Origin of the sequence: Pseudomonas sp. TAA207 (assembly GCF_001529285.1) — a bacterium.
GTDB lineage: Bacteria > Pseudomonadota > Gammaproteobacteria > Pseudomonadales > Pseudomonadaceae > Aquipseudomonas > Aquipseudomonas weihenstephanensis.
In genome coordinates, this window is record NZ_LLWJ01000065.1 from 115344 (window position 1) to 173014 (window position 57671).

At 58.9% G+C, this 57671-nt stretch carries 52 protein-coding genes and 2 pseudogenes (2 of these 54 cut by a window edge); 23 read left to right on the plus strand and 31 right to left on the minus strand.

Annotated features, from left to right (window positions below; genetic code table 11):
- From AP059_RS11610 to yccS, 6 genes are all read left to right on the plus strand, one after another.
- On the plus strand, window positions 1-1090 hold the 3' portion of the coding sequence (locus AP059_RS11610; RefSeq protein ID WP_059765383.1) for a TldD/PmbA family protein. The gene continues 353 nt to the left of window position 1, outside the view; the window shows 1090 of its 1443 coding nt (coding positions 354-1443); its start codon lies off the left edge, out of view; the stop codon is at window positions 1088-1090.
- Window positions 1090-2427 carry a TldD/PmbA family protein gene (locus AP059_RS11615; RefSeq protein ID WP_059765385.1) on the plus strand — a complete coding sequence of 446 codons (1338 nt, stop codon included), beginning with the start codon at window positions 1090-1092 and terminating at the stop codon, window positions 2425-2427. Before AP059_RS11610 ends, AP059_RS11615 begins: the two co-directional genes overlap by 1 nt.
- A 104-nt stretch (window positions 2428-2531) precedes the next feature.
- Window positions 2532-3962 (plus strand): multidrug transporter subunit MdtD, encoded by a 1431-nt coding sequence (mdtD, locus tag AP059_RS11620; RefSeq protein ID WP_059765387.1) that lies wholly within the window; start codon window positions 2532-2534, stop codon window positions 3960-3962.
- 171 nt (window positions 3963-4133) lie between these two features.
- Complete coding sequence (dbpA, locus tag AP059_RS11625; protein ID WP_256209832.1) at window positions 4134-5471, plus strand: ATP-dependent RNA helicase DbpA; 1338 nt, start codon at window positions 4134-4136, stop codon at window positions 5469-5471.
- A 145-nt stretch (window positions 5472-5616) separates the two neighbouring features.
- The gene (locus AP059_RS11630; protein ID WP_059765391.1) at window positions 5617-6795 is read left to right on the plus strand and encodes an NAD(P)/FAD-dependent oxidoreductase; all 1179 of its coding nucleotides are present in this window, start codon (window positions 5617-5619) and stop codon (window positions 6793-6795) included.
- Window positions 6796-6950: 155 nt separating this feature from the next.
- Window positions 6951-9125 carry a YccS family putative transporter gene (gene yccS / locus AP059_RS11635; RefSeq protein WP_059765393.1) on the plus strand — a complete coding sequence of 725 codons (2175 nt, stop codon included), beginning with the start codon at window positions 6951-6953 and terminating at the stop codon, window positions 9123-9125.
- A 113-nt stretch (window positions 9126-9238) separates the two neighbouring features.
- On the opposite strand, the gene AP059_RS11640 is transcribed toward yccS, so the two are convergent.
- Window positions 9239-9976, minus strand: a complete 738-nt coding sequence (locus AP059_RS11640) for a substrate-binding periplasmic protein (protein WP_059765395.1) — start codon at window positions 9974-9976, stop codon at window positions 9239-9241.
- Between the two features lie 219 nt (window positions 9977-10195).
- On the opposite strand from AP059_RS11640, the gene AP059_RS11645 reads away from it, so the two are divergent.
- Complete coding sequence (locus AP059_RS11645) at window positions 10196-10663, plus strand: GNAT family N-acetyltransferase (protein WP_059765397.1); 468 nt, start codon at window positions 10196-10198, stop codon at window positions 10661-10663.
- Here the strand turns inward: AP059_RS11645 and AP059_RS11650 are convergent.
- The 3 genes and pseudogenes from AP059_RS11650 to AP059_RS11660 all read right to left on the minus strand — a co-directional run.
- Entirely contained in the window at window positions 10654-10950 is a 297-nt protein-coding gene (locus AP059_RS11650) for a winged helix-turn-helix domain-containing protein (RefSeq protein ID WP_059765399.1), read from the minus strand. The two genes, AP059_RS11645 and AP059_RS11650, sit on opposite strands and share 10 nt — an antisense overlap.
- Window positions 10951-11014: 64 nt before the next feature.
- Window positions 11015-11515 carry a YgjP-like metallopeptidase domain-containing protein gene (locus tag AP059_RS11655; RefSeq protein ID WP_059765401.1) on the minus strand — a complete coding sequence of 167 codons (501 nt, stop codon included), beginning with the start codon at window positions 11513-11515 and terminating at the stop codon, window positions 11015-11017.
- Between the two features lie 87 nt (window positions 11516-11602).
- Window positions 11603-12925: pseudogene (locus AP059_RS11660) on the minus strand (diguanylate cyclase domain-containing protein); the annotation flags it as partial.
- Window positions 12926-13252: 327 nt separating this feature from the next.
- Between AP059_RS11660 and AP059_RS11665 the strand changes: the two are divergent.
- The gene (locus AP059_RS11665) at window positions 13253-13924 is read left to right on the plus strand and encodes a polysaccharide lyase family 7 protein (RefSeq protein ID WP_059765404.1); all 672 of its coding nucleotides are present in this window, start codon (window positions 13253-13255) and stop codon (window positions 13922-13924) included.
- Window positions 13925-13965: 41 nt separating this feature from the next.
- On the opposite strand, the gene AP059_RS11670 is transcribed toward AP059_RS11665, so the two are convergent.
- Window positions 13966-14961 (minus strand): cytochrome-c peroxidase, encoded by a 996-nt coding sequence (locus tag AP059_RS11670; protein ID WP_305728845.1) that lies wholly within the window; start codon window positions 14959-14961, stop codon window positions 13966-13968.
- 240 nt (window positions 14962-15201) lie between these two features.
- Here AP059_RS11670 and AP059_RS11675 point away from each other — a divergent pair, with 240 nt between their 5' ends.
- On the plus strand, window positions 15202-15546 hold the full coding sequence (locus AP059_RS11675; protein WP_059765406.1) for a hypothetical protein: 345 nt from the start codon (window positions 15202-15204) through the stop codon (window positions 15544-15546).
- 128 nt (window positions 15547-15674) lie between these two features.
- Here the strand turns inward: AP059_RS11675 and dsdC are convergent, their stop codons facing one another.
- From dsdC to tkt, 10 genes are all read right to left on the minus strand, one after another.
- Window positions 15675-16619 carry a DNA-binding transcriptional regulator DsdC gene (gene dsdC, locus AP059_RS11680; RefSeq protein WP_059765408.1) on the minus strand — a complete coding sequence of 315 codons (945 nt, stop codon included), beginning with the start codon at window positions 16617-16619 and terminating at the stop codon, window positions 15675-15677.
- A gap of 92 nt (window positions 16620-16711) precedes the next feature.
- Window positions 16712-18064, minus strand: coding sequence for a D-serine ammonia-lyase (gene dsdA / locus AP059_RS11685; protein ID WP_059765410.1), 1353 nt, complete (start codon window positions 18062-18064; stop codon window positions 16712-16714).
- A 215-nt stretch (window positions 18065-18279) separates the two neighbouring features.
- On the minus strand, window positions 18280-20718 hold the full coding sequence (locus AP059_RS11690) for a TonB-dependent siderophore receptor (protein ID WP_059765412.1): 2439 nt from the start codon (window positions 20716-20718) through the stop codon (window positions 18280-18282).
- A 112-nt stretch (window positions 20719-20830) separates the two neighbouring features.
- The gene (locus AP059_RS11695; RefSeq protein ID WP_059765414.1) at window positions 20831-21778 is read right to left on the minus strand and encodes a FecR domain-containing protein; all 948 of its coding nucleotides are present in this window, start codon (window positions 21776-21778) and stop codon (window positions 20831-20833) included.
- A complete protein-coding gene (locus AP059_RS11700) occupies window positions 21775-22278 on the minus strand; it encodes a sigma-70 family RNA polymerase sigma factor (RefSeq protein ID WP_048402210.1) in 504 nt (167 codons plus the stop codon). The genes AP059_RS11695 and AP059_RS11700 overlap by 4 nt, the downstream gene beginning before the upstream one ends.
- 276 nt (window positions 22279-22554) lie before the next feature.
- Window positions 22555-23619 (minus strand): class II fructose-bisphosphate aldolase, encoded by a 1065-nt coding sequence (fba, locus tag AP059_RS11705; protein WP_047278209.1) that lies wholly within the window; start codon window positions 23617-23619, stop codon window positions 22555-22557.
- Between the two features lie 176 nt (window positions 23620-23795).
- Window positions 23796-24014, minus strand: a complete 219-nt coding sequence (locus tag AP059_RS11710; RefSeq protein WP_059766193.1) for a hypothetical protein — start codon at window positions 24012-24014, stop codon at window positions 23796-23798.
- 32 nt (window positions 24015-24046) lie between these two features.
- Window positions 24047-25210 (minus strand): phosphoglycerate kinase, encoded by a 1164-nt coding sequence (locus tag AP059_RS11715; RefSeq protein ID WP_059765417.1) that lies wholly within the window; start codon window positions 25208-25210, stop codon window positions 24047-24049.
- A gap of 26 nt (window positions 25211-25236) precedes the next feature.
- Window positions 25237-26292, minus strand: a complete 1056-nt coding sequence (epd, locus tag AP059_RS11720) for an erythrose-4-phosphate dehydrogenase (protein ID WP_048364133.1) — start codon at window positions 26290-26292, stop codon at window positions 25237-25239.
- Window positions 26293-26440: 148 nt separating this feature from the next.
- A complete protein-coding gene (gene tkt, locus AP059_RS11725) occupies window positions 26441-28438 on the minus strand; it encodes a transketolase (protein WP_048402212.1) in 1998 nt (665 codons plus the stop codon).
- A 260-nt stretch (window positions 28439-28698) separates the two neighbouring features.
- Here tkt and AP059_RS11730 point away from each other — a divergent pair, with 260 nt between their 5' ends.
- From AP059_RS11730 to AP059_RS11745, 4 genes are all read left to right on the plus strand, one after another.
- A complete protein-coding gene (locus AP059_RS11730; RefSeq protein ID WP_059765419.1) occupies window positions 28699-29694 on the plus strand; it encodes an ArsR/SmtB family transcription factor in 996 nt (331 codons plus the stop codon).
- Window positions 29695-29713: 19 nt separating this feature from the next.
- Window positions 29714-30904 carry a methionine adenosyltransferase gene (metK, locus tag AP059_RS11735; RefSeq protein WP_048364130.1) on the plus strand — a complete coding sequence of 397 codons (1191 nt, stop codon included), beginning with the start codon at window positions 29714-29716 and terminating at the stop codon, window positions 30902-30904.
- A gap of 173 nt (window positions 30905-31077) precedes the next feature.
- Complete coding sequence (gene ligB / locus AP059_RS11740; protein WP_059765422.1) at window positions 31078-32760, plus strand: NAD-dependent DNA ligase LigB; 1683 nt, start codon at window positions 31078-31080, stop codon at window positions 32758-32760.
- A gap of 86 nt (window positions 32761-32846) precedes the next feature.
- Complete coding sequence (locus AP059_RS11745; protein WP_059765424.1) at window positions 32847-33242, plus strand: DUF1090 domain-containing protein; 396 nt, start codon at window positions 32847-32849, stop codon at window positions 33240-33242.
- A gap of 176 nt (window positions 33243-33418) precedes the next feature.
- On the opposite strand, the gene AP059_RS11750 is transcribed toward AP059_RS11745, so the two are convergent.
- Window positions 33419-33868 (minus strand): c-type cytochrome, encoded by a 450-nt coding sequence (locus AP059_RS11750; RefSeq protein WP_059765426.1) that lies wholly within the window; start codon window positions 33866-33868, stop codon window positions 33419-33421.
- A 128-nt stretch (window positions 33869-33996) separates the two neighbouring features.
- Between AP059_RS11750 and mltA the strand changes: the two genes are divergently transcribed.
- Window positions 33997-35142, plus strand: coding sequence for a murein transglycosylase A (gene mltA / locus AP059_RS11755; protein ID WP_059765428.1), 1146 nt, complete (start codon window positions 33997-33999; stop codon window positions 35140-35142).
- A 30-nt stretch (window positions 35143-35172) separates the two neighbouring features.
- Here the strand turns inward: mltA and AP059_RS11760 are convergent, their stop codons facing one another.
- Complete coding sequence (locus AP059_RS11760; protein ID WP_059766195.1) at window positions 35173-36138, minus strand: GlxA family transcriptional regulator; 966 nt, start codon at window positions 36136-36138, stop codon at window positions 35173-35175.
- A gap of 193 nt (window positions 36139-36331) precedes the next feature.
- Between AP059_RS11760 and AP059_RS11765 the strand changes: the two genes are divergently transcribed.
- Window positions 36332-36973 (plus strand): HD domain-containing protein, encoded by a 642-nt coding sequence (locus AP059_RS11765; protein WP_059766196.1) that lies wholly within the window; start codon window positions 36332-36334, stop codon window positions 36971-36973.
- Window positions 36974-37132: 159 nt separating this feature from the next.
- On the opposite strand, the gene AP059_RS11770 is transcribed toward AP059_RS11765, so the two are convergent.
- Both AP059_RS11770 and AP059_RS11775 read right to left on the minus strand, forming a co-directional pair.
- Window positions 37133-38290 (minus strand): MFS transporter, encoded by a 1158-nt coding sequence (locus AP059_RS11770; protein ID WP_059765430.1) that lies wholly within the window; start codon window positions 38288-38290, stop codon window positions 37133-37135.
- On the minus strand, window positions 38283-39092 hold the full coding sequence (locus AP059_RS11775) for an alpha/beta fold hydrolase (protein WP_059765432.1): 810 nt from the start codon (window positions 39090-39092) through the stop codon (window positions 38283-38285). The genes AP059_RS11770 and AP059_RS11775 overlap by 8 nt, the downstream gene beginning before the upstream one ends.
- Window positions 39093-39212: 120 nt before the next feature.
- Here AP059_RS11775 and AP059_RS11780 point away from each other — a divergent pair, with 120 nt between their 5' ends.
- The 7 genes from AP059_RS11780 (at window position 39213) to AP059_RS11810 (ending at window position 45467) form a co-directional block, all read left to right on the plus strand.
- A complete protein-coding gene (locus AP059_RS11780) occupies window positions 39213-39719 on the plus strand; it encodes a MarR family winged helix-turn-helix transcriptional regulator (RefSeq protein ID WP_059765434.1) in 507 nt (168 codons plus the stop codon).
- Between the two features lie 26 nt (window positions 39720-39745).
- Complete coding sequence (locus AP059_RS11785) at window positions 39746-40681, plus strand: LysR family transcriptional regulator (protein ID WP_048364122.1); 936 nt, start codon at window positions 39746-39748, stop codon at window positions 40679-40681.
- 130 nt (window positions 40682-40811) lie between these two features.
- Window positions 40812-41744 carry a TauD/TfdA family dioxygenase gene (locus AP059_RS11790; RefSeq protein ID WP_059765436.1) on the plus strand — a complete coding sequence of 311 codons (933 nt, stop codon included), beginning with the start codon at window positions 40812-40814 and terminating at the stop codon, window positions 41742-41744.
- Entirely contained in the window at window positions 41741-43222 is a 1482-nt protein-coding gene (locus AP059_RS11795; protein WP_059765438.1) for an AMP-binding protein, read from the plus strand. The genes AP059_RS11790 and AP059_RS11795 overlap by 4 nt, the downstream gene beginning before the upstream one ends.
- A 15-nt stretch (window positions 43223-43237) precedes the next feature.
- Window positions 43238-43837 carry a thermostable hemolysin gene (locus AP059_RS11800; protein WP_048364119.1) on the plus strand — a complete coding sequence of 200 codons (600 nt, stop codon included), beginning with the start codon at window positions 43238-43240 and terminating at the stop codon, window positions 43835-43837.
- Between the two features lie 50 nt (window positions 43838-43887).
- Window positions 43888-45078: a multidrug effflux MFS transporter gene (locus AP059_RS11805; protein ID WP_048364118.1), complete on the plus strand. Its 1191-nt coding sequence runs from the start codon at window positions 43888-43890 to the stop codon at window positions 45076-45078.
- On the plus strand, window positions 45075-45467 hold the full coding sequence (locus tag AP059_RS11810) for a hypothetical protein (protein ID WP_059765440.1): 393 nt from the start codon (window positions 45075-45077) through the stop codon (window positions 45465-45467). The genes AP059_RS11805 and AP059_RS11810 overlap by 4 nt, the downstream gene beginning before the upstream one ends.
- A 97-nt stretch (window positions 45468-45564) precedes the next feature.
- On the opposite strand, the gene AP059_RS11815 is transcribed toward AP059_RS11810, so the two are convergent.
- The 3 genes and pseudogenes from AP059_RS11815 to AP059_RS11825 all read right to left on the minus strand — a co-directional run bounded on the left by AP059_RS11815 (window position 45565) and on the right by AP059_RS11825 (window position 48113).
- Window positions 45565-46467, minus strand: a complete 903-nt coding sequence (locus tag AP059_RS11815) for a transporter substrate-binding domain-containing protein (RefSeq protein WP_059765442.1) — start codon at window positions 46465-46467, stop codon at window positions 45565-45567.
- Window positions 46468-46492: 25 nt separating this feature from the next.
- Window positions 46493-46843: pseudogene (locus tag AP059_RS11820) on the minus strand (RidA family protein).
- A gap of 28 nt (window positions 46844-46871) precedes the next feature.
- Window positions 46872-48113, minus strand: a complete 1242-nt coding sequence (locus AP059_RS11825; RefSeq protein WP_059765444.1) for a D-amino acid dehydrogenase — start codon at window positions 48111-48113, stop codon at window positions 46872-46874.
- A 109-nt stretch (window positions 48114-48222) separates the two neighbouring features.
- On the opposite strand from AP059_RS11825, the gene AP059_RS11830 reads away from it, so the two are divergent.
- A complete protein-coding gene (locus AP059_RS11830) occupies window positions 48223-49131 on the plus strand; it encodes a LysR family transcriptional regulator (RefSeq protein WP_059765446.1) in 909 nt (302 codons plus the stop codon).
- A gap of 75 nt (window positions 49132-49206) precedes the next feature.
- On the opposite strand, the gene AP059_RS11835 is transcribed toward AP059_RS11830, so the two are convergent.
- The 9 genes from AP059_RS11835 to AP059_RS22545 all read right to left on the minus strand — a co-directional run.
- A complete protein-coding gene (locus tag AP059_RS11835; RefSeq protein WP_059765448.1) occupies window positions 49207-51195 on the minus strand; it encodes a pyrroloquinoline quinone-dependent dehydrogenase in 1989 nt (662 codons plus the stop codon).
- Window position 51196: 1 nt separating this feature from the next.
- Window positions 51197-51577, minus strand: a complete 381-nt coding sequence (locus AP059_RS11840; RefSeq protein ID WP_059765450.1) for a hypothetical protein — start codon at window positions 51575-51577, stop codon at window positions 51197-51199.
- Window positions 51578-51749: 172 nt separating this feature from the next.
- On the minus strand, window positions 51750-53015 hold the full coding sequence (locus AP059_RS11845) for a cation:proton antiporter (RefSeq protein ID WP_059765451.1): 1266 nt from the start codon (window positions 53013-53015) through the stop codon (window positions 51750-51752).
- Between the two features lie 109 nt (window positions 53016-53124).
- Window positions 53125-54174, minus strand: coding sequence for a type III secretion system export apparatus subunit SctU (sctU, locus tag AP059_RS11850; RefSeq protein WP_059765454.1), 1050 nt, complete (start codon window positions 54172-54174; stop codon window positions 53125-53127).
- Entirely contained in the window at window positions 54171-54959 is a 789-nt protein-coding gene (gene sctT, locus AP059_RS11855) for a type III secretion system export apparatus subunit SctT (protein ID WP_048364108.1), read from the minus strand. The genes sctU and sctT overlap by 4 nt, the downstream gene beginning before the upstream one ends.
- Window positions 54956-55222: a type III secretion system export apparatus subunit SctS gene (gene sctS, locus AP059_RS11860; protein ID WP_048364300.1), complete on the minus strand. Its 267-nt coding sequence runs from the start codon at window positions 55220-55222 to the stop codon at window positions 54956-54958. Before sctS ends, sctT begins: the two co-directional genes overlap by 4 nt.
- A complete protein-coding gene (gene sctR, locus AP059_RS11865; protein ID WP_048364107.1) occupies window positions 55219-55878 on the minus strand; it encodes a type III secretion system export apparatus subunit SctR in 660 nt (219 codons plus the stop codon). The genes sctS and sctR overlap by 4 nt, the downstream gene beginning before the upstream one ends.
- Window positions 55875-56801 carry a type III secretion system cytoplasmic ring protein SctQ gene (sctQ, locus tag AP059_RS11870; RefSeq protein ID WP_120752335.1) on the minus strand — a complete coding sequence of 309 codons (927 nt, stop codon included), beginning with the start codon at window positions 56799-56801 and terminating at the stop codon, window positions 55875-55877. The genes sctR and sctQ overlap by 4 nt, the downstream gene beginning before the upstream one ends.
- On the minus strand, window positions 56798-57671 hold the 3' portion of the coding sequence (locus AP059_RS22545; protein WP_256209822.1) for a type III secretion system needle length determinant. It continues 395 nt past the right edge of the window; 874 of the gene's 1269 nt are visible here — the last part of the coding sequence; its start codon lies beyond the right edge, outside the window — the gene reads right to left on this strand; the stop codon is at window positions 56798-56800. Before AP059_RS22545 ends, sctQ begins: the two co-directional genes overlap by 4 nt.

Genomic DNA, 57671 nt, shown 5'->3' on the forward strand with positions numbered 1-57671 from the left:
CCCCTCGCTCAGCGAGTGCTTTGAGCTGCTGAGCGCCGAATCTGCCGCCGTGCCCAACGATGAGCGGCTGGTGAGCTGGGATGTGGGCCTGGGCCTGAATCTCGTCGAACAGATTTACCTCAACAGCGCAGGCGCCGAGTTACGTCAGGCGCAGCGCTTTGTTTATCCGGGTATGTCAGTCACCGCGTACGACGGCCACGACAGCCAGACCCGTAGTTTGGGCCGCGACAATTTTGGCCAGCAAGGCGGTGCCGATGTCATCAGCCGCTGCGGGCTGATCGGCGCAGCCCCGCAAGTCGCCGACCAAGCCTTGCAATTACTGCTGGCGGCCAACGCACCTCAAGGCAAATGCGACCTGTTGCTGATGCCGGACCAGATGATTCTGCAAATCCACGAGTCCATCGGCCACCCGCTGGAACTGGACCGCATTCTGGGTGATGAGCGTAATTACGCGGGCACCAGCTTCGTTAAGACCAGCGACTTCGGGCACCTGCAATACGGTTCGAAATTGCTCAATGTGACGTTCGACCCTACCCTCCCTGAAGAGCTTGCCAGCTACAGCCATGACGATGACGGCACGCCCGCGCGTAAGGAATACCTGATCCGCGAAGGCTTGCTGTTGCGTCCATTGGGCGGTGCCTTGTCGCAATTTCGCTCCGGCCTCGAAGGCGTGGCCAACAGCCGGGCCTGTGGCTGGAATCGTCCGCCGATTGATCGCATGGCTAACCTCAACGTCGAGCCAGGCGAGCAATCGATGCAACAACTGATTGGCGGTATCGAAAGCGGCATCCTGATGGCGACCAACCGTTCGTGGTCGATTGATGATGCGCGCAATAAATTCCAGTTCGGCTGCGAATGGGGTCAATTGATCGAGAATGGCGAACTCAAGGGCGTGGTGAAAAACCCCAACTACCGGGGCATTTCCGAACAGTTTTGGCGCAGCCTGAGCGCCGTGGGCGACGCCAGCACCTTTAAAGTGCTGGGCACGCCGAACTGCGGCAAGGGCGAGCCCAACCAAGTGATTCGCGTGGGGCATGCCTCGCCCGCGTGTGTGTTCCGTGACATTGATGTGTTTGGAGGTGACGCCTGATGAGCACCCGACTGAGTCAGGCCGAGCAGTTCCAAGCGCTGGTTGCGTGGCTGCGCACAGCGATCAACAGCCCTGAGCAATTCACCGTGAGCTATGACGCTGAAGCCTCGCAGTTCATTCGTTTCAACAAGGGCCGGGTACGTCAGGCCGGGCAGGTACAGCAGGCGAGTCTGAGCCTGAAACTGATCCACGAAGGGCGTCACGCCGATGTCAGCATGACGCTTGCCGGGGCCACCGAAGAGGATCAACGCCGGTTGGCCAGCGCCTTGCAGCAACTGCGCGACACCCTGCCCTTGCTGGCGCCAGACCCCTATTTGCTGCTCAATCCGCAGCCGTGGCACAGCCATAATGTGCAAGACCCGCCGCTGCCCGACACGGCGCAGGTGCTGGCAGACATTCGCCGTGCCAGCGAGGGCGTCGACTTGGTGGGCTTTTATGCCTGTGGGCCGATCAGTGTGGGCTACGCCAGTTCTGAAGGTGCGTTTGGCTGGCATCAGGCCAACAGTTTCAACTTCGACTGGAGCCTGTTCCACAGCAACGGCCAAGCGGTAAAAGCCAGCTACGCGGGCGCCGACTGGAACAGCCAGCGCTTTGCCCACCGTATGCGGCAGGCCCGCGAGCAGCTTGCGTTTCTGGGGCACCCGGTGCAGGTGCTGGCACCCGGTGAATACCGCGCCTATCTGGCCCCGGCGGCCCTGGAAGAAGTCATGAGCATGCTGACCTGGGGCGGGTTCTCGGCGCAGGCGCTGGCCAGCAAATCCAGCCCGCTGCAAAAGCTCTACGCAGGCGACGCCCACTTAAGCCCGCTGGTGTCGCTGGATGAACACGTCAGCCAATCGTTAAGCCCTGCGTTTTCGGGTGAAGGCTACCCGCGTCAGGACTTGTCGCTGGTCAAACACGGCAAGGCCAATCAGCAACTGGTGGGTTCACGCAGTGCCGCCGAATACGGCCTTGAAGTCAACGGCGCGCCGTGGGGCGAGTCCCCGAGCGCACTGGCGATGGCGCCCGGTACGCTGGCGCAGGCCGACATTCTCAAGCAACTGGGCACCGGGCTGTACATCAGCAACCTGTGGTATTTGAACTACTCTGACCAACCGGCAGCCCGCCTGACCGGCATGACGCGTTTTGCGACGTTCTGGGTGGAAAACGGCGAGATCAAGGCGCCGGTCAATACTATGCGCTTTGATGACAGCGTCTACAGTTTGCTGGGTTCACAGCTAGAAGCACTGACCGTAGAGCGCGAGCTGCTGCTGTCGGCCAGCACCTATGACCAACGGCAAACGGCGTCGAATTTATTGCCGGGGGCACTGGTCAAAAAACTTACGCTGACGTTGTAACCGACCTGTAGTCGCTGCCGAAGGCTGCGAAGGTTGCTCGCTAAGGATCTCATCGCACCCTGCGGCAGCGACTACACAGAGTTTTGATCAGAAAAAGAGGTCCTATGCCCGCACGCCCGGTTCTGAGTCCTGAAACGCTGCGCTGGTTGCCGTGGGTGGTGGCCATCGCGTTTTTCATGCAGTCGCTCGACGGCACCATCCTCAACACCGCGCTGCCCGACATGGCCAGCGACCTGAAAGAAAACCCGCTGCGCATGCAAGGCGTGATCGTCGCCTACATGCTCACGGTCGCGCTGCTGATACCGGCTTCGGGCTGGATCGCTGACCGCTTCGGCACTAAAAAAATCTTCTTTACCGCCATTCTGTTGTTCAGCTTCGGATCGTTGCTGTGCGCGCTGTCAGGCACCCTCAACCAGTTGATCGGCGCCCGTATCATTCAGGGCCTTGGCGGTGCGCTGATGCTGCCCATCGGGCGGCTGGTGGTGCTCAAGGCCTACCCGCGCTCGGAGCTGGTACGCATCATGGGGTTTATCACCATCCCCGGCCTGCTCGGGCCGTTGATCGGTCCCACTATGGGCGGCTGGATGGTGCAGTACCTGAGCTGGCACTGGATCTTTTTGATCAACTTGCCCGTGGGCGCATTTGGCTGCTGGGCGGTGTGGCACTTCATCCCGGACCTGCGCGGCGATGAGCGCACACGATTCGACGGCCTGGGCTTTGTGCTGTTTGGCGCAGCGATGGTGTTTATCACCATTGCGATGGAAGGCTTGGGCGAGTTGCACATGCCGCACCTGCGGGTCATGTTGCTGCTGTTTGCGGGCATGGCGTGCCTGGCGGCGTACTGGCTGCGCGCCGGTAACATCGCCAACCCGCTGTTTTCGCCCAAGCTGTTCAAGACCAAAACGTTTGCCGTGGGCATCCTGGGTAATCTGTTCGCCCGCCTGGGCAGCGGCGCACTGCCTTTTTTGGTACCGCTGCTGCTGCAAGTGGCGCTGGGCTACTCACCGTCCCAGGCCGGGATGAGCATGCTGCCGCTGGCCGCCGCGGCCATGTTGGCCAAGTGGATTGCACGGCCGCTGATCGAGCGTCTGGGCTACCGCAAAGTGCTGACGATCAACACCTTTGCGCTGGGCATCATGCTGGCCAGCATGGGGCTGGTGACGGCGCACACGCCGTACCCGCTGCTGCTCGCAATGCTGGCCGTGCTCGGTGCGATCAACTCGCTGCAATTCACGGCGATGAACACCGTCACCCTGATCGACCTCGATGACGCCAGCGCCAGCAGCGGCAACAGTTTGCTGTCGGTGGTGGCGCAACTGTCGCTGAGCCTGGGCGTGGCCTGTGCGGGCGCCTTGCTTGGTGGGTTCACCGGGGATGGCGGCAGCGACGGGGTCGACACCGTGCTCGGCGCGTTCCAGCTGACCTTCCTCACAGTGGGCATCATGGCCATGTTGGCAGCGGCGATCTTCCTGCAACTGTCGCCTCAGGACGGGCGCAAACCCAAAGCCAACTCGGAGCATGAGCTGGAGCATTGATCCCGGCTGTAGGCGCCAGCGTGCTGGCGCCTACAGGTTCTGCACCGCAACTCGTCCAGAATCTTCAGGCAAAGGGCGCTGGGCTGTTACACTGCGCGACATTTTGTTTTGCAGGCCAGTCCCGTGACCACCATTGCCACCGCTTTTAACACTCTGCCTCTGTCCGCCGCCATGTTGGCTAACCTCGACTCACTCGGTTATGCCCAGATGACGCCGATTCAGGCGCAGAGCTTGCCGGTGATCCTCAAGGGTATGGACCTGATCGCTCAGGCCAAGACCGGCAGCGGCAAGACCGCCGCCTTCGGTATCGGCCTGTTGAACCCGATCAATCCGCGCTTCTTCGGCTGCCAGGCGCTGGTGATTTGCCCAACCCGCGAACTGGCTGACCAGGTGGCTAAAGAAATCCGCCGTCTGGCCCGCGCCGAAGACAACATCAAAGTGCTGACCCTGTGTGGCGGCGTGTCGTTCGGCCCGCAGATCGGCTCGCTGGAGCACGGCGCGCACATCATCGTTGGCACGCCAGGCCGCATTCAGCAGCACTTGCGCAAAGGCTCGCTGGTACTCGACGGTTTGAACACGCTGGTGCTCGACGAAGCTGACCGCATGCTGGACATGGGCTTTTACGACGCCATCGAAGACATCATTGTCAAAACCCCGGAACGTCGCCAGACCCTGCTGTTCTCGGCCACCTACCCGGCGGGCATCAAGCAGTTGTCGTCCAAGTTCATGCGTAACCCGCAGCAGGTCAAGGCCGAAGCCCTGCACACCGACAGCCAGATCGAGCAGCGTTTCTACGAGATCTCCCCTGAAGAGCGCATGAGCGCCGTGACCAAGGTGCTGGGCCATTTCCGTCCACAATCCTGCGTGGCGTTCTGCTTCACCAAGCAGCAGGTTCAGGAAACCGTAGATCACCTGACCTCCAAAGGTATTTCGGCCGTTGGCCTGCACGGCGATCTGGAACAGCGCGACCGTGATCAAGTCCTGGCGATGTTTGCCAACCGCTCTACCTCGGTACTGGTGGCCACTGACGTGGCAGCCCGTGGCCTGGACATCGACGCACTGGACATGGTGCTCAACGTTGAGTTGGCCCGCGACAGCGAGATCCACATTCACCGTGTAGGCCGTACCGGTCGTGCGGGTGAGAAAGGTATCGCCATCAGCCTGGTTGCCCCGTCTGAAGCGCACCGCGCCCAAGCCATCGAGCAACTGCAAAAAGCCCCGCTGAACTGGGAAAACCTGGACAGCCTGACCTCGCAGGGTGGCGCTCCGTTGCTGCCCTCCATGAGCACGCTGGTGATCGGTGCCGGTCGTAAAGACAAAGTGCGTCCGGGTGACATTTTGGGCGCACTGACTGGCGATGCCGGTATTCCGGGCGCTCAGGTGGGCAAGATTGCCATCTTCGACTTCCAGGCCTATGTCGCCGTCGACCGCACCATCGCCAAGCAAGCGGCACAGCGTTTGAGCGAAGGTAAAATCAAAGGCCGCGTGTTGCGCGTGCGCGTGTTGTAACACCGCTGTAACGGCTCCCTCACCCCAACCCTCTGCCTGAGGGAGAGGGGGCTGATCTGTACAGCATTCAAGATCACCTCAATCAAGCGCCCTCTGCCTTCGGGCGAGGGTTGGGGTGAGGGCCGCTTTTAATGAGGATTCAGTTTTGCGCTCTACCGACGTTGTAATTATTGGCGCTGGCGCCGCAGGTTTGATGTGCGCGCTGACCGCTGCCGGACGTGGGCGCAAGGTGATGCTGATTGACCACGCCAACAAGGCGGGCAAAAAAATCCTCATGTCCGGCGGTGGCCGCTGCAACTTCACCAATATGTACGCCGAACCCAACAACTTCCTGTCGCAGAACCCGCACTTCTGCAAGTCGGCACTGGCCCGTTACACCCAATGGGATTTCATCGCGATGGTGGCCAAACATGGCGTGCCGTATCACGAGAAAAAACTCGGCCAGCTGTTCTGCGATAACAAATCCAGCGACATCCTCGACATGCTCCTCGACGAGTGCAAACAGGCGGGCGTGAGCCTGCACCTGGACACCTCGGTGGAGCAGATCGAAAAAACCGACACCGGTTACAGCCTCAACACCACGCTGGGCCCGATCAACTGCCCGTCGTTGGTGATTGCCACCGGCGGGCTGTCGATTCCGACCCTCGGCGCGACCGGTTTCGGTTATCAAGTGGCCAAGCAATTGGGCCATACGCTGCTGCCAACCCGCGCCGGTCTGGTGCCGTTTACCATCACCGACCAGCTCAAAGAGCTGTGCACGGAGCTGTCGGGGACTTCGGTGGACTGCCTGGTGAGCTGCAATGATCAAAGCTTTCGCGAAAACATCCTGTTCACTCACCGGGGGCTGAGCGGGCCGGCGATCTTGCAGATTTCATCGTTCTGGCTCCCTGGTGACACGGTTGAGATCAACCTGCTGCCCGACGTCGACGCGCTGGACTGGCTGCACACCCAACAAGCCGAACGCCCCAACAGTGAGCTGAAAACCCTGCTTGGCGAAATCTTCACCAAGAAGATGGCCAATCTGTTGGCCGAGCACTGGTTTGTGTCCAAGCCGATGAAGCAGTACACCCCGAATGAACTGGCAGAGGTGGCCGACAAACTGGCGTGCTGGAAGGTTGTACCGGCAGGCACCGAAGGTTATCGCACGGCGGAAGTGACACTGGGCGGGGTGGATACCCGCGAGGTGTCGTCCAAAACCATGGAGTCGCTGAAAAGCCCCGGCCTGTACTTTGTCGGCGAAGTGCTGGATGTGAGCGGCCATCTGGGTGGGTTCAACTTCCAGTGGGCGTGGGCATCGGGTTACGCGGCCGCGCAGTACGTCTAACCCTCGCCTGAAGCGGCGAGCGTTTAATCATCAACGCTCGCCGCCTTCGCGTTCATGGGCGCAAAAATAATTTGAGCGCGATGTGAACAGTGTCATTGCACTGTCGTCTTAACTGGCTCAATTTAGCGAAACGACTCGCAAGGCCACGCCACTTCATGTCATCGAAAACTTTTCAGCAGTCTTTGCGCCGCCTGTGGGCGCGGGACAAGTTCAGTTACAGCGTTCGGGTGTTTATCGCCCTGACTGGCAGCATGGCTTTTTGCTGGTATCAAGATGAGATGAAGCTGCTGATCCCGCTGTTTCTGGGGATCATCGCCAGCGCCCTTTCCGAAACCGATGACAGCTGGCAAGGCCGTCTCAACGCCTTGCTGGTGACATTGGTGTGCTTCACCGCCGCCGCGACTACCGTCGAGCTGTTGTTCCCCTATCCGTTGCTCATGGTCTGCGCACTGGCGCTGGCCGCGTTTGGCCTGACCATGCTCGGTGCGTTGGGCGAACGCTATGGCGCCATTGCCTCTGCCACGCTGATCCTGGCGGTGTACACCATGATCGGCGTCGATCAGCGCGGCGGCGAAGTCACCGATTTCTGGCACGAGCCTCTGCTACTGGTGGCCGGCGCGGCCTGGTACGGGTTGCTGTCGGTGCTGTGGCAAGCGCTGTTTTCCCATCAGCCGGTGCAGCAAAGCCTGGCCCGGCTGTTCTGGGAGTTGGGGCTGTACCTCAAGCTCAAGTCCTCATTGTTCGAACCGATCCGCACGCTGGATGTAGAAGCCGGGCGTCTGGACCTTGCGCGGCAAAATGGCAAGGTGGTCGCCGCACTGAACACGGCCAAAGAAATCATCCTGCACCGCGTCGGCAACTCGCGGCCCGGGTCCAAACTCAGCCGATACCTGAAGCTGTATTTCCTCGCCCAAGATATCCACGAGCGCGCCAGTTCTTCGCACTACCCGTACAACGCTTTGGCCGACGCCTTCTTTCACAGCGATGTGATGTTCCGCTGCCAGCGCCTGCTGCGCCAACAAGGCGTGGCCTGTCAGCGCCTGTCGGACTCGATCAAACTGCGCCAACCGTTTGTCTACGACGACAGCTTTGCCGAAGCCCTGAGCGACTTGCACGCCTCTCTCGAACATCTGCGCATTCAGAGCAACCCGGCCTGGCGCGGCTTGCTGCGCTCGCTGCGCGCGCTGGCTGCCAACCTCGGTACGCTCGACCGGTTGTTGAGTGACGCCAGCAACCCCGACACCCTGGCAGACGCCACCGACAGCAGCTTGCTGGATCGCTCGCCGCGCAACCTCAAAGACGTCTGGTCGCGGCTGCGCCAGCACCTGACGCCGACCTCGCTGATCTTCCGCCACGCCCTGCGCTTGCCTTTGGCCTTGTGTATCGGTTTTGCGATGGTGCACTGGATTCACCCGACGCAAGGTTACTGGATCATCCTCACCACGCTGTTTGTCTGTTCGCCCAGCTATGGCGCCACACGGCGCAAGTTCAGTCAGCGCATTATCGGCACGGCGATTGGTCTGGCCGTGGGTTGGGCGCTGTTCGACCTGTTCCCCAACCCGCTGATTCAATCCATGTTCGCGGTGGCCGCAGGCGTGGTGTTCTTTATCAACCGCACCACGCGCTACACCTTGAGCACCGCCGCGATCACCCTGATGGTGCTGTTCTGCTTCAATCAAGTGGGCGATGGCTACGGGCTGTTCCTGCCGCGCCTGTTCGACACACTGGTGGGCAGTGTGATTGCAGCGGCGGCGGTGTTCCTGTTCTTGCCCGACTGGCAAGGCCGCCGTTTGAACAAGGTGCTGGCCAATACCTTGAGCTGTAACAGCCAATACTTGCGGCAGATTTTGCAGCAGTACGCGCAGGGTAAAACGGATGATCTGGCGTACCGGCTGGCGCGACGCAATGCGCACAACGCGGATGCGGCGCTGTCGACCACACTGGCCAACATGCTGATGGAACCGGGGCATTTCCGTAAGGATGCCGACATGGGTTTCCGCTTTTTGGTGCTGTCGCACACCCTGCTCAGCTACTTGTCAGGCTTGGGCGCGCACCGCGACACCCCCCTGCCGGGGGACGTACGTGAGCAGTTGATTGAGGGCGCGGGGCGGCGGATTGCCGACAGCATCGACCTGATCGCCCAAGGGTTGGCCGCCAAACAGCCGGTGGCGGTGCAAAGTGATGAAGAAGAAGCGCTGGCCAATGAACTGGAGCAGATGCCGGACGAACTGGACGAAAGCCAGCGACTGGTGCAAACCCAGCTGGCACTGATTTGCCGCCAGCTTGGGCCGTTGCGCACGCTGGCGGCGCATTTGATCAAGACTGCGTAGCGCTGCTCGTCAGCGACCGCTGCGTATATTCATGCACGGTAGTCGCTGATCAGGCACGAGGCTGCGATCGAGCGCAACGCACGCCTGAACCCAGGCACCTCGGTGAGGATGGATCACATCCCATGCGCTTTGAGCAACCGATCAAAGCTGCCGTCGGCTTTCATGGCGATGATTTCGCGGTCAAAGTCCGAGACGATTTTGGCGTGGTCCGGGTTCTGTAGGCTGACCAGAATATGCAGCTGGTTTTCGCTCAACACCTTGGGCATAAACTCCACCGCATTGCGCACCCGCGCCGACTCACGCGCCAGCCGATACCGCGCCACGTACTCGTCTTCCAGGGTCAGGCTGACACGTCCGGCCACCAGCATGCGCACGGCCATCGCAAAGTTATGCACAGGTATTTTTTTGAGCTGGGTGTGGGTGTCAAATTCTGCCGTGTAGGCGTAACCCGGCACATAGGCAATGCCATAGCCGGATAACTGCGCGAGCGTGGTGAAGTCCACCGGGGAGTCTTTGCGCCGAATAAAACGCAGACGATTTTGCAGGTAGGGGGCCGAAAACTCGCCAATTTTCATGCGGTCCTCGTCGTACCAGGCATTGACCAGAATGTCGTAGCGCCCGTTGCGCAAGCCCATCATGGCCCTGGCCCACGGCACCTGCTCGAAACCGCTGCTATAACCCGCGCGAGCCAGGGCCGTACTGACCAGATCGGTGGCCAGCCCGCCATTGACCAGCGTGCCATCCGTAAAGGGAGGCCACAGGTCCCCCACCAGACGCAGCGGTTCAGCACGCGCGTGCTGTGCCAATAAGGTCAATCCCGACACAATCAAAGCCCGACGCAAGCGAGACATGCAAGATCCTTAATGGGTAGCTGCTTATTGTTATTTAGCTAGCATTTAGCCTGGGGCATCCTGATCGCGGTCAAGGCACGCATTCGCGGCCTGATCAAAGATAACCGGCAACGGCCTGAAGTTGATATCAAAAAGCCGCATCCGTTGACACTTTTACGCTTGGCGCCCATCGGTATCACGCCTAGTATCTGGCCATCGTCTCTCTCTCAGGACAACACCGTGACCACCGACTGGATCTGTAAACACCACAGCGACTTGGGCAAAGAACAGCTGTACGCCCTGTTGAAACTGCGTTGCGACGTCTTCATTGTTGAGCAGAAATGCGCCTACCCCGACATCGACGGTCAGGACCTGGAGGGCGATACCCTGCATGTAATGGGTTGGCAAAACGATGAACTGGTGGCCTATGCGCGATTACTGGATCCGGCTTCACACGCGGGGGATGTGATCATCGGCCGCGTAATCGTTGCCCAACAGGCCCGAGGAAAAAGCCTGGGCCACGATTTGATGGATTACGTACTGAAGAACATTAAAGAGAACTGGCCGTATGAGCCCATTTTTTTGTCGGCGCAAACGGAAGTCCAATCGCTTTACGCCAACCACGGCTTTGTCGCCGAGGGCCAGGAGTACCTGGAAGACAACATCCCCCATATCGGCATGCGCCTGACCCCAGGCGATCAGGGATAACCCAGCACCCGCTTGATCTGTTCCACATGCTGGCCAACCCACGCACTGTCGATCGGGCCCCAGCTGTGGATCTGATAACGCCCCGCATGGTTGCGGGCGCCGTCCTGTTGCTCGAACTCACACACGATGTCCAGATCGGCCAGCGCGGCAATGGTGTCCTGCGCGGTACGGCGCGGCATGCCCGTGACTTCGGTCAAGCCCGGGACGCTACTGGCCAGCTGGCTGTCAATCAGCCAGGCCACGTACAGACGCCGATAAAAACTGCTTTTGGTTTTGCTGACTTCCATTCAACACTCCTGCTACAGGTTAGATTGCCGCGTTGGCGAGCACGCTCGCAGCGTCTACGGCCCGTCAGGTTTTACCCTGCAAATCGCGCCACGTCAGGTACACCCGCAAGTCGAACTCCAACTGGTGGTAACCCGGCTGCATGTACTCGCACAACTTGTAAAACGCCTTGTTGTGATCGGACTCTTTGAGGTGCGCCAGTTCATGCACCACGATCATGTTCAGAAACTCGGGGGCGGCATCCTTGAACAGCGAAGCCACACGCAGTTCTTTCTTGGACTTGAGCTTGGCACCCTGCACCCGTGAAATCGTGGTGTGCAAACCCAATGCGCGGTGGGTCAAATCCAGTCGGTTATCAAACAGCACTTTGTCAAAAGACGGTGCGTTGCGCAGGAACTCCTGTTTGAGTTCCAGCGCATAGGCATACAGCGCTTTGTCGCTTTGTACCGCATGTTTGGCGGGGTAGCGATCACTCAGGTAAGCACCCAGTTGATCGCGCTCGATCAGGTGGCGCACTTGATCCTGCAACGTCTGGGGGTAAGCCTGAAGGTATTTGAGAACGGTCATAGGGGCCAACGCACAGCGTAAAAGTGCGCCAGTGTAGCGGCGCCACGGCGATTACTTCCAGTGAAGGGGGTTCTGGAGCGTGTCGGCACTCAGTTGCGCCTCATAAAAACGGTACTGTTGACGTCCGGCGCGCTTGGCCTCGTACATCGCCGCGTCGGCTGAACGCAGCAACGTTTCGAGATGGGCATCACCGCCCAGGCAGACCGCAATTCCGATGCTGACACCCAGGCTGACGTCCAGCCCCTGGAGGTGCTGGCGTACCGCAATCTTGTCGATCAGTTGCTCCGCGAGCTGCGCGGCCTCACGGGGATCATCCACATTCAAAAGCAGGGTGAATTCATCCCCGCCGATACGCCCCAGAATATCGCCAGGCCGGGCGCAGTGCGCCAATTGGTCAGCGACCCAACTCAACGCCCGGTCTCCCACTTCATGCCCCAGCGAATCATTAATACGCTTGAAACCATCCAGGTCCAGGTACAACAGCGCCCGCAACTGGGTACTCGCCTCATCCCGTGACAGCACCTGTTCAACGGCTCGCTGAAAGCCCCGGCGGTTGAGTAATCCCGTCAACGGGTCAGTCACGGCTTGCAGCTCAAGCTGATGGTGCAGCAGGCAGACTTCAGACATGTCCAGCACCGTGACGACCATCGCCTGTTGCTGGCCGCTCAAGGGCGCGCAGGATAGCGTCACAGGCAACAATTGAGCGTCAACGCAGCGCAAAATGGCGTCGTGAACGCGATAGGTTTCCCCTCTTTGGTACCCGTGATAAATGGCTGACTCAAACCAGTCAGGTACATGGGGCTTTTGCAGAAAGTCCAGTAGCGGCACCCCCTTCAGCGCTGCCACCGGCACTTTGAGCAACCGCGAAATAGCAGGATTGGCAAAGCGGATACGGCCGTCTTCATTGACCACCAAAATCCCCTCTGCGGCGTTCTCCAAAACCGAGGCGTTGAACGCTTGGGCAATCTCCAGATCGTGGCTCAAGCGACGCAATGCGCGGGTATTACTCTGCTGCTCAAGCAGTGCCTGCACTTTGGGTTTGAGGATCTGCTCGTCAAACGGCTTGAGCAGGTAGTCCACCGCGCCACAGGCGTAGCCCTCCAGCACGGCATCACGCGATTGCGCATTGGCCGTCAAAAAAATAATGGGGGTAAAGCGAGTGCGCTGGCTGCCACGCATCAGTCGGGCGACTTCGAACCCGTCCATGCCTGGCATGTGCACGTCCAGCAGCACCAGGTCGACCTCATTGCGCAACAACATATCCAGCGCGGCCACACCGGAGGCAGCGGTGAGAATTTGCCAATCTTCACGCTGCAACAACGCCTGCATGCTGATCAGATTTTCGGGGTAATCATCCACTACCAAAAGAACTGAGCCGGTGTTGACTGGCTTCATGTGCACGCATTCCATGCTGCTTCTCTATTTGACTGTCCTGAACTCAGGTGAAAACCGGACAAAACTGAGGGTTAACTCTAAACCCGAGCCTCACAAAGCAGAAGTGACACGCAGCTACACATGTGGACATAAATGGATCCAACCGACTAACGGTATCGCTGTTTATCCCTTCTTGTAATGCGGGCTTTACGCTTGCGTGACCATTCGTTGACGCCAATAAAAAAGTGCCATCACTTTAACTGGCCATACCGTTCGTCCTATAAAGACCGCCCTTCAAAGCCATGGACCAATCGCCTCAACCGCGTTTGATGCCTGTAAGTGCCGCTGCCCAAGGCCTGAAACATGATCGATCTGGCAACTTGGAACCTGAGTGTTCCTGTCGGCACTACGCCGACGACCATCGACACCCCTCGCCTGCTTAAAGGTTTCAAGAATGTGTATTTTCACGCCGACACCGGCACCCTGTTTTTTTGGGTACCCGTCACCGGCAGTACCACCGTCAACGCCATCTACCCTCGCAGCGAACTGCGCGAGACCCGTGCCGATGGCTCCCTGCGCAACTGGCTATACCCCAGCGCCAACCATTTTTTGAATGCCACCCTCGCGGTCAATCAAGTGCCGTCATCGGGCAAGATCGTGATCGGGCAGATCCATGCGTTTCAAAGCCAACAGCCCATGCTCAAGCTTGAGTACCAGTACAAAACCAGCAAGCTCAGTGGCAACCTGGTGGCCAAGGTGCGCATACGGCCCAATGACACCACGATAAAAACCGTCATCGTGGCCGAAAATGTGCCGCTGGCAAAAAGCTTCACCTATGTGATCAACCTGACACCCGACGGTACGCTGAACATCAAGGGCGCCAATAAGGAGTGGCACAGCCCCATCAGCGCCACCTGGCGCGACAAACCGCTGTATTTCAAGGCGGGCGCCTACGTGCAGGACAACACCGGCAATAGCAAGGAAGGCGCTCAGGTCACGTTCAGCAAGCTGGACATCGACCACGACGCGCCGTGAGTCAATCGCAGAGCCGCACCGGCGGCTCTGCGATCAGCGCATCACTGACCGAATGGCACGGGATGCGGGGTTTGCGGGGAGGAAGGTGGCAGCTGCGGCAACTTGAAATCCGGCTGATCGCCGGTCAGGGTTTTAAGAAAGGCCACGATCTGGCCGACTTCTTCCTGGCTCAACTTGCGACCTAATTGCAGGCGGGCCATCACATCCACTGCCTCGTCCAGATTCCAGTACGCGCCGTCATGGAAGTAGGGGTAGGTCAGTTCCACGTTACGCAAGGTCGGGACCTTGAACAGCATGCGGTCGGTGTCTTTACCCGTCAGACCTGCCACACCCTGCGAGGGGTTTTGGGTGACATACGGTTCGATCATGCCCATCTTCTGCATCGACGCACCGCCCACCGCTTCGCCGTTATGGCACGCAATGCAGCCCGTGCTTTTGAACAGCTCATAACCTTTGAGTGCGGTAGGGCTGATGGCGTCTTTCTCACCCTTCAACCAGCGATCGAACGGCGCATTGGGCGTGACCAGGGTTTCTTCAAACGCCGCCAGCGCATCGGTGATGTGGTCGATGCTGACCGTGTCGTCGCCATACACCGCCTTGAAAGAGTCGCGATATTGCGGGATCGAACGCACCACATCGGACGCCAGGTTATGGGTAAAACCCATCTCACCAGGGTTGGCGATAGGCCCACCGGCCTGTTCCTTGAGCGTCTTGGCGCGCCCGTCCCAAAACTGCACCACGTTCAGGCTGGAATTGAGCACGGTCGGCGAGTTGATCGGCCCTTGATGCCAGTTGTGCCCGATTGAGGTGGGCAAGTTATCGCTGCCGCCCATGCTCAGGTTGTGGCACGAGTTACAGGAAATAAACCCGGACCTGGACAAGCGCGGGTCAAACCACAACTGCTTACCCAGCTCCACCTTCGCCGGGTCGGTTATGTTCGCCGGTTGGATCGGCTGTATCGGTTCATTCATGGGCGCAGCGGCCCACGCCTGCGCCCCCAGCATCAAACTACAGAGTGCGACCCACGGTTTAATCACGGTTGTTCTCCATCACGTTATGGTTTTTTGATCACTATGGGTCAGTTGGCGTGATGGCCAGATGATGCGGGTCAAGGGATGCGGACCCGGCAAAAAGTCGGATGTTTCCACATGTAAATGAAGGGCGTTTCCGAGAAGGTGTTTTCACCTCAGCCACTGCTTGCGGGCCGGAAAGTCAGCGGACTATCTTCTTGAGTCGCCGAGTGCCTTGGCTCAATTGATGATCCCAGTGGAACAACCATGAAAAAAAAGCGCGACGATCACCAGCATGACGAAGCGACCCGGCGCATTGTGGATGAGCTTGATGCCGAGCCTGCGCCGCTCGACAGCCTGAACCCGACCCGCAACGATGACGTTTCCCCGGCCTCGCCTTTCGCCGTGCGGGGCAACGTACGGGCGCTGGAGGCGTTGAAGCATGTGTCGATGCTGCTCAAAAGCGCCGAAGAAGTCTCGGATGAAATCACCGAGCGGGCCAGTGGCATTGAGCGCGGTTTGGTGTGGTCGCTGGTGCACTCGGTCGAAATGTCACGCTCGCTGGTGGATGCGCTGCTCAAAGGCAACGGCGTCGACCCCGAGTCGCTGTAGGCACAAAACCTGTAGCCGATGACGCGTAATGCGAGATTGGATACCTCAGATACAGACCCACCAGCGCAACGCGCCCGATCGCAGCCTCGTTCCTCGACAGCGACTACAAAACGCGAATACACCTCTCCTTACGTGACCGTCTGCTGCGCGCATTCGTGCAGCCAGTCGATAAATACCTGCACGCGTTTTGGCAGGGCGCTGAGCGGTGAATGCACCAGGTAATAGTCGTAGTGCCCGCACACACTGAAGTCGGCAAAAGGCAGGATCAATTCGCCGCTATCCACGCGCTTTTGCACCAGTTGCTCACGACCCATGGCAATACCCGCGTGGTGCATGGCGGCTGTCACGCTCAAGTCTGAGCGATCAAAGGTCAATGTGCGTTTGGGCAGGGCATCGAGCAGGTTGTGCTGCTGCGCCCACAGCGTCCACTCGGCATCGAACGCCGCATGGTCCCAGGCCAGAGAGTCGTGCAACGTGGTGCACAACTTCAAGTTTTGCGGGTTATTGAGCAAGTCGTGACGCTGCGCATACGCAGGGCTGCACACCGGGGCCAGACGTTCTTGCATCAAACGCTGGCTGGCCAGGCCCGGAAACTCGCCATTGGCGTAATACAAGGCCAAATCGAATTTGCGGGTGCGAAAGTCGACGTTGTCATTGCCCACGCGCAGGTCCAGTGAGACCGAAGGGTATCGCTCTAGAAAGTCGGCCAGCCGGGGGACGAGCCAGCATTGCGCGACCGAGGGCCTGACATACAGCGCAATCGAGCCAGCAATGTCGGCCTGTGACGAGTGCTCAAGGGCCTCGGACAACTCGCCCATCGCCTGCTGCAAAATGTCAAAAATGCGTTCGCCTTCATCGGTCAGGTTGACCTGACGGGTCAGACGCTGGAACAACTTCATCTCCAGTGCCGTTTCAAGCCGACTGATCCGGTGGCTGACCGCACTGGCGGTCAAGCACAGTTCTTGCGCAGCCCGCGCGAAACTCAAATGCCGCGCAGCCACCAGAAACGTATGCAGGTTGGCAAACTGGCTACTGTTGAGCCTGGCACTGATGCGCGGGGGAAGGTTGAGCATGGGGATGTGAGTGAGCCAAAAGGGTGATCAGGCCGGATATGGCCGGGTTGCATAGTGCCATATCCGGTGTGATGCCTGAATCGTGTATCGGCTCAACCTTGGGCCAGCAACGCGCGGCCCTTGCTGATGTAAGCATCCATCTCGTCTGCGGGCACCCGATTGCCGCCCGTGGCCCAGATCAGGTGGGTGGCGTTTAGCATGTGTTGCGCCTCCAGCCCCACGCGGGCCAGATAGCCTTGCCGGTCGGCCTGCACCCTGGCAATACCGGGTACGCCCGCCAGCGCAGAGGGTTCAAGGCGCAGGCCTTGATTGCGCTCCATCAGGGCCAGCAGGCTGTACATTTCTTCGTCGCTGACGGTGTAAAAACCATCGAGCAGACGCTGCATGGCCTTGCCCACAAACCCGGAAGCACGGCCCACGGCCAGCCCGTCGGCGGCCGTCACGTTATCAATCCCGAAATCCTGAACACTGACCTGATCATGCAGCCCGGTGTACACGCCCAGCAGCATGCAGGGCGAATGGGTAGGTTCGGCGAAGATGCAATGCACGGCATCGCCAAAGGCCAGCTTGAGGCCGAACGCCACCCCGCCAGGGGCGCCACCCACGCCACACGGCAAGTACACAAACAACGGATGTTGCGCGTCGACGGTGATGTGCTCATCCGCCAATTGTTGTTTCAGGCGCTCGCCGGCCACGGCATAGCCAAGGAACAAATTGACCGAGTTTTCATCGTCGACAAAATGGCAGCCCGGATCGGCTTCAGCCTGTTGTCGCCCTTGAGCAACAGCCACGCTGTAATCACTGGCGTACTCAATCACGCTCACCCCATGGGCGCGCAAAGTGTCCTTTTTCCACTGCCGCGCATCGGCTGACATGTGCACCGTCACCTCAAAGCCCAAGGCAGCGCCCATGATGCCAATCGACATGCCAAGGTTGCCGGTGGAGCCGACGGCGATTTTGTATTGACCAAAAAACGCCCGCGCCTGATCGCTGTGCAGCACGGCGTAATCATCATCGAGGCTCATCAATTTAGCGCCCAGCGCGAGGTCTTCGGCATGCTTGAGCACTTCATAAATCCCCCCTCGCGCCTTGATCGACCCCGAGATGGGCAAGTGGCTGTCGCGCTTGAGCCACAGCGCGCCTGACAAAGCCTGCCCATAGCGCTCTGCGAGCACGGTTTGCAATTGCGCGACCGGCACCACATCCGATTCAACAATGCCGTTGCTGGCCGCGGTTTCAGGAAATGCACGACGCAGGTAGGGAGCAAACCGTGCGAGCCGGGCACTGGCATCGGCCACGTCCGCAGCACCCAGCCCTACATCGCCAAGCGCCTGCGCTGCGGGTGCCAGGCCGGGGTTGAACCAGGTGGTCTCGTGCAGGGCGACCAGATCGCTAATCAGTGGATAGCTGGCGCACCAGCTTTCAAGTGTTCTGCCCAAAATCATGATGGGGTCCCTTAAACAGTCAGACTAAAAAGACGGATTGGATCGGTCGCCGAAGCACTCTTTGCTTCGCGCAATTAAACGTGACTGCCGGGAGGCTGACAAAGGATGGATGTTCAGGGGACAGGTGATATGGGGTCATGTGTCGTGACTGACTTGACCCCTTTTTTATAGGCACCGACTGCTCAGGCAGAACAGTCAGGCGTTTGCAGGCAGGTTCAGAAGTCCCAGCGCGTGGTCACCATCACGTTACGCGGCTCACCATAGATGGCCGAGTTATAGAAGCCGATGTTGGTGTAGTAATACTTGTCGAACACGTTATTGACGTTAACGGTGGTCGACAGGTTTTCCGTGAATTGATAACGGGTCATCAAATCGACTACCCAGTACGGCTTTTGCGAGAAGTCTTCGTAGCGGTCTTTGGGGCCGTTATACATCTCTTGCCAGGCCGTGCTCTGCCAGCGCGCGCCACCGCCTACAGAAACTTTGTCGAGGGCGCCCTTTAGTTTGTAAATGGTGTAGAAACTGAGCTGGTCTTCAGGCTCAAACGTCGAAATCTTCTTACCCGTGTCATCGCGCACCACCTTGTGCGTATACCCGCCCTGCACGCTCCAGCCCGGGCTGAGCTCACCGGATATTTCCAGTTCATAGCCCTTGGTGCGCGCGGCCGTGCCCTTGAAGGCATAGTTGGGCGGGGTGGGCACCAGGTTGTTCCAGGCATCGTCCGGGATAGGGCGATTGCTTTCCTTGACTTCAAAATACGCGAGGCTGGCGTTCAGGCGACCGTCGAACATTTCGCTCTTGAGGCCGATTTCATAGTTTTCACCCTGGTCCGGGTCAAGCATCTTGCTGTGGCGATCCAGGTTGTAAAACTCCTGCGGCATGAACACATCGGTGTAGCTGGCATAGGCCGTCAGGTAATCGGTCAGGTCATAGGTGATGCCCGCGTAGGGAATCACCCGCCCCGATTCACGATACGTATTGGTGGTGCCGGTCAGGGTGTAATCGACGACCCGCGCGCCCAGAAATACGTTCAGCTCATCGGTGACATTGAGCCGCGTCGTGGCGTACAAACCGGTCTGGCGCACCGTGTCATCGCTGATTTGCGACGCTTTGCCCCAATCAGGTTTGGCCAGGTGGCCCTTCCAGTTGAAGTAATCGACCAGATTGGGCGTGCCAAACGTGACATCCCAATAGCCTTTGCCTTTCCAGTTGGCTTTGCTGATCGAGCCGCCCAGTACCAGTTCGTGTTCACGACCCAAAAAATTGTAGGGGCCGCTGACATAGATGTCGGCTGCATCGCTGGTGGTTTCGCCTTTGTAGCGCTGTGCGTTGATGGTGGCAGTGCCGTCCATCGCCGGCTGGTTGAACTGGATGGCCCCCAACTGGGCATCGTAGCCATTGAGCTTGTGATCCAGTTGCAGTTTGCCGACCCAACCGCCACCCAGATCCTGTTCCAGCGTTGCAAACACGGTGCGGGTGTATTGCTGCCAACTGCTCCAGTCGGTGGCGTTGCTGAATGAGCGCTTGGCGCTGTTGATCTCGCCTGCATAGTTGTACAGCGGAAAGCTCCCCGACCAGGTTGAGCCTTGGGGCTTGTTGTCCTGATAGTCGGCGCCCACGGTCAGCAATGTGTCCGGCGTGAGATCGGCTTCGAGGATGCCGTAGAACACCGAACTCTGGTTGGAGTAGCGGTCGATGTACGACTGGCGGTCCTGATAGGCCGCCACGGCACGCCCCCGCACATTACCGCTTTCGGTCAACGGGCCGCTGACATCAGCTTCCGTGCGGTAGTTGTCCCAAGAACCCGCGCCGGTGGTGATATGGCCATGAAACTCGCGGGTAGGTTTTTTACGCACCAGGTTGATGGTGCCGCCCAGCGAACCGGCGCCGCTGAGCAGCCCCGACGCCCCCTTGAGCACCTCGATCCGGTCATAGATCGCCATGTCACTCAGCGTATTGCCCGCCGAATAGGCCACGTTGCGCACCGCCGAGGGAATACCGTCGTACTGGAAGTTGTTGATCGAAAAACCGCGCGAGTAATAGTTGGTGCGGTCTGTGTCATACGCCGACACAGTGATGCCCGGTGTATGGCGCATCACGTCATCAACGTTATCGAGCGCGAAGTCATCCATGTGCTGACGGGTGATGACACTGATCGATTGCGGTGTCTCGCGGGGTTTGAGCACCATGCGCGTGGCGGTGGCGATATAGCCCGGCGTGTACGAGCCAGTGCCCTCGGTCACCGTGCCCAACTGGTTGGTCACAACCTCGGTGGCGCCCAACTCCAGAGCGGACTGAATACGGCTGGCGACCAACACATAGCCCCCATTGTGTTGACGCTCGGCTTGCAGCCCGCTGTTGGCCAGCAAGCGGTCCAGCCCTTCCTCAATGCTGTAGGAACCTTCAAGCCCGCCTGTGGTGAGATCACGCGCCTGTTGGGTATCGAACGAAATCGTCACCCCCGCTTGCACGCCAAATTGAGTCAGGGCGCTGCCCAGCGGGCCGGGGGCTATCTGGTACACCACCTGGCTTTGGGCATACGCCACAGCCGGCGTCAACGCCAATGCAGACAGGCTGGCGAGGGACGCGCCCAATACCGTCAAGCGCACAGCGCGGGTTATTTTATGAGTGGCACTGAGGGGGAGCGGGAGCATTCGGAGATCCTTGCGTTGTCATGGCACAAACTCGCTACGAGCGTGGCTTATGTCATTGACGGATGAGAATCGAAATCAGCAAGGTTAAAACTCAAACCTTTTGCATCGGCGCTCAGGCCGGTTCGATGCTGGCCCAATAGCGGGTCATGAAACGAACCTTTACCGGCAGGGTTTTGCTGAGATTCTCCAGCACTGTTTCTGTGTCATCGATACGAAACGCCCCTGAAATGCGTAAGTCTTGAACTGCTGCCGCACAGTGCAGAACCCCCGGACGATAGCGACTCAACTCATCCACAAAGTCGCCCAGCCGCCAGTCGTCCACACTCAACATGCCGTGAACCCAAGCCGTCGAGCCTGCGGATAAAGGGCGAATGGCATCGACACCCTCGCGGTCGAACGTGACTTGCTGCCCCGCCTCCAGTCGCACGGGCTGACCGGCAAAGCGGTAGGCCGACACTTCGACAGCGGCCTGCAGCACCCCGACCCGAGTGTGCCCGGACAGTTGACGCACGCTGAACTGCGTACCCAGTGCGCGAACGCGACCTTGGGCGGTGTCCACGATAAAGGGACGTTGGGCCGGGTCCTTGGCGGTCTGAATCAAAATTTCACCCCGGTACAGCTGGATCAGCCGTTGGTGTGAGTCAAAACGCACATCCAGCGCCGTGTCGGCATTGAGTTCCAGCTGCGACCCATCCGCAAGCGCAAGCGTGCGCCGTTCGCGGCTGCCCGTGCGTTGCCGGGCCAGCATCGAGCGGTACGGCACCTCTTCAACCGCCAGCCAGCCACACGCGCCTGCGGCCAGCAGCACACTGAGTATTTTCAACACTTCACGGCGCTGTGCCTTGGCGGCACTGAGGCTGGACAAAGCCGACTGGCGGGGCACCCTGGCCCATTGTTGCTGAAGTTTCTCGACACGCGACCACGCAGCCGCATGCTGGGGACTGGCGTCCAGCCAGGTTTGCCACGCACGGGATATGGCCTCGCACTGCGCGCCGTCATTCAATTGCACGAACCACGTCGCCGCGGCCTCAAGCGTCTTGAGGTCAGGCGCGCGGCTCATTCGTCCTCCATCAGCAACAGGCAGCGGGTCATGGCGCGAATCAAATGGTTTTTCACGGTGGTGACGGACACACCGAACCGTTCGGCTGCCGCCACGTAACTCAGCCCTTCAAGCTGCACGGCGAGGAAGATCTCGCGGGTGCGGCTGCCCAATTCATCGAGCAGCGTATCGATCGAGACCAGCATTTCGATGATCGACAGACGCGTCTCGGGCGACACATCCACCGGTTCTGGACGTAGCGACAGCGTGTGCAGATAGGCTTGCTCAATGGTGCGGCGGCGCGATTTATCGATCAACAGCGAGCGCGCAATCGCGCTGAGATAGCCGCGTGGTTCGCGGATCGGCGTGTCGATACGCGCCGTCATGACGCGCACAAACGTATCCTGGGCCAAGTCCGATGCATCGGCCGCATTGCCCAATCGCACCCGCAACCAGCCCTTCAGCCAACTGTTGTGGTCGCTGTACAACTGATGAAGAGCTGAACGTTCAAGCGCCGACATGAGCATGCCACCAATACGTAAATGGTAATCGCTCGCATTGTCGTGATGGCACGCTGATTATGCAAGGGGGATTCGACAGCAGGGGCTGGCCGGGCAACAGGCATAAAAAAATCCGCAGTCCCTGAAGACTCCGAATTTTCGGGTTGCGTGCGGCGGGTCGCTCAAGATTGAGCTATTTACCGGGCAACACTTTCTGCCTTTTTGCAGGGGCCAGCGAGGGCTGCGAGCTTTTGATCTTGAAAGCCCACAGCCTTCGCCAGCGCCTAAAAACAGGCCTTAGTTGACCTTGGCGTTCAGTTCACCCTTGAGGTAACGCTGGTACATGGCTTCCAGGGAGATCGGCTTGATCTTCGAAGCGTTGCCAGCGGTACCGAAGGCTTCGTAACGGGCGATGCACACGTCACGCATGGCCGTCACGGTCGCGCCGAAGAACTTGCGCGGGTCAAACTCGCTTGGGTTGGTCGCCATCAGGCGACGCATGGCGCCCGTCGATGCCAGACGCAAGTCGGTGTCGATGTTGACCTTGCGCACGCCGTGCTTGATGCCTTCAACGATTTCTTCAACCGGCACACCGTAGGTTTCCTTGATGTCGCCGCCGTACTCGTTGATGATTTTCAGCCACTCTTGCGGCACCGAAGACGAACCGTGCATCACCAGGTGAGTGTTCGGAATGCGTTTGTGGATTTCTTTGATGCGGTCAATCGCCAACACGTCGCCGGTCGGTGGCTTGGTGAACTTGTACGCGCCGTGGGACGTACCAATGGCAATGGCCAGGGCGTCCACTTGGGTGCGCTTCACAAAGTCAGCCGCTTCTTCCGGGTCGGTCAGCATTTGGCTGTGATCCAGCACGCCTTCAGCGCCGATACCGTCTTCTTCACCGGCCATACCGGTTTCCAGCGAACCCAGGCAGCCCAGCTCGCCTTCTACCGACACACCGCACGCATGGGCCAGCGCAACTGTCTGCTGGGTGACACGCACGTTGTAATCGTAGTCAGTCGGGGTCTTGCCGTCTTCGCCGAGCGAGCCGTCCATCATCACCGAGCTGAAACCCAACTGGATCGAACGTTGGCACACGTCAGGGCTGGTGCCGTGGTCCTGGTGCATGCACACCGGGATATGCGGGAACTCTTCGATTGCAGCCAGAATCAGGTGACGCAGGAACGGAGCACCTGCGTACTTGCGCGCACCGGCCGAAGCCTGAACGATCACCGGGGAGTCAGTCTTGTCAGCGGCTTCCATAATGGCGCGCATCTGCTCAAGGTTGTTGACGTTAAAAGCTGGAACGCCGTAGCCGAATTCGGCGGCGTGGTCCAGCATCTGACGCATGCTGATAAGTGCCATTGTGTGTCTCTCTCCCGGACGAGGGTCGTTAATCGTGCAAGCCTGCCGTAGCGGCAGCTGCTATTCAAGTTTTTGCAGATCGGGGGTTTGGCCCTTTACTGCGAATTCGTTTTGGCTGAAACGTTACAGCTCCAGCCATAGCTACACGGCGCTCTGTAGGAGCAGCCGTGTTCAAATCATGGGCACCCGCGCACATTTGAAGGCGTGGGTGACTCGTATTTTTCCAGCGCTTGCGGCCCTGATCGTTTATTGACCAATGGCACGCTCTGCGCCTGCCAGTCGGCCTGATAGCAGCCGCTCTCTTCAGGCGTAGCCGCTTCAGGTGCCGGCTCGCTTGAACCGGCGCAACCGGCCAACAAGCCCGCGATCATCAACAGCGGTAACAACTTGACCATGTCCATGCTTCCTTTCAGGGCCTGAATCATTTTCAGGCTTTGGCGCGGCTTTCCAGCACTTCTACAGCAGGCAGCACTTTGCCTTCAACGAACTCAAGGAATGCACCGCCACCGGTGGAGATGTAGGAAATTTGATCGGCCACACCGTACTTGTCGATTGCCGCCAATGTGTCGCCGCCGCCTGCAATAGAAAATGCAGCGCTGTCAGCGATGGCCTTGGCCAGCACTTTGGTACCGTTGCCGAACTGATCGAACTCGAACACGCCGACAGGTCCGTTCCACAGGATAGTCTTCGAGGTCTTCAACAACTGCGCGAAGTGCTCGGCTGTTTGTGGGCCGATATCCAGAATCATGTCGTCTGCTGCCACATCAGCAATCAGCTTGACGGTGGCTTCGGCGCTTTCAGCAAATTCCTTGGCCACGACCACATCGGTAGGCAACGGCACGTTGACCTTGGCGGCGATGGCACGCGCGGTGTCCAGCAAATCAGGCTCGTAAAGCGATTTGCCCACTGGATGACCGGCCGCCGCGAGGAACGTGTTGGCAATGCCACCGCCAACGATCAGCAGGTCGCAGATCTGGCTCAGGCTGTTGAGTACGTCAAGTTTGGTCGACACCTTGGAGCCTGCAACAATCGCAGCCATTGGCTTGGCCGGAGCACCCAGGGCTTTGCCCAGTGCGTCCAGTTCCGCCGCCAGCAACGGGCCCGCGGCCGCCACTTTGGCGAACTTGGCCACGCCGTGGGTCGAGCCTTCGGCGCGGTGTGCAGTGCCAAAGGCATCCATCACAAACACGTCGCACAGGGCCGCGTATTGCTTGGCCAATTCGTCGGCGTTTTTCTTTTCGCCTTTGTTGAAGCGCACGTTTTCGAACAGCACGATGTCGCCGGCTTTAACGTCCACGCCATCGAGGTAGTCGCTCACCAGCGGCACTTCACGGCCCAGCGCCTTGCTCAAGTAATCAGCAACAGGCTTGAGGCTGTTTTCAGCTGAAAACTCGCCTTCAGTCGGACGGCCCAGGTGCGAGCAGACCATGACTGCCGCGCCTTTTTCCAACGCCAGCTTGATGGTCGGCAGCGAAGCAAGGATGCGCGCATCGCTGGTGACAACACCGTCCTTGACTGGGACGTTGAGGTCTTCGCGGATCAGCACGCGCTTACCTTGCAGATCGAGGTCGGTCATCTTCAACACGGTCATGGGTCGCAGTTCCTGAGTTTCTAATGTTAGAGAGCGGGTTTTGGGTGAGTTACGTGCAGATAGTGCTCAGCCACATCGATCATTCGATTGGCAAACCCCCATTCGTTGTCGAACCACGCCAGCAGGTTGACCAGCCGGGGGCCGGAAACGCGGGTCTGGCTGGCGTCAACAATCGCCGAATGCGGGTCATGGTTGAAATCACAGCTGGCGTGCGGCAACTCGGTGTATGCCAACAAGCCTTTGAGCGGGCCGCTGGTGGCAGCCTCGCGCAGCATGTCGTTCACTTCCTGCGCGGTTGTGTCGCGCGCAGTAGTCAACGTGATATCCAGGCACGACACATTCAAGGTCGGCACCCGTACGGCTTTGGCTTGAATTCGGCCAGCAAGTTCCGGCAACAAACGTTCGATGCCTTTAGCCAGACCGGTGGACACCGGAATCACGGACTGAAACGCCGAACGTGTACGACGAAGGTCTTCGTCGTGGTAAGCGTCAATCACCGGCTGATCGTTCATCGCCGAGTGAATGGTGGTGATCGACACGTATTCCAGACCAAACGCTTTATCCAGCAAGCGCAGCAGCGGCACGCCGCAGTTGGTGGTGCAAGAAGCGTTGGAAATCAGGCGTTCGGTACCGCTCAGGCTGTGCTGGTTCACGCCGTACACGATGGTGGCGTCAGCATCTGCCTCGCTGGCCATCGGTTGCGAAAACAGCACCGCCGGTGCGCCGGCATCCAGAAAACGTTGGCCGTCAGCGCGCGTGTTGTAGGCACCGGAGCATTCCAGCACCAAATCTACGCCCAATGCGGCCCAGTCGATGCCTTCGGGGGTGGCACTGCGGAACACTTTCACGCAGTCGCCATTGATATGCAGGCAGTCGCCTTCGATCCGTATCTCGCCGGGAAACCGGCCATGTGTGGAGTCGAAGCGCGTCAAATATTCGAGACTGGCCATGTCGGCCAAATCATTAAGTGCAACAATTTCAAACCCGGCAGCCGCGCCCCGTTCAAACAACGCACGCAAGACGCAACGACCAATGCGGCCGTAGCCGTTGAGTGCAACTTTGTAAGGACGCAGTTCAGGCATGGGGTTCTCTTATTCAAAACCTGTAGTCGCTGCCAAGGGCTGCGACAAGGATCGCAGGGCCTTCAAGAAACGGGTTGCAGAGCAACCCTTCGCAGCCTGCGGCAGCGACTACGGGGAGCGCGGCAGCCAAGGGCCACCGCGTTGTGATTTAGTCTTCCAGCAGCTCTTGAGCCTGATCCAGGATGTTTTCCAGGGTGAAACCGAACTCCTCGAACAAGGCAGGCGCAGGCGCCGACTCGCCGTAGGTGGTCATGCCGATGACGCGACCTTCCAGACCCACGTACTTGTACCAGTAGTCCGCGTGGGACGCTTCGATGGCAATACGCGCGCTGACTTGCAACGGCAGAACCGACTGCTTGTAGCCTGCGTCCTGAGCTTCATACACGCTGGTGCACGGCATCGACACCACACGGACCTTGCGGCCTTGCTCGGTCAGCTTCTCGTACGCCTGAACGGTCAGGCCAATTTCAGAACCGGCGGAAATCAGGATCAGCTCAGGCTCGCCTGCGCAATCTTTGAGCACGTAACCGCCCCGGTTGATGTCGGCAATTTGCGCGGCATCACGGGTTTGGTGGTTCAGGTTCTGACGCGAGAAGATCAGCGCCGACGGGCCGTCTTTACGCTCAAGGGCGAATTTCCAGGCCGCTGCGGATTCAACCGCGTCGGCAGGGCGCCAGGTGTCCAGGTTCGGCGTGGTACGCAGGCTGGTCAGTTGCTCGACCGGCTGGTGCGTCGGGCCGTCTTCGCCCAGACCGATGGAGTCGTGGGTGAACACGTAGATCACACGCTGCTTCATCAAAGCCGACATGCGGATCGCGTTGCGGGCGTATTCCATGAACATCAGGAAGGTCGCGCCGTAAGGCACCAGGCCGCCATGCACGGCAACGCCGTTCATGATCGCGCTCATGCCGAACTCACGCACACCGTAGTACATGTAGTTACCGCTGGCGTCTTCAGCCGACACACCTTTGCAACCTTTCCACAGGGTCAGGTTGGAACCGGCCAGGTCAGCCGAACCGCCGAGCAGTTCCGGCAACAGCGGGCCGAAAGCGTTCAGGGTGTTCTGGCTGGCTTTACGGCTGGCGATGGTCTCGCCTTTGGCGGCCACTTCATTGATGTAGGCCGTCGCCTTGGCATCGAAGTCGGCCGGCAGGTCGCCCTTAAGACGACGAGACAGCTCAGACGCCAGTTCCGGGAATGCGGCGGCATAGGCTGCGAAGCGCTTGTCCCACTCGGATTCAACTGCGGCACCGGCCTGCTTGGCATCCCATTCGGCGTAGATATCGGCCGGGATTTCAAACGGCGCGTAGTTCCAGTTCAGCGCGGTGCGGGTCAAGGCGATTTCGTCGTTACCCAGTGGGGCACCGTGGCAATCTTCCTTGCCCTGCTTGTTTGGCGAGCCAAAACCGATGGTGGTTTTGCAGCAGATCAGGGTTGGCTGATCGCTTTTGCGCGCGGTTTCGATCGCGGTTTTGATTTCTTCCGGGTCGTGACCGTCAACGTTGCGGATCACTTGCCAGTTGTAGGCTTCGAAACGCTTTGGCGTGTCGTCGGTGAACCAGCCTTCAACTTCGCCATCGATGGAGATGCCGTTGTCGTCGTAGAAGGCGATCAGTTTGCCCAGGCCCAATGTACCGGCCAGCGAGCCAACTTCGTGGGAAATGCCTTCCATCATGCAGCCATCACCCAGGAACACGTAGGTGTGGTGATCAACAATGTCGTGGCCAGGACGGTTGAACTGCGCGCCCATGACTTTTTCTGCCAGGGCAAAACCCACGGCGTTGGCCAAACCCTGACCCAATGGGCCGGTCGTGGTTTCAACGCCCGGCGTGTAGCCCAGCTCCGGGTGACCGGGGGTGCGGCTGTGCAACTGGCGGAAGTTTTTCAGGTCATCGATCGACAGGTCGTAACCGGTCAGGTGCAGCAACGAGTAGATCAGCATCGAACCGTGGCCGTTGGACAGCACGAAGCGGTCACGGTCAGCGAACGACGGGTTGCTCGGGTTGTGCTTCAGATAATCGCGCCACAGAACTTCGGCGATATCCGCCATGCCCATAGGGGCACCTGGATGGCCGCTGTTGGCTTTTTGCACGGCATCCATGCTGAGTGCACGAATGGCGTTGGCACGCTCACGACGGCTGGGCATCGCTGTTCTCCTGGGTATTGATAAATAAAACGAAACGGAAAAAAGGCGAGCATTTTCCCTCAGGCAGCGCCCTCGGGCAATGACAGATAGTCACTTGAGCGGTTTTTCCTGCGCTTAACCGTTCAATCTGCTGAGGATTGGCCCGCTTCGCTCGTCCATTCACAGAACCCGTCCGACAAACGCACCACTTATCGACCAATATCAAAAAGTTTTGATATTGAACTTGCGACGACACAAACGGGTAACTAGACTGCCACCCCATGAACTTACGCGTGCCTTCAATTCGCCATGACGATTGCGACGAGCTCTCCGCCCTGTGCAAGGCTGGAGGTGATCCGCTGCGACTCAATGTGCTGCGCGCGTTGGCCAATGATTCATTTGGCGTGCTGGAGCTGACGCAGATTTTTGCAACCGGCCAGTCGGGCATGAGCCATCACCTCAAGGTGCTGTCCCAGGCCAGGCTGGTGGCCACCCGCCGCGAAGGCAATGCGATCTTTTATCGCCGCGCCCTGCCCCACACCGAGCAATTGGGCGGCACGCTACACGCCGCGTTGCTGGAAGAGGTCGACAACCTGACCTTGCCCGCAGAGGTACAAGCGCGCATCAGCGCCGTACACGGGCAGCGCGCTGCCGCTAGCCAAGATTTTTTCTCACGCATTGCCGAGAAGTTTCGCGCCCAGCAAGACCTGATTGCAGGCTTGCCGCAGTACCGGGACAGCGTACTGGCACTGCTCGACAAACTGAGTTTTAGCCCTGCGGCCACGGCCCTTGAAGTCGGCCCCGGCGACGGCAGCTTTTTGCCTGATCTGGCCCGCCGCTTTCATCAGGTCACGGCCCTGGACAACAGCCCGGCGATGCTCGAACTGGCGCGCCAGGTGTGTGAGCGAGAAGCGCTGAGCAACGTCAGCCTGACCTTGGCAGACGCGCTCAACGGTTCGCAGATCCAGGTCGATTGCGTGGTGGTGAACATGGTCTTGCACCATTTCGCCGCACCGGCCGACGCATTAAAGCAACTGGCGACCCTGCTGCAACCTGGCGGTAGCCTGCTGGTAACAGAGTTGTGTAGCCATAATCAGGCGTGGGCCCGCGAGGCGTGCGGTGATTTATGGTTAGGTTTTGAACAAGATGATCTGGCCCGTTGGGCCACCGCTGCGGGACTGGTTCCCGGGGAAAGCCTCTATGTAGGCTTACGTAATGGTTTCCAGATTCAGGTCCGCCACTTTCAGCGACCCTCTGGCAACACTCACCATCGGTAAATATTAGGAAACCGTCGAGATGAGCGAATACTCCCTTTTCACCTCCGAGTCCGTGTCTGAAGGGCATCCGGACAAAATCGCCGACCAGATTTCTGACGCGGTGCTGGACGCCATCATTGCTGAAGACAAGTTCGCCCGTGTGGCGTGCGAGACTCTGGTGAAAACCGGCGTAGCGATCATCGCAGGCGAAGTCACCACCTCGGCCTGGGTTGACCTGGAGCAGATCGTTCGTGACGTGATCACCGACATCGGTTACACCAGCTCCGACGTCGGTTTCGACGGCGCGACCTGCGGCGTGATGAACATCATCGGCAAGCAGTCCCCTGACATCAACCAGGGCGTTGACCGCGCCAAGCCTGAAGATCAGGGCGCTGGCGACCAGGGCCTGATGTTCGGCTACGCCAGCAACGAAACCGAGGTGCTGATGCCAGCACCGATCACCTTCTCGCACCAGTTGGTACAGCGCCAGGCTGAAGCCCGCAAGTCCGGCCTGCTGCCGTGGCTGCGCCCGGATGCCAAATCTCAGGTTACGTGCCGTTACGACAACGGCAAAGTGGTAGGCATCGACGCCATCGTGCTGTCGACCCAGCACAGCCCGGACGTCAGCGCTGCTGACCTGCGCGAAGGCGTGATGGAGCTGATCGTCAAGCACGTGTTGCCTGCCGAACTGCTGCACAAAGACACCCAGTTCCACATCAACCCGACTGGCCAGTTCATCATCGGTGGCCCGGTGGGCGACTGCGGCCTGACCGGTCGCAAGATCATCGTTGACACCTACGGCGGCATGGCGCGCCACGGCGGCGGCGCGTTTTCGGGTAAAGATCCGTCCAAAGTAGACCGTTCGGCTGCTTACGCGGGCCGTTATGTGGCTAAAAACATTGTGGCTGCCGGCCTGGCTGAGCGTTGCGAAATTCAGGTTTCCTACGCAATTGGCGTCGCTCAACCGACTTCGATTTCGTTGAACACCTTCGGCACCGGCAAAATCTCCGACGAGAAAATCATCAAGCTGGTGCGTGACGTGTTCGACCTGCGTCCTTACGCGATCACCAAGATGCTCGACCTGCTGCACCCGATGTACCAGGAAACCGCAGCCTACGGCCACTTCGGCCGCACGCCGCAGACCAAAACAGTGGGCGACGATACCTTCACCACGTTCACGTGGGAGCGTACCGACCGCGCTGAAGAGCTGCGCGCTGCTGCTGGCATTTAACGACGCCCGCTGCACCCAAAAGCCCCGGACAGGTGACTGCCCGGGGCTTTTTTTCGGCAAAAGAAACTGCGGCCGCAGATTGGCTAGGCCGCAACACCCTGTAAACGTCCTGATGCGCCTGCAAAAAAACCTGCGCTAGCCTTAAGCATTCATTCCGGGCAAGGACGCTCATGATGCTGGCCACACTCCGTTTTATCGGCGCTTTTATAGCCGTACTGCTCACGCTCAACGCGCACGCGGACACTTGCCCTGACTGGCCGTCAATACGCGCACAGCAGCACCTCGCCACGCTGAGCCAGCAATTGAAAACCTGGGACGACAGCTACCACCGCCGCGCAGTCTCACTCGTCACTGACGCGGTTTACGATAAGTCGCGCGCTCGCCTGGAGCACTGGCGACGCTGCTTTGACGCCACATCTGTGGATAACCCGCTGCACACAGCCCGCGGCAAGGTCTGGCACCCGATAGCCCAGACCGGACTGCAAAAGCTGCCCGACGAACAGGCCGTCAACCATTGGCTAAAAAACCGTCAGGGGGTGTGGATACAACCCAAAGTCGATGGCGTCGCAGTAACCCTGGTTTATGAGCAAGGCCATTTGCAGCAGGTCATCAGTCGCGGTGACGGTGAGAAAGGGCAAGACTGGACACTCGGCGCACGCTTGATCAGCGCCATTCCAAAACAACTGCCCCTGGCGATAAATGCCGTGCTGCAAGGTGAGTTGTACTGGCGCATGTCCGGGCACGTGCAAGCCACGTCCGGCAGCCTCAATGCGCGCAGCACCGTGGCGGGGTTAATGGCCCGTCATGACCTGCCAGCGGAACACGCCCATGACATTGGCTTGTTTGTATGGGACTGGCCCGATGGCCCGGACACCCAAACCGAACGGTTGCAGCAACTGAGCGCGCTGGGCTTTATTGACAGCCTGACCTACAGCCACCCCGTCGAGCAGCTTGAGCACGCGCAACACTGGCGCCAGCACTGGCATAACAGCCCCCTGCCCTTTGCCACAGACGGCGTGGTCTTGCGCCAAAGCCAGCGCCCTGCCGCGAAGCGCTGGCAAGCCAAACCGCCGAACTGGGCCGCCGCCTGGAAATACCCCCATGCGCAGGCCATCAGCGAGGTGCGCAAGGTAACGTTCAAGATTGGCCGCACCGGGCGTATCACACCCATGCTGGAACTCACCCCGGTTCGGCTCGACGACCGGCAAATCCAGCGCATCAGCCTTGGCTCGCTACAACGCTGGCAAACCCTCGACATTCGCCCCGGCGATCACGTAGCCATCAGCCTGGCGGGCATGACGATCCCACGCTTTGATCACGTCGTTCTTCGCGCTACCGAGCGTATTGAAGTACAGGCACCTGACCCCCATGACTTCCACGCACTGAGTTGTTGGCAAGCGAAACCGGGCTGCGAAAGCCAGTTTTTGGCGCGTTTGAACTGGCTGAGTGGCAAAAAAGGTCTGGACCTGCCGTTTGTCGGCCCAGGCACTTGGGAGAAGTTGATCCAGGCCGGCAAAATCAGCCGCTTGCTGGATTGGTTGACCCTCAACCCTGCTCAGCTTGCTAGTATTACGGGCTTGGGCGAACGCAGCAGCGCACGTTTATTGAAGAGTTTGCACAACGCTCGGCAACAATCATTCGAACGCTGGGTCAAAGCGCTCGGGTTGCCGCCCACCGGTGACAGCGCCTTGGGGCAGTCCTGGCAGGCGTTGGTTGCACGCGACACCAAGGACTGGATGGCGGAACCGGGCATTGGCCCGCGTCGCGCCGAACAGCTGAGTGCGTTCCTGCGCGACCCTGACGTAAGGGCCTTGAGCCAAGAATTACAAGCTGTCGGGATTGCCGGTTTTGACTGATTCCGCCAGCGTTTACCCAAGCGCATGCTGCGCCTGGGGTCTACCGAACTGTGTGTATTGTTACTTTTTGTTATGGAGCCTTTTTTATGAAACTTCTTTCACCGCTCGCCCTGTTCACTGTTTGCGGCCTGCTGGCTGCCCCACTGATGGCTGCGCAACAAGCGCCTGAATTGACCGGTTGCGCTGCCAAAGTCAAAAATATCGAAACTCAACTTGAGTACGCACGCGCCCACAACAACCCCTTCCAGGTGGCGGGTCTGGAAAAAGCACTGAGCGAAGTCAAAGCCAATTGCACAGAGGCTGGCCTGAAAAAAGAACGCGAAAAAAAGGTACTCGACGCCAAGCACGAGGTCAGCCAGCGTCAGGCGGATCTGGACAAAGCCATGAAGAAAGGCGACCCGGAGAAAATCGACAAGCGTAAAAACAAACTGGCTGAATCGCGCAAAGAATTGCAGGAAGCGCTGGATCAGTTGGACAAGTAAGCCCACAACACCTTCAACCCCACCCTCTGCCGCAAGATGAGGGCGCCGATGCGCGGCGTAACGGGGATTGCATGCATTCAGTCCATCAGGCGAGTGAAGCGCTCAGGCTGTAGGCATTCAGTCCCCTCTCCCTCAGGGAGAGGGTGAGGGTGAGGGTCTGTTGATTCAACACTGACTCAGTGGTTGCGAAATTCCTTGTGGCACGCGCTGCACGTGTCTTCAACTTTCTGCACCGCAGGCGTCAGGTTGCTGGCTTTATACGGCTGCACCTGGCTGGCAATCACCAGCTCACCGGTCGCTGCTTCCAATTGACGCGCCAAGTCCTGAAAACGGGCCTGTTTTTGCCAGACATCATCAGTCGCGCTGGTTTGATCAGACTCTTTAACTTGTGGGAAATGCTTCCACGGCTCGTGAGCCAATGCATCAAGTTTGACCGCACCTTCAGTAAAACGCGGGCCATCGAACGGAATTCGACCACGCAGCATGCCGCCCAGGTCTTCACTGGTCTTGAGCATCTGCTTGAAAATCGCTTTACGCTGACCCAATGGCGAGTTGGGATCAACCCCACCACACGCCGACAGCGTCAGGCAGGCCAGCAGTACAACAGTCAATCGTTTCAAAGTCATGGTCGCTTCACATCACGAAAATCGGTCGCCAGTATCCTCGTGTCACCTGCAAAGACCAATACCCCTATTGAATATAAGGATTGCCTTGACGGTCATCAGACCTCGGCAACCGCAAAGGAACATCGCAGATGAGTCGTTTTTTAAAGCCTCTGGCTTGGGCGCTGCCCGTCGTCATGTTGCTGGCAGGGTGCAATGGCACCGACAACGAAGCCAAACAGCCTGACCCCCCTCACACCACTTACAGCAAAGCCGACTGGAGTGCGCTGCCCGAGGTCACAGGTGCGGATTTGCAAGGCGGTTTCACGTCATGGCGCAGCGCCTGTACCCGGCTCAAAGCCGACCCTAACTGGGGCAACCTGTGCAGCGAAGCCGCCAAACTGCCTGCTAACCCCGATGTGGCCCAGATCAGCAGCTTTCTACAAACCCATCTCGACGTGTACAGCCTGCGTTCCGCCGAAGGCAGCAGTGACGGCCTGATCACCGGCTATTACGAACCGGTCTACCCCGGCAGCCTCACCGCCACCGACGTGGCCCACGTTCCGGTTTACGGGGTGCCAGCGGATTTGATCGTGGTCAATCTGGACAGCCTCTACCCCGAACTCAAGGGCAAGCGTTTACGCGGACGCCTTGAAGGCCGTGTGATCAAACCCTACGACACGGCTGCCACCATCAACGCCCAGGGCCTGAACGCCCCGGTGATCGCCTGGCTGACCGATCCGATGGACCTGCAATTTCTGCAAATTCAGGGATCGGGCCGCGTGCAACTCGATAACGGCCGCCAACTGCGTATTGGCTACGCCGACCAGAATGGCCACCCGTACAAACCAATAGGCCGCTGGCTGGTTGAACAAGGCGAGTTGAAAAAAGAAGACGTGACCATGGGCACCATTCACGCATGGGCGATGGCGCACCCGCAGCGGGTCAATGAACTGTTGGCCAGCAACCCCAGCTATGTGTTTTTCACCCAGAACCCCGACAGCAACGAAGGCCCTCGCGGCTCGTTGAATGTGCCACTGACCGCAGGCTATAGCGTGGCGGTGGATCGCAAGGTGATTCCATTGGGCAGCCTGCTGTGGTTGTCGACCACGCACGCTGACGGGCAACCCATCGTGCGTCCGGTGGCGGCACAAGACACCGGCGGCGCGATTGCAGGTGAAGTGCGCGCCGACTTCTTTGTCGGTACCGGCCCCGAAGCCGGCGCGCTGGCGGGCGACATGAAGCAAAAGGGCAATATCTGGTTGCTGTGGCCTAAAGGGATGCCGTTACCGCAATAAAGCCGATCAGCCGCTACGCGAGGCAAAGGTTCAGGTCATCGCCGCAAAATGCAGCCGAAACTGCTGCGGCGAAACCCCGAGCCTACGCATGAATACGCTGCGCATATGGTGCGCATCGCGAAAGCCGCAGGCGTAAGCCACGGTTTTAAGCGCAAGGCCGGGGGTTTGCAGCATGGCCCGTGCAGCGTCCACCCTGGCGCCTTCGACGAATTGCGCGGGGGTGGTCTGTGTGTCGCGGGCAAACACCCGCGAAAAATTGCGCGCACTCATGTTGGCCGCCTGTGCCAACTGGCTGATGGTCAGATCGTCCCGCAAATGCTCCATCACAAAATGCTGCACCGCTGCGATCGGTGAAGTGGCCGGGGTCACGGGCATCAAAAAAGGACTGAACTGCGATTGCCCGCCCGTGCGCTGGGTGAACACCACCAAACGCTTTGCCACACTCAACGCCACCTGCGGGCCGTGGTCCTGGCTCAACACATACAACGACAAATCAATCCCCGCCGTGACCCCGGCCGAGGTGTACAGATTGTCATCCTGCACGTAGAGGCGGTCTGCTTCCAACCGTGCACCGGGACATAAACGCGCAAGAGAGGCCACATCATTCCAGTGCGTGGTCACGCGTCGCCCGTCGAGTAACCCGGCGCGAGCGAGCAGGGTTGCGCCATTACAGATAGACCCAAAACGCCGTGAGCGTCGGCAAACACCGTGTAACCACTGATAGAAATCCGCGCCGAAATCCTCATCTGGCAGCGCCGGTCCCCCTGCACACAGCACCATGTCGTAGTGGCTGCGAGCCTGGCTAAACGGGCGATGTGCCTGTATCAGCAAGCCGTTGGAACACGTCAACAAACCCGCCTCCAACCCCACCACATCCAGCGTATACCGCTGCTCGGCGGGAAGGAAACCATTGGCTTCGGCAAACACATCCATCGGCCCGGTCACGTCCAGCGCTTGCACACCGGGGAAAACAATCAATGCGATATTCAGCGTCATCTCGGGAGTGGCCATCAAGGAGTTGAGTGATGAAATACCTCACCCGCCGCCTGTCAGCAAGCCGGCCAAAAGCGCTGGCCGGCATCGCCACTTGATTGGCACGAATCGTCCTTATTGTCCGATTGTTGCCATTATTGCCTGCGCTCAAACTGAACCCGACAGCGCCACTGTGGCGCTGATTGAGGAATTTGCCATGACTCAGACCATCGCCGGCGTCGCCATCCCGGATAGCGCTTTGGCCAAGGCCACCACCGAATACATTCGCGACGTTGAATCAGACCTGCTCTACAACCACTCTCGCCGCGTATTTTTATTTGGTGCCTTGCGCGGCGAACGCCGGCAACTGGCTTATGACCCGGAGTTGCTCTACGTGGGCGCAATGTTCCACGACGTGGGCCTGGTTGAAGGTCACCGCACGAACACTGAGCGTTTCGAAGTGGACAGTGCCAACAACGCCACAGCTTTTATGAAGCCTTTTGGCCTGAGCGACGACGATGTCGAGCAAGTGTGGTTGTCCATCGCCCTGCACACCACACCGGGTGTGCCGCACCACCTGCGGCCGAACGTGGCGCTGGTGACCGCCGGGGTAGAAATGGACGTGCTGGGCATCGATTACGCGGCCTTCAGCGCTGAACAGCGCAACGCCGTGGTGCATGCACACCCGCGTGGCGAAGCGTTCAAGGAGTGCATCTTGTGTGCGTTCGCCAACGGTTTCAAACACCGCCCGGCAACCACCTTTGGCACCGTCAATGCCGACGTGCTGGTGGACAAAGACCCGAATTTCAAACCGCTGAATTTCGTGGACATCATCCGCACGTCGCCATGGGCGTCCTGAGGTCAATCACCTGTAGTCACTGGCGAGCTACGCGCGGATGCGATAGGGCGCCAGGCAATCGTAAAACGCTCACCTCGCGGCATCTGGTGCACCACCGTGTTTAAGCTTACGGCCGCTTCGCGCCCGATCGCAGCCTCGTTCCTCGACAGCGACTACGCGCTAGGCAGGTGAAACAGGTCGTAGCGGAGCGAAGTGCCTGCACAGGATCAGGAGTATGGCCACGGCGATGGCCATACCCACCCACGCCAGTCGAAGCGAGGCCAGTTCATCACGCAAAACGCCCGCCAAAAAAGGCATGGTTCCGGCGATTAAATAACCGCCCCCCTGGACAAACGCCAGCAACGACCCCGCTTCGGCGGGTGAACTGGCATGATCCAGGGTCACGATCAACGACAGCGGGAAAAGAGCCCCGATGCCCAGCCCAAGCAAAATCGTCGCTGGCACGACCAGTGCGAGCGGCGCCGCAATCAGACAGCCCAGCCCGGCAATGACCAGGATAATCACCAGCGCGAGCGGACCTCTTCGGTCCGGGAACCGATGAATGATTGCTGATACAAAAAGCCCGGCCAGCACCTCTGTGAGTGTGAGCGCTCCCAACAGATATCCGGCATTGGACGCTGGCCAACCCAGCTCGATGTAATACGGCGGCAACCAGGCCAACACCAAGGTGTAGGCGCCGGTGCCTATCCCGAAAAATGCCATAAGCAGCCAGGCACGGCTGCTTTTGATGGGCAAGCGGGCCTTATTGGCTTGGGGACGATGGTCATTGACGCTCATCACCCATACACCGAAGGCGATGATTGCCGGGAATGCAGCCATCCCCAGCGTCATTCGCCAGCCAAGCACATCGGCACTGGGCGCCGCTGACGCGGAAGCGATGGCCGCCCCGGCCATGATCCCGGTCGTAAACAAGCCCATCAAGGTGCCTGCACTCTGGGGATAATTGCGCTTGAGGAAGGCAGGCATCAGCGCCTGGGTCACCGCGATCCCGATACCGCCCAGGGCCGCCGTGGCGATCAAACTGGACGAGCCGTCAATGTACGCACGCGCGCCACTGGCCACGGCAATGAGCAACAGGCCCAGGGCAATCCCTTTGTTTTCACCGATCCAACCCTGTAGCCAAGGCCCGGCCAGCGCAAACAGGCCCATCATCATGACCGGCAGCGTGGTGAGCAGGCTTGCCTGAGCGCTGCTCAGTGCCAGGTCAGTTTGCAGGACGCCCAGCAAAGGTCCGATTGCAGCCATGATGGGCCGCAAGTTGATGCCAACCAGCACAGCCAGAATGCCAATCATTGTTTTTGAGAGGCGACTATCCATGCCGATGTCCTTGCAAAAAATCAGTCACCAGACGGTTGAATTCATCAGCACAAGGGACATTGAAAACGTGCCCTTCACCCGCCACCACTTCAACTTTGGCCGACGGGATCAGGTCGCCAATTGCCTGAGCTTCCGCAACAGAACTCATAGGATCGGCCTCACCGGCCAGAACCAGGGTCGGAGCGGTTATCAGCCCCAACCGGGGGCCGACATCGTAACGCTTCATCCCCTCACACCAGTTAACAGGGTTACGTGCATCTTGCGCCGCCGCCTGTGCATGCCAGGCCTGATAACACATCATCCCGGCCGAGGTGTCGGCAAAGGCCTGACCCACCAGGTCAGTCCAGCTCGATTTAAACCGCTTCAGGCAACCGTCGGGCTGCGTCAGCGCCTCTATCCAGCTATCGAGCATCTGTTGTCGATGCGGCGTGGCCATTGTTTTAAACGTCCCGGCGACCACCAGTTTGTCGACCGCGTCGGGATACTGCGCTGCCACTTCCAGAGCGACCATACCGCCGAGCGATAAACCGATAAAAATGGCACTTTCCAAGCCAAGAAACTCAAGCAGGGCCACTATCACCTGTGCTTGCTCATGCGCGGTGAACACCCGACCGACATTTGCGGATGCACCATGCCCCAGTAAATCAGGGATAATCACCCGGTGGCCTAAACGCAGCATGTCCACGACCTGCGGTGCCCAGACCCTTCCTGTGTTCCCCAGCCCATGCAGAAGCACTATTGGAGTCCCGGCCCCTGCATCGAAATAGTAATAGCGGTCTTCACTGTGATCGAAAAATGCCATACGTCCTCCCTCGTAAACTGCGTTCGATGACAAAGATATCTTAACGTTAAGACATCTGGAAGCCGATAATGTTCGTTATCCTGCCAACGCCGATGCGTTTACGAATAAAAAGGAGCAGCTTTGAAAGACCATGTAGATTTTGTGGTGGCCCAGTGGGCTGAAGCAATGCCCGGTATCGACGCCTCCTCGATGGAGATTTTTGGCCGAATGGCCCGCATCCAAAAACACCTGGATCGCCTTCGTGCTGAAGCCCTGGCTCAATATGGATTTAAAGAAGGTGAGTTCGACGTCCTGGCCACTCTTCGTCGCTCAGGGGCACCCTATTGCCTCACGCCAACCGAACTTTATCGCTCACTGTTGATAACTTCGGGGGCCATGACCAACCGTTTGACCCGACTGGAAAGCGCCGGGATGATCGAGCGCATAGTGGATGAGCAAGACAGACGCAGCGTGCAGGTGTGTCTGTCTGAACGGGGCAAGGCCTTGATTGAACAGGCGGTGAACACACATACAGAAATCCAGAATTGCGTACTTGCACCGCTCAAGGCCGAGCAGCGGAAAACCCTGGCCGGGATGCTGAAAAGCGTACTGACACACCTGCCCGGCGAGTCCGCTCCCACCGAGTGATCAGCATAATTTAGAGGGAACTTTCTATGCTACACAGCAACTATCTCAAGCAACTGGATCTGCAAGACATCGTCGTGTTTTTGAACTTGCTTGAGCAACGCAGCGCCAAGCGCACCGCCGAGCTGATGAGCATCAGTCAGCCAACCGTCAGTTACTGCTTGAAAAGGCTGCGCGGGTGTTTCGACGACACGCTGTTCGCCTCATCACAGGGCGCATTACTCCCCACAACGAAAGCAGAAAAAATCGCGCCGTATCTGCGCGTGGTCGTGGAATCAGTCAACCGCTGTGCAGAGGAGGAAGCCGGTTGGCCCTCGGCTGCCGTGACCAAAGTCTGGCAAATATGTGCACCCGAGCATTTCGAGTTGTCTGTCTTGCCGCAGGCCCTGCAGTCGTTGGCCAAAGAGCAGACCGCTGTCTCGTTGCATCTGGAACGCCTGAGCCGTGACCTGCCCATTGACCGGCTCATTTCCGGGGACGTCGACATTGCTATCGGGTTTGGACCGGGTTATCACCAACTTCACCCGGAACTGGAATGGCAATCGATCTTGAATGATCAATTTGTGTGCCTCACCAGTTATCTAAGACAGGACGCTGGCAAGACCATGAGCCTGGACGAGTTTTGTGCATCGCCGCACGTATACCCCACGCCCTGGCTCTCTGAAAAAAACATGGTCGACAGTTGGCTCGATAAAATAGGCCGTGCGCGCAAAGTATTAGTCAAAGCAAACGGGTACCAGGCGTGCGTCAATATTATTGCCGCCGTACCCGCCACCTTGGCACTTCCCGCAAAACTGCTACCGTTACTTCGTATTCCTGAAAGTGTGGTCATCTGTGAACCGCCGATGGGGTTCCCACAATTCACGCTGGACATGATCTGGTCAAAAGACCGCAGTCGCAGCCTTGATATAGGCAACCTTAGAAGACTGATCCACAGTGCCTCCGAAGAAATTATGAACAAGTAAGATAAGTAAAATTTAAATTTTCCGAGCGCATTTCTAATTCTTAAAACCCGCACCCATCAAGTTTCTCTTACTGTGTGTTCACCGGTAGCAGCAATGGCTACCAGAGCTCACCCTCCAGGAGGAACGTTCGATGCTGGCTCAAGCGCAGTCGTTAGATTTCCCGTTTTATCGCCAACCTACACCAGGCTTTGGATTTGAGTGCCTTTATGCAGTAGAGCCTGACGTCAAGGCACTCACGTCGGTCAGCACTGAGGAGTTGTACGGTGACCTCGCCCACAGCGGCGTCGTGATTTACCGCGATTTTAGCGACACACTTCAAGATTTTAACGATTTTGTCAGCGCTCACTCGTCGAGAGTCACGTTCGATCCTGCGCGCACCACATCGACTGCCAACACCGCCGAGATTATTGCCGGCTTGCATGAAATGGGCCTGCATCGGGAAAACGGCAACCTGCCGTTCAACCCTGATATCCAATGGTTCTTCTGCCTTGAAGCCGCTTCGGTGGGCTCTGAAACAACAATGTGTGACGGCCAGAAGGTGCTCTTTGACCTGTCTTCCAAAACACGCAAATTGTTCGAAAACACACCGATAAAATATTCGCGCCGTATTCCATGGAATAACGTTAAGCGTTTTCTGAGTGTTGAACTTGAGCGGCCTCTCGAAGACATCACCGATGAGCACCTGGAACTCGTTAACCAAAAAGTGACCGGCCAAACTTATCGCCGAATTGACCAGAACTTAATCCACTCGCAATTAATCATTTCAGCCGTGGAAACAAGCTGCTTTGGTGGCAAACAAGCCTTCTGCAACTCCATGCTTGGCCCAAGTGTTAACTATGAGCCACCCCGCATTACATGGGAAAACGGCGACGATATATCCCTCGATATATGGGATGAGTTGAAAGACGTTACCGCGCGCAACACCTACAGCCACTTCTGGAAGAAAGGCGATATCGTCGTGATTGATAACACCCGCGTCATGCACGGCCGTCGCCGCCTCGACGATCAGTCCCGCCGTATTTTTGGTGCTCAAAGTTATCGTGTAGGAGGGATTGATCAATGATCACTAAAAAAATGCAGGACTATTTGACCGGCACCCCTGACCGGGTCGTTATCAAAGAAATGAACGGCCGCAGCTATACCCTGTATGAACTGCGCAACGATGTGAACCGTCTGGCCAGCGCCCTTGAAGAACGCGTGGGTCGCTGCGAGCGCAAGGTGTTCGGCATTGCCATGCGCTCTTGCTACGAATGGGTCTATACGCTGCTGGCGATCCAGAAAGTGGGCGGTGTTCTGCTGCCCGTGCCTATCGAGTTCTCCGACGATCAAATCGAGAGCCTGCTGGGCAAAGCCAGCGCTGTATTTGTCAGCGATGAAAAGACCAAAAGCCGGATGGGTCACATCCTGCCGTCCAAGCCATGTTTCATACCTGCCCAATTGGTGACAGGCCAGACGCACGAAGCCTGGAGCCACGAGGATGAACGCCTGGCTGAAGGCATCGTGTCGGTTATCCACACCTCGGGCACTACTTCTAAGCCAAAAGGGGTCTTGATCCGGGACGAGGCCGTAGGGCTGCTCGTTGACAATGTAATGAAGCGACTGCCGCAGCAGCCCCTCCATTACTTCTCCATTGTTCCCATGAGCCTGCTCATCGAACAGGTGCTCGGCGTGTTCATCCCGATCCTCTCGGGCGGCACCTTGACGCTGATGCCAAAAGGCATCGCAGAGTACGGTTCGGCGAGCGGCAATGCGCGGCATTACCTGGAATTGATCGCGCCAAACGAGCCGAACTTCCTGTACCTCCCGCCAAAATTGCTGGAAGAAGCCAACCTGCTTCTGGAAACCCACACCCGCGAGCAGTTGTTCGGCAATAACCAGCCGCACATCATTACCGGTGGCGCCAAAATACCGGCCAGCGTGCTCCACGAACTGGACGCCAAAGGCGTGCAGGTATTCGAAGCCTATGGCCTGAGCGAAAACTCATCGATCATTTCCCTGAACTCACCCGCTGAACGCCAACTCGGTTCAGCCGGCAAGCTGCTGGACGGGATCGAGCCCAAGTTCGTGAACGGTGAATTGCTGGTCAAAACACCCACCCTGTGTGCCGGTTACTACAACTCGGATGACACCTCCTGCGATCTGTCCGATGGCTATCTGCACACCGGCGACATTGCCGATTTGCGCGACGGGTTTTTGTATATCACCGGACGAAAAAAGCACGTCATCATCCTGTCCACCGCACGCAACATCTCGCCCGAGTGGGTTGAAAACGTCTACAAAGAAAGCCCGCTGATCGACGACATGATCGTGATGGGTGAGGGCAAGGATGAACCTTGTGCACTGGTGCTCTCGTCCGCAGACGCCCCAACCGTGCGGGCCGAAATGGCCAAACTGGAACATCGCCTGGCGGACTTTGCGCGGATTGACCGGATCCAAGTGATCAATGACATTTCCGGTTTCAGAGAGCAGTTCTACACCGTCACCGGGCGTCCACGTCGCGCTGAAATTGAAGCTCGCTTCCTTGACTCGTTGTACGCATAAGCGAAAGGAAGCCTTATGTACTTAGTACGCAATTTCTACCGCGACCGACCGGGCTATCGCTGCGTTCAGGAGGCCGTGCGCGATAACTACTTGAAGCATTACGGCGCGACGCCTGAGCCAAAACCGGACCTGTTCGTCTGCCTGACCCAAGCCGATGGCGCAGCACCAGGGTTTGCCTGCCTGGGCATCACCTATGGTGATTCCGGCACGCTGTTCAGCGAGCAATACCTGGATGAATCGCTCGACACCTCCTATGCCATTGGCCGTGCGCGCATTGCAGAAATCGGGGCGTTTGCTTCTTTTCAAAGCGGCAGCGGTGCTGGCAGATACCTGCTCAACACGGTCCTCAAAACGCTGGCCCTGCATAACTACGGCCTCGTCGTGCTGACAGCCACTGAACAGGTTCGACAGATTCTGGGCCAGATCGACGTCAGCCTGGACGATCTGGGGCAGGCCGACCATAGCCGCGTGAAAGATCAGCAGGTCAACTGGGGCACCTACTACAGCCAGGCCCCCCGCGTAGTTGCTTCACGACTCAGCCCGCCGATGTCGTGGGAGCACAAGCCGCTGGGCTTGGTGCGACCTCAAAACTATGCCCTTGCGGCATCCGCTTAACGTATCCCGGCCCGGGTGACGCTCGTCACCCGGGCCTTTGAGGCTTATCTATGGTTACTAATAAGCGTTACGAAAACTTCATCGTCTTTCTGGCCCCGCTGATCAACAGCGTCGGCGGCATCGCCATTGACCTCTACGCGCCAAGCATCCCCTCCATTGGGCGGGAGCTGGACGCCAGCCCGTCGCTCATGCAGAACACCATCACCATCACCCTGCTGTGCTACGCCATCGGGCAACTGTTCTTCGGCATTCTGGCGGATGCGTGGGGACGCAGACCGGCCGTGTTGCTGGGCCTTGGCCTGTTCCTGGCCGGGAGCGTCATGGCGGCCACATCGTCCTCCATTGAAATGCTACTCGTCGCCAGGGCTTTACAAGGCTTTGCCATTGGCGCGTGTCAGGTCGTAGCGCGAGCGGTACTGGTCGACACGGTCAAAGGTCCTCGATTTACGGTGGCGATTATTTACCTGAGCCTGGCTTTCGGCTTGGGCCCCGTGATCGCGCCCTATATTGGGGGCGCCATTGAGGTGCATTTTGGCTGGAGATACAACTTCGTTCTCTACGCCGTCTATGGCCTCGTGGTGTTGGCGTTCGTCATGGCGGGCCTGAAAGAATCGCTGCCCGTTGAGCGCAGAAGAAGCCCGCTTCAGACAGTGGCTGGCTATGGCGCAATTCTGGCCGATAGCAATTTCCGCGCGTCAGTGATTATTCTGGGCGCCAGTTTTTCTGCCTTTTTGTTGTGGAACGTTATCGGCCCCTACATCGTGCAGGACCGCCTGGGGTACAGCGCCCAATTCTTCGGGACCACGGCATTAGGCGTAGGCGCGTGCTACCTGACAGGCACGTTGATCAACCGCTTTTTAATCAAGTTCATCGCCCCCGCAAAATTAATGTGGGCGGGCGCCGCACTCTTCGTGACGGGCGCAGCCGTTATCGCCTCAACCCCCAATGAACTGCGCCTGGCGACTGCGCTGGCTGGCATCATGCTGATTGCATTTGGGCAGGGGTTCATTTTCTCCAATGCGCTGGCCCGCTCCATGTCGCTGTTCCCTGACCGGGCAGGTGTTGCTGCCAGCCTGCAAGGGTGCCTGATGCTTGCGTTTGGTTCTGCGGCTTGCGCGGCGGCCAGCGCCTTGCCGTTGCAGACTAACGTCGCTATCGCGGGTCTGTTCTTCGCCTTGTTTGTGGTCACCCTGATCGGGATGCTGTCGCTGGGCCTGTCCCGCAGAACGGCCATCGCATGACGCCGCTCATCTGGGGCTTTCGCGCTGTACTGGGCGGGTTCTGGCTATGGGCCGGGCTGAGTAAGTGGCTCTACGGGTTCGATGCCACCGCATTTTTGCAGGGTGCGCTGGGCAATCCCGCTGTCCAGGCCGCGCCTTACGCAGGGCTGACTGTTGCGGTGATTGAGTGGCTGATTAAAACGGGGATGCCCGTCGTCAACGCTGTCATCCCGCTGCTGGAGGTGGCCCTGGGGGTCTGGTTTGTGTCTGGCAAAGTGCTGCGCGGCGCAGCCCTCGGGCAGGCCGGTATGAGCCTGATGTTTGTGGTGTGCGGCGCTATCAGCTGGAACCCGCTGCTGTTGGCGAGTTCATGCGTGTTGCTGGCGCTGCCACTGCCTAAAAAACCGTAGCCACTGCCGCAGGCTGCGTCAGGTCACTCGCCCCGAGTGGCCTGACGCAGCTTCGCGGTGCTCGGCTGCTACAGGCCCTCAACAGGTCAGTGGCGGTTTACTCCACGGGATCGCTCACGGGCTTGGCAATGATTTGCTTGAGTTCGGCCGTCATCGGGAACTCCAGATTCAAGCCATTGGGCGGGATCGGCTGTTCGAACCAGCGCTGGTAAATACCCGTGATTTCACCTGAGCGGTACAGGTCGGCCAGGGTCTGGTTCACCACCGCCAAGAACTGCGGATCGTCTTTGCGCACCATGCAGCTGTAGATTTCACGCGATTGTTCATCCCCCACCACCACCCAGTTATGCGGGTCACGAGCCTTCGCGCGTTCGCCATAGAGCAGCGCGTCATCCATGTAAAACGCCACTGCGCGCCCGGTTTCGAGCATTTTGAACGCCTCACCGTGGTCTTTGGCGCTGATCACATTCATGCCCATTTTGTGATCGGCACTGTAGCTTTTGATGAAACGCTCATTGGTGGTGCCCGCCGTGGTCACGACGTTTTTCTCGCGCAGGTCATCAAAGCCTTTGATGCCGCTGTCCTTGGCGGTCAACAACTGGCCTTTGACGTAAATAAAACCATAAGAGAACGCCACCTGCTTTTGCCGTTCCGCCGTCACACCCGTGGAACCGCATTCCAGATCCACCGTGCCGTTTTGCACCAGAGGAATACGGGTTTGCGACGTCACCAGGTTGTATTTGATTTTCAGCGGTTTATCGCCCAGCTTCTTTTGCACGTTTTCGACGATTTTATTCGCCAGATCAACGGAGTAACCCATCGGTTTGCCCGTGTTATCGCCCACATAGGAAAACGGCACCGAAGCATCGCGGTAGCCCAGCGTGATGCTGCCCGAGTCGGCAATTTTCTTCAGTGCGCCCTGCAATGGCGCCTCTGTGGCGGATGCTGCCTGACTGATCAACAGGCCCAACGTGCAACTGATCAAGGTGAGTTTTTTCATCTTCTTATTTCCCCTTTAAAACAGATTAACGACGTGCAGCAATCACACTGATTTCAACCAGCACCTGGGGCCGCGCCAGTTCGGCTTGCAGCGTGGTGCGGGTCGGCGCCTTACCGGCTGACAACCAGGCAGACTACACCGTGTTCATGGCGGCGAAGTCGCGCTGGATGTTTTGCAGGTAAATCGTGGCATTGAGAATGTGGTCCTTGTCACTGCCGGTCTCGGCCAATAAGGCGTCGATTTTGCCAAGGACTTCCGCGGTTTGCGCAGCAATATCCACGGTTTGAGTCGGCACCTGACCGGACAAAAACACCAGCGCCTCAAACGTCACGGCAGCGCTCAATCGCTCATTGCTGTTAATGCGGTGAAGGGTCATCGGGCTTTCCTTGTTGTGAACTACAGATTCATGCGGCATGCGGCGCAAGGCCGTGCATGTCGATAGACGTTTGACGTTGCGCGATCAGCTCCGCCAGTAAACGGCCGCTGCCACAGGCCAGGGTGAAACCCAGTGCGCCATGACCCAGATTGAGCCACAGGTTGCGATAACCACTGGCGCCCAGAATCGGCACACCGGTGGGTGTTGCAGGGCGCATGCCAGCCCACTCAGTGGCCTGGGCATAGTCGCCCGCCTCAGGGAAGGTGCTGCGCGCCAGTTGGCGCATTTGTGCGAGGCGTTTGGGGTCCGGGGCCGGGTCAAAACCCACGATGTCGACCATTGCCGCGATACGCAGTTGCTCGCCAATCCTCGCGTAAACAATTTTGCGGTCGTAGTCGGTGATGCTCACGTGCGGGGCTTTTTCCACATCGGCCAGCGGCAAGCTCAGGCTGTAGCCTTTAAGCGGATACAACGGCAGGTTCAGACCGGGCAAGCGCAGCGCCGGGCTGTTGTGCCCCGCCGCGAGGACCAGTTGATCGACCTGCAAACGCTCATCGCCCATGTCCACGGCCGACACGGCACCGTGACTGTGCACCACACCCGTCACGGGCTTGCCAAGCACAAAGGTGCAGCGGCCAGAAGCCTCTAAGCGTGCGACCAACTGCTGGCAAAACGCGTGGCAATCACCCACTTCTTCATCCGGCGTGTAAATGCCACCCACAAAACTTGACCCTTGTAGACCCGGCGTAAGCGTTGCGCATTCACTGGCCGACAGCGCGTGCTGGAAAGGGCTGTGGCTAACGTTTTGCCGGGCTTTATCGAAATGGCCCTGCTCACGAAAAGCCACGAGCTTGCCGTTTCGTCGCCAGCCAAACCCGCTCAGTTGGTCTTCTTCGCGCCACTGTTGCAGCGTGGCCTGACTCAATAGCGCCAAACGCAGCAAATGTGCACCGTTACGCTGATTCACCGAACCACGGCAGGCGCCGACAAACGCGGCCAGCCAGCGCCATTGGGCCGGGTCCATGCGCGGGCGCAGCTTGAGCGGTGAGTCGGCGCGCAACAGCCAGCCCATGGCCTGCCACGGCACGCCAGCATCTGCCAACGGTGCCACGTAGCGATAGGACAATTGGCCGCCATTGGCAAAGCTGGTCTGGCTGCCCAGCGTGGGCTGGGCTTCGATCAGCGTCACTACAAAGCCGTCACGCACCAGCGCATACGCCGTTGCTAGCCCAATGACGCCACCGCCGATGATGCAAACCCGCTGTGCCATGTCAGTCCTTAACCCAAAGTTATGCGAACCTCAGATTAGGGGCAGGTGACAGGCGCCGAACAATGAATAAAGATGCTTAACCCATAAACAAAGGTTATGGACTACAGCCATGCGCTTGCGACATATCGAAGTTTTCCAGGCTATTCGTCAAACCGGCTCGGTGAGCGCGGCGGCGCAGTTACTGCACGTTTCGCAACCGGCGGTGAGCAAGGTGTTGCAGCACGCCGAGTTGCAGTTGGGGTTTGCGCTGTTTTTACGGGTACGCGGCAAACTCCAGCCCACGCCCGAAGCCTTGCTGCTGGAGCGCGAAGTCGACAAGGTCACTGAAAGCCTGCAAGGGGTACAGCGTCTGGCTGAAAGCTTGCGCCGCCAACCCGGGCACCGGTTGCGCATTGGCAGCACGCCAGCCCTGGCCTTGTCACTGATGCCGCCGGTGATCAGCGAATGGACGCGCCGTTATCCCGATACCCAGTGCGAGCTGGCCAGCGCACACACCCGTGAACTGGTGCAAAACCTGTTGATGCGCGAACTGGACGTGGCCCTCACTTTCAAGCAACCTGAACACCCAGGACTCAAGGCACAGGCGTTGGCTCACGGGGTTTTAGTGGCGCTGGCACCCAGGGACTACTGGGCCGAAAAAGACCTCGGTGTACCCTTGGCACTGGATGAACTGGCCAACGCACCGTTAATTGGTCTGAGCAGTGCCGATCCGCTGTTTGCGCGGTTTGAAAGTTACCTGAACACCGTCGAACCACCGCCGCGCATCAACATCGCGGTGCAAACCTATTCGCTGGCCAGAGCCATGGTGGAGTCAGGTGCCGGATTGGCAGTGATTGATCCGTTTACCGCGCTGGGAGCCTCATGTGAGAGCACGCGGATACGGCCTTTGACACCGGCATTGCCGATCACGCTGTACGCCTTGACCCGTGCCGACGAACCGGGCCCGCATACACTCGACGGGCTGCTGCAACTGTTTGCCCAACGCGCCAGCGAACAGTTGCAGCGGTTGTCCTCCTAACCGTAGTCGATGCCGCAGGCTGCGAGCTTTTAAAATCAAAGGCTCGCAGCCTGCGGGCGGTTCAGGTGCCACGCATTATTTGGGCAATGCGTAGACCACCACCTGATCACCCACCTGGTCTTTCATGATCGAGTTACCGCCCGCCACAAACGCTACGTATTGCCGCCCCTTGTACTCATACACCGCAGGGTTGGCCACGGCAGGCGCCATGACGATGTCCGACCACAACTCTTTGCCGTCCTCCAGTGCGTAAGCACGCACCTTGGCGTCCATCGAAGCACCGATGAAAATCACCCCGCCCGCAGTCACGGCCGGGCCACCAATGGTCGGCGAGCCCATGTCTTCAGGCATGTACCAACCCCACTGTTGCACGGCCCCCATCGGACGACGCCATTTCACGTCACCGGTGCGCATGTCCAGGGCCACGATTTCACCGAACGGCGGCGCCCAGCACGGCATGCCGGCCCAGTTCTGCGCGTTCAGCAACGACATGCCATACGGCGCGCCGATTTGCGGGTAGAAGCCGTTTTCGTTACCTGCCTCTTTCGGTTGCTTGTCATACGAGGCGCGGTCCCACAGCTTGATCATCTGCACGATGTGCGACGTGTTGACGATTGCCACCTGGCTCACCGGATCGAACGCAACGCCGCCCCACTGCACGCCGCCCGCACTGTCCGGGTACGCCAGCACGCCGTTACCTTTGGTGGAAGGTGGCGAGTACATGCCGTTGTATTCCAGGCCGTCCCACATCTTCGAGCACTGCCCCAGGCCCACAATGTCGGCGACTTTCCAGATCGCCGGTTTTTTCGACTGATCCATCAACGGCGCAGGTTTGGTCGGGAACGGTTGCGTCGGCGAATACACCTCGCCCTCAGCATCACCTTGCGGCACCGCACGCTCTTCAATCGGCCACACGTCCTCACCCGTGCGGCGGTCAACGGTAAACAGGAAGCCCATTTTAGTCGCCTGTACCAGCGCGGCTACCGGCTTGCCATTGACCGTGATGTCCATCAACGTCGGGGCCGAGTTGATGTCGTAGTCCCAAATGTCATGGTGAACCCACTGCCGCGACCAGACCACTTTGCCGGTGTTGATGTCCAGTGCGGTGGTTGAAGTGCCGAGCGGAATCGGCTTGGTGCGGTTGCCACCCCAGTAATTGGGCGATGGCGAAGAGACCGGGATGTACAGCAAGCCCAGCGCCGGGTCATAGGACATGGCGGTCCAGATGTTGGCGGTGCCGGTTTTACCTGCCTCTTCTTCCGGGATCGGCTTGAACTCCCACTCCAGCTCACCGGTGCGTGCGTTGAGTGCGAACAATGAACCTGGCGATTCAACTTCGTACTCCCAGTCCTTACCGGCCCAACCGACGATCAGTTTGTCGCCGATGACCGTAGGCGGTTGCAGCACCGACAGCGGCCATTTGGCGTTAACGGTGTTCCATTGGTTGACGTCCACCACACCGTTTTTACCGAACTTCTCGCACGGTTTGCCGGTGTCCGCATCGACGGCGTACAGCTGGGCGGTCATGTTGCCCAGATACACGACTTTTTGGCAGGCAACACCCGCTTGCGGGGTTTTCTCCTGCCAATAGGCCACGCCACGCGACTTCAACGCAGGCTGGGTTTCGGCCACCAAGGGCGACTTGGTATCAAAGACCCACTTCTCTTTGCCGGTCTCGGGTTCGAGGGCAATGATGCGATAAAAAGGCGTGCCGACGTACAGCGTGTCATTGGCAAAAATCGGCGTGGCCGACCAGACCGACGGCGGAATCTTGCCGGTGCCGGTGGACATGTCGCCGGTGAAATATTGCCAGACCTTGGTCAGCTGGCCGACGTTGTCTTTATTGATTTGCGTGAGAGGCGAGTATTTCTGCGAACTCAACTGGCCGTGAAAGCTGTCCCATTCTTTGCCGTCAGGTATCGCCAGCCTGGCGCTTTCGGCCGACACGCTGGAAGGTGCCAGCAACGGCGGCGGTACGGTATAGGTCTGGGCGTGAGCGGTGCTAATGCCCGCAAGAATGCACAGGGCCGGTGCACCCAACAGGTGCTTTTTCAGTCCATTCATGTCACGCGCTCCTGACCGGTTGAGTGAAGGTTTCGATCACAACGCCTATCGCGCCCACAGCCAGCACCGCCGCGGTCAACCAACCGTGCAAAAACAGTGCAGCGACAAAGGTCCCGACGATCCCGACCCAGCTCAAAAACAGCAGAAAACCGCGCAGCCCGCCTGTATGACTTTTAACCAGTAACAGGCCCAGAACCACCATCACCACTTCAGCGAACATCGCTGTCATCGCCCCGCCGGAGCCATCAATACCGGACAACGGCGTAAAGAATCGCCAGGCCGTAATGGCCAGGGCCACCAAGGCCGCAATGATCAAAATATAGGCACCGGTATGGCGCCTGGGCGCTCCCGATGGCGGTGCGTAAGTCGCAGATGTACTCATCCCTTTCCCCTTTTTCGTTATAGGCACACTCAGCACATCGCTGAAAGCCCCTTCAGCCAAACGAATTCAGTGTAGTCAAGGTAAGACGAGTCGCACTCCAGTGTAGGAGTAGGCGCAGGCTGCGGTCTTTTGATCGTTCAATCCAAAAGCTCGCAGCCTGCCGGGAGGGGGATTAATGCGCGTTATCGGCCTCAGCCGAAACAGGGGTGTCTTTGGTCACATGCTTGACCAGTTTGCCGATGGTCAGGCCCTGGAACAGGATCGACGACAACACCACGATGTAGGTGATACTCAGGATCAAGTCACGCTCCGGCCCCAGCGGCAAGGCCAGTGCCAGCGCGACCGAAACCCCGCCGCGCAAGCCACCCCACGTCAGGATGCGAATGGTGCCACGCGGCACCGCACGCCAGCGGCGCAGCAGCACAATGGCCGGGGCCACGGTCAGCAAACGCGACAACAGGATCGCCACTGCCAACGCACTGGCGGCCAGCAAATGCAGCCACGAGAACGGCAGCAGCAACAGCTCCATGCCGATCAACGCAAACAGCAATGCGTTGAGCATGTCATCCAGCAGCTCCCAAAAGCCGTCCAGGTAGCGACGGGTCATCTCGTTCATCGCCTTGTTGCGGCCCAGGTTGCCAATGATCAAACCGGCCACCACCATCGCAATCGGTGCCGAGACGTGCAGCTCACTGGCCATCGCCGAGCCGCCAATCACCAGCGCCAAGGTGAGCATCACTTCGATCTGATACTGCTCGATGCTCTTGATCATCCGGTACACCAGATAACCGATCAGCCCGCCAAACACCACGCCGCCAATGGCTTCGTGGGCAAACATCATGGCCGTGGCGCTGACGCTGGGGGTTTCACCCAGTTGCACGATACCCAGCAACACGGTGAACACCACCACAGCGGTGCCGTCGTTGAACAGCGACTCGCCCACGATGGTGGTTTTCAGCGGTTTGGACGCGTTGGCGGTCCGCAACACGCCGAGCACGGCAATCGGGTCGGTGGGCGAAATCAATGCACCAAACAACAAGCAGTACAAAAAGCTGATGTGCCAGCCGAACAGGCCGAAAATCCAGTACGCCAGACTGCCAATCACCGTGGTGGCGATCAGCACACCCACCGTGGCGAGCAGCCCAATCGGCCAACGGTAACTGCGCACGTCATTGAAGTTAACGTGCAAGGCACCTGCAAACAGCAGAAAGCCCAGCATCCAGTTCATCAACAGATCGCCAAAATCAATTTGGCCGATCAACTGTTGCACGCGGTCTTCGAGGCCCGGATAACCGAGCACGCTCAAGCCTTGCAACAGCAGGGAAAACACAAGGGCTGTGACCATCACGCCAATCGTGGGCGGCAGGCCGATAAAACGGTAATTCACGTACGTCAGCAGTGACGTCAGGCAGATAAACGCAGCAACAAGCTCAAGCATCCGAGTTCCTGTGGTGGCGAGAGTGGGGGGAATGCCCGATCAGGCCGGGCAATGGTTTGATGCAAAAAACCACATCAGCGACACATTGCCGGATGTTACAAAGCCGAGGTCAGGTGGCCTCTTTGTGCAGGTCCGCCAACCAGCGCAACACCTCTGCCGTGGGTTCAATCAAGTCGGCGGGGATGTATTGATCCACGTGTCCGCCCTGATACAACGCGCGGGCCAAAGGGATGCGTTGCAGCACCGGGATGCCCTCTTCTTCAGCCATGCGCCGCACCCGTAATGCCTGCGCGTCGGTGTATTTGAGGGTGATCAGCGGCAGCGGCGTTTCACCGCGCACATAACGAATACCAATGGCGATATGCGTCGGGTTGGCGACGATCACCGAGGAGCGTTTCACATCGGCCCGCAGGTTGCTGGTTTGCAACTCCTGATGAAACTGACGGCGCTTGCTCTTGATCTCGGGGCTGCCTTCCATCTCCTTGTACTCGCGCTTGATCTCATCCTTGCTCATGCGCAGTTGCTTGTTGTGCTGGTAACGCTCGAAGGCATAGTCGGCCGCCGAAATCAGCACAAACCCGACCCCGCACACCAGCATCAGCTGTTCGAGCATCAGCCCGACAATCGGCGCAATGCAGCCCAAACCACACGCGGGCAGACGAATCAGCGCATTGAGGTTGCCTTCCAGCGTGACCCATACCAGCAACGACAGCAGGGCAACCTTGAGCGCAGACTTGAGAAACTCCACCAGGCTGCGGATCGAGAATATTTTCTTCGCGCCTTCCACCGGGTTGATCTTTTTCAGGTCCGGCATGATCGACTCGCCACTGAGCAAAAAACCGTACTGCGCCAAGTGCGACACGATCACCACCAGGGCGGCGACCACCAAGATGGGCAGGCACAGGTACACCAACTCCTGCATCAGGTTTTCCAGCACCAGCTCAAAGGCCTGACCGAACGGCAGGTTCAGGTAGTTGGCGGGCATCAGCATCAAGCCGCCCAGATGCTCCATGTAGTATTCCGAGCAGGTCATGAACAGCGTGACCAAGGCCAGAATCAACGCCGTGGACACCACCTCCTTGCTTTTGACCACCTGGCCTTTGTCCCGCGCATCGCGCAGTTTTTTGGCCGTGGGCTGCTCGGTTTTTTCGCCGCTCATTGGCCACCCAGAATCGGCGTCAACAGGGCCACCGGGTCCAGCGCCAGCAAGAGGCTGTCATAGGCGTGTGTCATCAGCACGTTGAGGTAAATCACCAGCAGGAAGCTGGCGATGATGCTTTTGATCGGCATCGCCAAAATGAACACATTCAAGGACGGCGCAAAACGACTGATGAGCGCCAGCCCGAACTCTGCCAGAAACATGGCAATCAGCAACGGCGCAGCCAGCAATACGCAAAGGCTCAGCAACTGGCTGAACTGGCTGTAGAAAAAAACCACCCATTGCTCACCCACCTGCGGGAAGAATGTCGCCACCGGCCAACTCACGTAACTCTGGAACAGCGCCCCGAGCAGCATCAAAAAGGCCCCGCCGCTGAAGAACAGCGTGATCAGCGTTTGCGTCAGCAACAGCCCGGTGGGGCTGGTCTGGCTGCCCAGCGTCGGGTTCAGGGTGGAGGCTATCGAAGCACCGCGCTGGTTGTCGATGATAAAACCGGTGGCCTCAATCGCCCAAAACGGAATGGTCGCGACAAAGCCGATCAACAGGCCGAGGAGGATTTCCTTGCCGATCATCAGCGCCAGGTCCAGCCCGGTGATGGTCAGCGGCAACGTGCCCGCCACCGCCGGGTAGATAAACAGCGCCAGCGAACAGGCCACGCCGTTGCGCACCAGCCCGCCACCCAGCATCTGTTTGCTCAGGATCGGCATCACCACAAAACAGCAGAGGATGCGCGGCAACAACAGCGTGTAGGCCAACAACAACTGTTGCAGGTCCTGAATGCTCATCGAACCAGCGCGACTTTGTGCAAGGTCATGTCTGCGAAGGTAAACAGCTCATTGCCCATCCAGCCGGCCGTGGCAAACAACGTCACCACCACCGCCACCAACTTGGCGACGAAGCCCAGCGTCTGCTCCTGAATTTGCGTCAGCGCTTGCAGCAGCGACACCAGGGTGCCGACCGCCGCCGCAATCAGCACCGTGGGCATAGACAGCACCAGCACCAGCCACAGGCTCTGGCTGGTGAAGTGCAGAATGTCGGCGTTGTTCACGGCCACACCCCGTAACTGATCACCAGCCCGTGGGTGAGGCGCGCCCAGCCGTCAAGCAACACAAACAGCAGCAACTTGAAGGGCAGGGAGATGGTCATCGGCGAGACCATCATCATGCCCATCGCCAGCAGGATGTTGGAAATGATCAAGTCGATGGCAATGAACGGCAGGTAGATCAGAAACCCGATTTCAAAGGCCCGTGTCAGCTCGCTGACCGTAAACGCGGGCAACAGAATCAGCAGGCTGTCAGGTTCCAGGCGATCGGCGTATTCGGCGGGCCAGATCTGGCGCGTGCTGTCGACAAAAAACGCGTGCTCGCGCGCCTGGATCTGGCGTTTAAGAAAGTCACGATACGGCTGCATGCCTTCATCGAGAAACAACTCCACCGACTCGGTTTTGCTCAGGCTCACGTCATGGGTTTTCAGGTAGTCGCGGGTAGCAAAACCCACGGGCGCCATCACGTACACGCTCAAAATGATCGCCAACCCGTACATCGCCATGTTTGGCGGAATTTGCTGCACGCCCAGCGCGTTGCGCAGCAGTGAAAACACCACGGTCATTTTGATAAACGAAGTCGCCATCACCGCGATAAACGGCAACAGGGCCAACAATGCCAACCCCATGATCAGACTGAGTTCGTCTGGCAGTTGAATCATGTTGCGCTGCTCGCCAGCAAGCGGGTGACGCGTACACCCAAACGGTCCTGGATACGCACCAGTTCCCCCGTGCCCACGTAGCGCTGATTGGCCAGAATCCGCACTTCACCTTCCAGCCCGCACGCCAGGTCGATCAACGACCCCGGCTCCAGTGCTGCCAGGCTTTGCAGGTCGAGGGTCTGACGGCCCACCTCGAAACTGACCTGCACTTGCAGTTGTTCAAGGCCGGCCAGCGCGTGCTCGGGCTCAGTGGGGGCTGGGGTGTGCATGGCAAGTACCTTAAGGTGGTTTTCTTCGGGGAGAACGTGCGCCCACGGGCGACCTTCGACATAGACCAACAGCGGGCTTTGCACCTGTTGGCGGGACGGCAACAGCAACAGGTCGCCGGTGCAGACTGAGTTGAGCAGCGCCGGAGTCAGTTGCACCGGGCCCCATTGCAACGACAACAGCAGCGCAATCGGGCGCATTTCGCGCAGCGGGCGGGCGGGCAACAACGCCAGCAAGGCCCGGGGATCACCCTCGATCCAGAACACCAGTTGCTCGCCGCCGCGTGACAGGCTGAGGCTCAAACACACCGCTGCGGCGCTGGCGCAATAAGGTTCGATGGCGTCCCACACCAACCCGGTGAACGGCGCGCCTTCGACTTCCAGCAGGGCCAGTTGCAATGCGGCGGGCAAGCGTGCAAAAGCGGCCTCCTGCAAACGTGGCGCCAGCCATTGCGCCAGGCAGGCGCGATGACACAACAAACGCAACGGCACGCCGCGCCAATGCACATGCAACGCCAGGTCCAACCCCGCAGGTGGCTGGCTCACCCCCAACTGCGCATGCCCGTCATTGACCGGGAAGCGACTGCGGCAAGACGCCAGGCGTTGTTGCAACGCCCATTCCTGCGGCTCGACGGTATTTAAGGGCAACGCCTTCACGGCTGCGCCTCCCACTCGTCATAGACACTGCGGCGTTGGCGCGAACGCTGGTCGCTGTCTTGCGAGTTGCTGAATGACAGTTGCACCGGTTGTTCGGGATTAAGCCGTTGCAGGCGCTCCAGCAGCTCCTGGCGGGCCAGTTGCAACTGCAACAGGCTGCCGGGACTGGCCTGGATGTCGACTTGCAACTGACCATGAACCGTCACCAACTGCACCTCAACGTGGCCCAGGTGCGGCAAGTGCACCTGCACCACACTGGCGCTGCCCAGGTGCGTGGCGGCGGACTGAATGTGTGGCTGCAAGGCACTGAGCAACTGCTGTAGATCGCGGGTCAAGAGCGGCGCTTCACGGCTCGGCTGCAAGCGGGCGAGCAGCTTGTCGCCGGGGGTCATCAACGGGGCAATGGCCTCAGGCAGATCATCCACGGGGGCCATAAACCGTGCAGGTTCATCGTGGGGTTGATCGTCGTGGCTGGCGCTGTCACCGGTGCAGGGCGCAGGCGCAGTTCGCGGGGCTTCGACGGCGGGTATTTCAGGAGCCGGGCGCTGCGCCGAGGGGGCAAGGGGCCGCGCGCTGTCTTGTGCTTTGCAGGCCACCCAAGGCGCTTCGCCCCTTTCGGCGCCGACAGCAGGCGCGATGGCAGGCGGCAATGCACTGCCTTCAGGTTTGGTGGGTACTTGCGGTTTTTCAACGCTGTCGCCAACCACAACCGGAGCGCAGGCAGGTGGCGGGTGCAGTGGCTGCGCGCTGGCTACGTGTGGCGGCGCACCGTCTTCTGGCTTAAAAGGGGCCTGCGATTTTTCACCGCTTTGGCTCGCGACTACAGGGGCCTGAGGCCGCAGCGCAGGGGCTGCGGGGTTAAAAGGCGGC

Bases quoted from the DNA above. Each gene is read 5' to 3' on its own strand.
- AP059_RS11615 (WP_059765385.1), top strand. From the start codon at position 1,090: ATGAGCACCCGACTGAGTCAGGCCGAGCAGTTCCAAGCGCTGGTTGCG.
- mdtD (WP_059765387.1), top strand. From the start codon at position 2,532: ATGCCCGCACGCCCGGTTCTGAGTCCTGAAACGCTGCGCTGGTTGCCG.
- dbpA (WP_256209832.1), top strand. From the start codon at position 4,134: ATGTTGGCTAACCTCGACTCACTCGGTTATGCCCAGATGACGCCGATT.
- yccS (WP_059765393.1), top strand. From the start codon at position 6,951: ATGTCATCGAAAACTTTTCAGCAGTCTTTGCGCCGCCTGTGGGCGCGG.
- AP059_RS11640 (WP_059765395.1), bottom strand. From the start codon at position 9,976: ATGTCTCGCTTGCGTCGGGCTTTGATTGTGTCGGGATTGACCTTATTG.
- AP059_RS11650 (WP_059765399.1), bottom strand. From the start codon at position 10,950: ATGGAAGTCAGCAAAACCAAAAGCAGTTTTTATCGGCGTCTGTACGTG.
- AP059_RS11655 (WP_059765401.1), bottom strand. From the start codon at position 11,515: ATGACCGTTCTCAAATACCTTCAGGCTTACCCCCAGACGTTGCAGGAT.
- AP059_RS11665 (WP_059765404.1), top strand. From the start codon at position 13,253: ATGATCGATCTGGCAACTTGGAACCTGAGTGTTCCTGTCGGCACTACG.
- AP059_RS11675 (WP_059765406.1), top strand. From the start codon at position 15,202: ATGAAAAAAAAGCGCGACGATCACCAGCATGACGAAGCGACCCGGCGC.
- dsdC (WP_059765408.1), bottom strand. From the start codon at position 16,619: ATGCTCAACCTTCCCCCGCGCATCAGTGCCAGGCTCAACAGTAGCCAG.
- dsdA (WP_059765410.1), bottom strand. From the start codon at position 18,064: ATGATTTTGGGCAGAACACTTGAAAGCTGGTGCGCCAGCTATCCACTG.
- AP059_RS11690 (WP_059765412.1), bottom strand. From the start codon at position 20,718: ATGCTCCCGCTCCCCCTCAGTGCCACTCATAAAATAACCCGCGCTGTG.
- AP059_RS11695 (WP_059765414.1), bottom strand. From the start codon at position 21,778: ATGAGCCGCGCGCCTGACCTCAAGACGCTTGAGGCCGCGGCGACGTGG.
- AP059_RS11700 (WP_048402210.1), bottom strand. From the start codon at position 22,278: ATGTCGGCGCTTGAACGTTCAGCTCTTCATCAGTTGTACAGCGACCAC.
- fba (WP_047278209.1), bottom strand. From the start codon at position 23,619: ATGGCACTTATCAGCATGCGTCAGATGCTGGACCACGCCGCCGAATTC.
- AP059_RS11710 (WP_059766193.1), bottom strand. From the start codon at position 24,014: ATGGTCAAGTTGTTACCGCTGTTGATGATCGCGGGCTTGTTGGCCGGT.
- AP059_RS11715 (WP_059765417.1), bottom strand. From the start codon at position 25,210: ATGACCGTGTTGAAGATGACCGACCTCGATCTGCAAGGTAAGCGCGTG.
- epd (WP_048364133.1), bottom strand. From the start codon at position 26,292: ATGCCTGAACTGCGTCCTTACAAAGTTGCACTCAACGGCTACGGCCGC.
- tkt (WP_048402212.1), bottom strand. From the start codon at position 28,438: ATGCCCAGCCGTCGTGAGCGTGCCAACGCCATTCGTGCACTCAGCATG.
- AP059_RS11730 (WP_059765419.1), top strand. From the start codon at position 28,699: ATGAACTTACGCGTGCCTTCAATTCGCCATGACGATTGCGACGAGCTC.
- metK (WP_048364130.1), top strand. From the start codon at position 29,714: ATGAGCGAATACTCCCTTTTCACCTCCGAGTCCGTGTCTGAAGGGCAT.
- ligB (WP_059765422.1), top strand. From the start codon at position 31,078: ATGCTGGCCACACTCCGTTTTATCGGCGCTTTTATAGCCGTACTGCTC.
- AP059_RS11745 (WP_059765424.1), top strand. From the start codon at position 32,847: ATGAAACTTCTTTCACCGCTCGCCCTGTTCACTGTTTGCGGCCTGCTG.
- AP059_RS11750 (WP_059765426.1), bottom strand. From the start codon at position 33,868: ATGACTTTGAAACGATTGACTGTTGTACTGCTGGCCTGCCTGACGCTG.
- mltA (WP_059765428.1), top strand. From the start codon at position 33,997: ATGAGTCGTTTTTTAAAGCCTCTGGCTTGGGCGCTGCCCGTCGTCATG.
- AP059_RS11760 (WP_059766195.1), bottom strand. From the start codon at position 36,138: ATGACGCTGAATATCGCATTGATTGTTTTCCCCGGTGTGCAAGCGCTG.
- AP059_RS11765 (WP_059766196.1), top strand. From the start codon at position 36,332: ATGACTCAGACCATCGCCGGCGTCGCCATCCCGGATAGCGCTTTGGCC.
- AP059_RS11770 (WP_059765430.1), bottom strand. From the start codon at position 38,290: ATGGATAGTCGCCTCTCAAAAACAATGATTGGCATTCTGGCTGTGCTG.
- AP059_RS11775 (WP_059765432.1), bottom strand. From the start codon at position 39,092: ATGGCATTTTTCGATCACAGTGAAGACCGCTATTACTATTTCGATGCA.
- AP059_RS11785 (WP_048364122.1), top strand. From the start codon at position 39,746: ATGCTACACAGCAACTATCTCAAGCAACTGGATCTGCAAGACATCGTC.
- AP059_RS11790 (WP_059765436.1), top strand. From the start codon at position 40,812: ATGCTGGCTCAAGCGCAGTCGTTAGATTTCCCGTTTTATCGCCAACCT.
- AP059_RS11795 (WP_059765438.1), top strand. From the start codon at position 41,741: ATGATCACTAAAAAAATGCAGGACTATTTGACCGGCACCCCTGACCGG.
- AP059_RS11800 (WP_048364119.1), top strand. From the start codon at position 43,238: ATGTACTTAGTACGCAATTTCTACCGCGACCGACCGGGCTATCGCTGC.
- AP059_RS11805 (WP_048364118.1), top strand. From the start codon at position 43,888: ATGGTTACTAATAAGCGTTACGAAAACTTCATCGTCTTTCTGGCCCCG.
- AP059_RS11810 (WP_059765440.1), top strand. From the start codon at position 45,075: ATGACGCCGCTCATCTGGGGCTTTCGCGCTGTACTGGGCGGGTTCTGG.
- AP059_RS11815 (WP_059765442.1), bottom strand. From the start codon at position 46,467: ATGAAAAAACTCACCTTGATCAGTTGCACGTTGGGCCTGTTGATCAGT.
- AP059_RS11825 (WP_059765444.1), bottom strand. From the start codon at position 48,113: ATGGCACAGCGGGTTTGCATCATCGGCGGTGGCGTCATTGGGCTAGCA.
- AP059_RS11830 (WP_059765446.1), top strand. From the start codon at position 48,223: ATGCGCTTGCGACATATCGAAGTTTTCCAGGCTATTCGTCAAACCGGC.
- AP059_RS11835 (WP_059765448.1), bottom strand. From the start codon at position 51,195: ATGAATGGACTGAAAAAGCACCTGTTGGGTGCACCGGCCCTGTGCATT.
- AP059_RS11840 (WP_059765450.1), bottom strand. From the start codon at position 51,577: ATGAGTACATCTGCGACTTACGCACCGCCATCGGGAGCGCCCAGGCGC.
- AP059_RS11845 (WP_059765451.1), bottom strand. From the start codon at position 53,015: ATGCTTGAGCTTGTTGCTGCGTTTATCTGCCTGACGTCACTGCTGACG.
- sctU (WP_059765454.1), bottom strand. From the start codon at position 54,174: ATGAGCGGCGAAAAAACCGAGCAGCCCACGGCCAAAAAACTGCGCGAT.
- sctT (WP_048364108.1), bottom strand. From the start codon at position 54,959: ATGAGCATTCAGGACCTGCAACAGTTGTTGTTGGCCTACACGCTGTTG.
- sctR (WP_048364107.1), bottom strand. From the start codon at position 55,878: ATGATTCAACTGCCAGACGAACTCAGTCTGATCATGGGGTTGGCATTG.